This is a genomic window from Streptomyces sp. DSM 118878 (assembly GCF_052936595.1).
Genome location: NZ_CP193622.1, coordinates 1,715,689 through 1,770,308, shown reverse-complemented (window position 1 = coordinate 1,770,308; position 54,620 = coordinate 1,715,689). Strand labels below are relative to the sequence as shown.

General features: G+C 72.1%; 57 protein-coding genes and 1 pseudogene (2 of these 58 only partly in view). 30 read left to right on the top strand and 28 right to left on the bottom strand.

What is annotated here, in order from left to right:
• Nucleotides 1-910, bottom strand: the 5' end (the start) of a protein-coding gene (locus tag ACRAKF_RS07475) for a prolyl oligopeptidase family serine peptidase (RefSeq protein ID WP_447036134.1). 1,226 nt of this gene lie to the left of the window's left edge; the window shows 910 of its 2,136 coding nt (coding positions 1-910); its start codon is at nt 908-910; its stop codon lies beyond the left edge, outside the window.
• Nucleotides 911-974: 64 nt separating this feature from the next.
• On the opposite strand from ACRAKF_RS07475, the gene ACRAKF_RS07470 reads away from it, so the two are divergent.
• The 6 genes from ACRAKF_RS07470 (at nt 975) to ung (ending at nt 6,439) form a co-directional block, all read left to right on the top strand.
• Entirely contained in the window at nt 975-1,766 is a 792-nt protein-coding gene (locus tag ACRAKF_RS07470) for a HipA family kinase (protein WP_447036133.1), read from the top strand.
• Entirely contained in the window at nt 1,763-2,146 is a 384-nt protein-coding gene (locus tag ACRAKF_RS07465; RefSeq protein ID WP_447036132.1) for a DUF3037 domain-containing protein, read from the top strand. The genes ACRAKF_RS07470 and ACRAKF_RS07465 overlap by 4 nt, the downstream gene beginning before the upstream one ends.
• A gap of 174 nt (nt 2,147-2,320) precedes the next feature.
• Nucleotides 2,321-3,082, top strand: coding sequence for a 3-oxoacyl-ACP reductase FabG (gene fabG, locus ACRAKF_RS07460; RefSeq protein WP_447036131.1), 762 nt, complete (start codon nt 2,321-2,323; stop codon nt 3,080-3,082).
• An 18-nt stretch (nt 3,083-3,100) separates the two neighbouring features.
• Nucleotides 3,101-3,856 (top strand): SDR family oxidoreductase, encoded by a 756-nt coding sequence (locus ACRAKF_RS07455; protein WP_447036130.1) that lies wholly within the window; start codon nt 3,101-3,103, stop codon nt 3,854-3,856.
• A gap of 191 nt (nt 3,857-4,047) precedes the next feature.
• Nucleotides 4,048-5,625, top strand: a complete 1,578-nt coding sequence (locus ACRAKF_RS07450) for an ABC transporter substrate-binding protein (protein ID WP_447036129.1) — start codon at nt 4,048-4,050, stop codon at nt 5,623-5,625.
• Between the two features lie 130 nt (nt 5,626-5,755).
• Nucleotides 5,756-6,439 (top strand): uracil-DNA glycosylase, encoded by a 684-nt coding sequence (ung, locus tag ACRAKF_RS07445; protein WP_447036128.1) that lies wholly within the window; start codon nt 5,756-5,758, stop codon nt 6,437-6,439.
• A 38-nt stretch (nt 6,440-6,477) separates the two neighbouring features.
• Here ung and ACRAKF_RS07440 read toward each other — a convergent pair whose 3' ends face one another.
• Nucleotides 6,478-6,894 (bottom strand): DUF3224 domain-containing protein, encoded by a 417-nt coding sequence (locus tag ACRAKF_RS07440; protein ID WP_447036127.1) that lies wholly within the window; start codon nt 6,892-6,894, stop codon nt 6,478-6,480.
• A gap of 140 nt (nt 6,895-7,034) precedes the next feature.
• Between ACRAKF_RS07440 and ACRAKF_RS07435 the strand changes: the two genes are divergently transcribed.
• Entirely contained in the window at nt 7,035-7,997 is a 963-nt protein-coding gene (locus ACRAKF_RS07435) for a helix-turn-helix transcriptional regulator (protein ID WP_447036126.1), read from the top strand.
• Nucleotides 7,998-8,093: 96 nt separating this feature from the next.
• Nucleotides 8,094-8,582 carry a hypothetical protein gene (locus tag ACRAKF_RS07430; RefSeq protein ID WP_447036125.1) on the top strand — a complete coding sequence of 163 codons (489 nt, stop codon included), beginning with the start codon at nt 8,094-8,096 and terminating at the stop codon, nt 8,580-8,582.
• 33 nt (nt 8,583-8,615) lie between these two features.
• Here the strand turns inward: ACRAKF_RS07430 and ACRAKF_RS07425 are convergent, their stop codons facing one another.
• Both ACRAKF_RS07425 and ACRAKF_RS07420 read right to left on the bottom strand, forming a co-directional pair.
• On the bottom strand, nt 8,616-9,083 hold the full coding sequence (locus tag ACRAKF_RS07425; protein ID WP_447036124.1) for a hypothetical protein: 468 nt from the start codon (nt 9,081-9,083) through the stop codon (nt 8,616-8,618).
• Nucleotides 9,084-9,205: 122 nt separating this feature from the next.
• Entirely contained in the window at nt 9,206-9,802 is a 597-nt protein-coding gene (locus ACRAKF_RS07420; RefSeq protein ID WP_447036123.1) for a TetR/AcrR family transcriptional regulator, read from the bottom strand.
• A gap of 139 nt (nt 9,803-9,941) precedes the next feature.
• On the opposite strand from ACRAKF_RS07420, the gene ACRAKF_RS07415 reads away from it, so the two are divergent.
• Both ACRAKF_RS07415 and ACRAKF_RS07410 read left to right on the top strand, forming a co-directional pair.
• Entirely contained in the window at nt 9,942-11,252 is a 1,311-nt protein-coding gene (locus ACRAKF_RS07415; RefSeq protein WP_447036122.1) for an FAD-dependent monooxygenase, read from the top strand.
• 10 nt (nt 11,253-11,262) lie between these two features.
• Nucleotides 11,263-12,168 carry a Gfo/Idh/MocA family protein gene (locus ACRAKF_RS07410; RefSeq protein ID WP_447036121.1) on the top strand — a complete coding sequence of 302 codons (906 nt, stop codon included), beginning with the start codon at nt 11,263-11,265 and terminating at the stop codon, nt 12,166-12,168.
• Here the strand turns inward: ACRAKF_RS07410 and lnt are convergent.
• From lnt to ACRAKF_RS07395, 3 genes are all read right to left on the bottom strand, one after another.
• Nucleotides 12,092-13,912, bottom strand: coding sequence for an apolipoprotein N-acyltransferase (gene lnt / locus ACRAKF_RS07405; RefSeq protein WP_447036120.1), 1,821 nt, complete (start codon nt 13,910-13,912; stop codon nt 12,092-12,094). The genes ACRAKF_RS07410 and lnt overlap by 77 nt on opposite strands.
• A 147-nt stretch (nt 13,913-14,059) precedes the next feature.
• Nucleotides 14,060-14,554, bottom strand: coding sequence for a nuclear transport factor 2 family protein (locus ACRAKF_RS07400; protein ID WP_447036119.1), 495 nt, complete (start codon nt 14,552-14,554; stop codon nt 14,060-14,062).
• Nucleotides 14,555-14,668: 114 nt separating this feature from the next.
• Nucleotides 14,669-14,848, bottom strand: coding sequence for a hypothetical protein (locus tag ACRAKF_RS07395; RefSeq protein WP_447036117.1), 180 nt, complete (start codon nt 14,846-14,848; stop codon nt 14,669-14,671).
• Nucleotides 14,849-15,315: 467 nt separating this feature from the next.
• Between ACRAKF_RS07395 and ACRAKF_RS07390 the strand changes: the two genes are divergently transcribed.
• A complete protein-coding gene (locus tag ACRAKF_RS07390; protein WP_447036116.1) occupies nt 15,316-16,023 on the top strand; it encodes a poly-gamma-glutamate hydrolase family protein in 708 nt (235 codons plus the stop codon).
• 158 nt (nt 16,024-16,181) lie between these two features.
• Nucleotides 16,182-16,547, top strand: coding sequence for a cupin domain-containing protein (locus ACRAKF_RS07385; protein ID WP_447036115.1), 366 nt, complete (start codon nt 16,182-16,184; stop codon nt 16,545-16,547).
• Between the two features lie 56 nt (nt 16,548-16,603).
• Here the strand turns inward: ACRAKF_RS07385 and ACRAKF_RS07380 are convergent, their stop codons facing one another.
• The 3 genes from ACRAKF_RS07380 to ACRAKF_RS07370 all read right to left on the bottom strand — a co-directional run bounded on the left by ACRAKF_RS07380 (nt 16,604) and on the right by ACRAKF_RS07370 (nt 19,614).
• Nucleotides 16,604-17,152: a Uma2 family endonuclease gene (locus ACRAKF_RS07380; RefSeq protein ID WP_447041855.1), complete on the bottom strand. Its 549-nt coding sequence runs from the start codon at nt 17,150-17,152 to the stop codon at nt 16,604-16,606.
• A 573-nt stretch (nt 17,153-17,725) separates the two neighbouring features.
• Nucleotides 17,726-18,598, bottom strand: coding sequence for an undecaprenyl-diphosphate phosphatase (locus ACRAKF_RS07375; RefSeq protein ID WP_447036114.1), 873 nt, complete (start codon nt 18,596-18,598; stop codon nt 17,726-17,728).
• Between the two features lie 311 nt (nt 18,599-18,909).
• Complete coding sequence (locus ACRAKF_RS07370) at nt 18,910-19,614, bottom strand: TVP38/TMEM64 family protein (protein WP_447036113.1); 705 nt, start codon at nt 19,612-19,614, stop codon at nt 18,910-18,912.
• A 49-nt stretch (nt 19,615-19,663) separates the two neighbouring features.
• Between ACRAKF_RS07370 and ACRAKF_RS07365 the strand changes: the two genes are divergently transcribed.
• From ACRAKF_RS07365 to ACRAKF_RS07355, 3 genes are all read left to right on the top strand, one after another.
• Entirely contained in the window at nt 19,664-20,362 is a 699-nt protein-coding gene (locus ACRAKF_RS07365) for a DNA alkylation repair protein (protein WP_447036112.1), read from the top strand.
• 361 nt (nt 20,363-20,723) lie between these two features.
• Nucleotides 20,724-21,893 (top strand): elongation factor Tu, encoded by a 1,170-nt coding sequence (gene tuf, locus ACRAKF_RS07360; protein ID WP_447036111.1) that lies wholly within the window; start codon nt 20,724-20,726, stop codon nt 21,891-21,893.
• Nucleotides 21,894-22,113: 220 nt separating this feature from the next.
• Entirely contained in the window at nt 22,114-22,905 is a 792-nt protein-coding gene (locus tag ACRAKF_RS07355; RefSeq protein ID WP_447041853.1) for a spermidine synthase, read from the top strand.
• Here ACRAKF_RS07355 and ACRAKF_RS07350 read toward each other — a convergent pair.
• The 4 genes from ACRAKF_RS07350 to ACRAKF_RS07335 form a co-directional block, all read right to left on the bottom strand.
• Nucleotides 22,867-24,228 (bottom strand): MFS transporter, encoded by a 1,362-nt coding sequence (locus tag ACRAKF_RS07350; RefSeq protein ID WP_447036110.1) that lies wholly within the window; start codon nt 24,226-24,228, stop codon nt 22,867-22,869. The two genes, ACRAKF_RS07355 and ACRAKF_RS07350, sit on opposite strands and share 39 nt — an antisense overlap.
• Nucleotides 24,229-24,333: 105 nt before the next feature.
• Nucleotides 24,334-25,416: a hypothetical protein gene (locus tag ACRAKF_RS07345; RefSeq protein ID WP_447036109.1), complete on the bottom strand. Its 1,083-nt coding sequence runs from the start codon at nt 25,414-25,416 to the stop codon at nt 24,334-24,336.
• Nucleotides 25,417-25,555: 139 nt separating this feature from the next.
• Nucleotides 25,556-26,599, bottom strand: a complete 1,044-nt coding sequence (locus ACRAKF_RS07340; RefSeq protein WP_447036108.1) for a hypothetical protein — start codon at nt 26,597-26,599, stop codon at nt 25,556-25,558.
• 88 nt (nt 26,600-26,687) lie between these two features.
• The gene (locus tag ACRAKF_RS07335; protein ID WP_447036107.1) at nt 26,688-27,647 is read right to left on the bottom strand and encodes a hypothetical protein; all 960 of its coding nucleotides are present in this window, start codon (nt 27,645-27,647) and stop codon (nt 26,688-26,690) included.
• A gap of 81 nt (nt 27,648-27,728) precedes the next feature.
• Here ACRAKF_RS07335 and ACRAKF_RS07330 point away from each other — a divergent pair, with 81 nt between their 5' ends.
• Both ACRAKF_RS07330 and ACRAKF_RS07325 read left to right on the top strand, forming a co-directional pair.
• Entirely contained in the window at nt 27,729-28,187 is a 459-nt protein-coding gene (locus tag ACRAKF_RS07330) for a DUF4442 domain-containing protein (protein ID WP_447036105.1), read from the top strand.
• Between the two features lie 132 nt (nt 28,188-28,319).
• Nucleotides 28,320-29,027, top strand: coding sequence for a DedA family protein (locus ACRAKF_RS07325; RefSeq protein ID WP_447036104.1), 708 nt, complete (start codon nt 28,320-28,322; stop codon nt 29,025-29,027).
• Between the two features lies 1 nt (nt 29,028).
• On the opposite strand, the gene ACRAKF_RS07320 is transcribed toward ACRAKF_RS07325, so the two are convergent.
• Nucleotides 29,029-29,562, bottom strand: a complete 534-nt coding sequence (locus tag ACRAKF_RS07320; RefSeq protein WP_447036103.1) for a gamma carbonic anhydrase family protein — start codon at nt 29,560-29,562, stop codon at nt 29,029-29,031.
• A gap of 134 nt (nt 29,563-29,696) precedes the next feature.
• Between ACRAKF_RS07320 and ACRAKF_RS07315 the strand changes: the two genes are divergently transcribed.
• The 5 genes from ACRAKF_RS07315 (at nt 29,697) to ACRAKF_RS07295 (ending at nt 33,662) form a co-directional block, all read left to right on the top strand.
• Nucleotides 29,697-30,434 carry an acyltransferase gene (locus tag ACRAKF_RS07315; RefSeq protein ID WP_447036102.1) on the top strand — a complete coding sequence of 246 codons (738 nt, stop codon included), beginning with the start codon at nt 29,697-29,699 and terminating at the stop codon, nt 30,432-30,434.
• 120 nt (nt 30,435-30,554) lie between these two features.
• On the top strand, nt 30,555-31,139 hold the full coding sequence (locus tag ACRAKF_RS07310; RefSeq protein WP_447036101.1) for a helix-turn-helix domain-containing protein: 585 nt from the start codon (nt 30,555-30,557) through the stop codon (nt 31,137-31,139).
• Between the two features lie 19 nt (nt 31,140-31,158).
• A complete protein-coding gene (locus ACRAKF_RS07305) occupies nt 31,159-31,719 on the top strand; it encodes a YbaK/EbsC family protein (protein ID WP_447036100.1) in 561 nt (186 codons plus the stop codon).
• 342 nt (nt 31,720-32,061) lie between these two features.
• The gene (locus ACRAKF_RS07300; RefSeq protein ID WP_447036098.1) at nt 32,062-32,811 is read left to right on the top strand and encodes a GNAT family N-acetyltransferase; all 750 of its coding nucleotides are present in this window, start codon (nt 32,062-32,064) and stop codon (nt 32,809-32,811) included.
• Nucleotides 32,812-32,846: 35 nt separating this feature from the next.
• On the top strand, nt 32,847-33,662 hold the full coding sequence (locus ACRAKF_RS07295) for a lysophospholipid acyltransferase family protein (RefSeq protein WP_447036097.1): 816 nt from the start codon (nt 32,847-32,849) through the stop codon (nt 33,660-33,662).
• On the opposite strand, the gene ACRAKF_RS07290 is transcribed toward ACRAKF_RS07295, so the two are convergent.
• Both ACRAKF_RS07290 and ACRAKF_RS07285 read right to left on the bottom strand, forming a co-directional pair.
• The gene (locus ACRAKF_RS07290) at nt 33,646-34,719 is read right to left on the bottom strand and encodes a chitinase (protein ID WP_447036096.1); all 1,074 of its coding nucleotides are present in this window, start codon (nt 34,717-34,719) and stop codon (nt 33,646-33,648) included. The genes ACRAKF_RS07295 and ACRAKF_RS07290 overlap by 17 nt on opposite strands.
• Before the next feature lie 130 nt (nt 34,720-34,849).
• The gene (locus tag ACRAKF_RS07285; protein ID WP_447036095.1) at nt 34,850-35,329 is read right to left on the bottom strand and encodes an Lrp/AsnC family transcriptional regulator; all 480 of its coding nucleotides are present in this window, start codon (nt 35,327-35,329) and stop codon (nt 34,850-34,852) included.
• Between the two features lie 141 nt (nt 35,330-35,470).
• On the opposite strand from ACRAKF_RS07285, the gene ACRAKF_RS07280 reads away from it, so the two are divergent.
• Entirely contained in the window at nt 35,471-36,496 is a 1,026-nt protein-coding gene (locus ACRAKF_RS07280; RefSeq protein ID WP_447036094.1) for an asparaginase, read from the top strand.
• A 70-nt stretch (nt 36,497-36,566) separates the two neighbouring features.
• On the opposite strand, the gene ACRAKF_RS07275 is transcribed toward ACRAKF_RS07280, so the two are convergent.
• From ACRAKF_RS07275 to ACRAKF_RS07255, 5 genes are all read right to left on the bottom strand, one after another.
• Nucleotides 36,567-37,241 (bottom strand): HAD family hydrolase, encoded by a 675-nt coding sequence (locus ACRAKF_RS07275; RefSeq protein WP_447036093.1) that lies wholly within the window; start codon nt 37,239-37,241, stop codon nt 36,567-36,569.
• A gap of 45 nt (nt 37,242-37,286) precedes the next feature.
• Complete coding sequence (locus tag ACRAKF_RS07270) at nt 37,287-37,769, bottom strand: Lrp/AsnC family transcriptional regulator (RefSeq protein ID WP_447036092.1); 483 nt, start codon at nt 37,767-37,769, stop codon at nt 37,287-37,289.
• A 141-nt stretch (nt 37,770-37,910) separates the two neighbouring features.
• Nucleotides 37,911-39,212 (bottom strand): ricin-type beta-trefoil lectin domain protein, encoded by a 1,302-nt coding sequence (locus ACRAKF_RS07265; protein ID WP_447036091.1) that lies wholly within the window; start codon nt 39,210-39,212, stop codon nt 37,911-37,913.
• A gap of 160 nt (nt 39,213-39,372) precedes the next feature.
• Nucleotides 39,373-40,899 (bottom strand): MFS transporter, encoded by a 1,527-nt coding sequence (locus tag ACRAKF_RS07260; protein ID WP_447036090.1) that lies wholly within the window; start codon nt 40,897-40,899, stop codon nt 39,373-39,375.
• Between the two features lie 131 nt (nt 40,900-41,030).
• Nucleotides 41,031-42,206, bottom strand: a complete 1,176-nt coding sequence (locus ACRAKF_RS07255) for an alpha-hydroxy-acid oxidizing protein (RefSeq protein WP_447036089.1) — start codon at nt 42,204-42,206, stop codon at nt 41,031-41,033.
• A gap of 273 nt (nt 42,207-42,479) precedes the next feature.
• Between ACRAKF_RS07255 and ACRAKF_RS07250 the strand changes: the two genes are divergently transcribed.
• Nucleotides 42,480-42,896: an ATP-binding protein gene (locus tag ACRAKF_RS07250; protein WP_447036088.1), complete on the top strand. Its 417-nt coding sequence runs from the start codon at nt 42,480-42,482 to the stop codon at nt 42,894-42,896.
• Here ACRAKF_RS07250 and ACRAKF_RS07245 read toward each other — a convergent pair.
• Entirely contained in the window at nt 42,893-44,470 is a 1,578-nt protein-coding gene (locus ACRAKF_RS07245; protein ID WP_447036087.1) for a serine hydrolase domain-containing protein, read from the bottom strand. The two genes, ACRAKF_RS07250 and ACRAKF_RS07245, sit on opposite strands and share 4 nt — an antisense overlap.
• A gap of 71 nt (nt 44,471-44,541) precedes the next feature.
• On the opposite strand from ACRAKF_RS07245, the gene ACRAKF_RS07240 reads away from it, so the two are divergent.
• Nucleotides 44,542-45,195: a TetR/AcrR family transcriptional regulator gene (locus ACRAKF_RS07240; RefSeq protein ID WP_447036086.1), complete on the top strand. Its 654-nt coding sequence runs from the start codon at nt 44,542-44,544 to the stop codon at nt 45,193-45,195.
• 157 nt (nt 45,196-45,352) lie between these two features.
• Here the strand turns inward: ACRAKF_RS07240 and ACRAKF_RS07235 are convergent.
• Nucleotides 45,353-46,045 (bottom strand): annotated as a pseudogene (locus ACRAKF_RS07235) (dioxygenase family protein); the annotation flags it as partial.
• 46 nt (nt 46,046-46,091) lie between these two features.
• The gene (locus ACRAKF_RS07230; protein WP_447036085.1) at nt 46,092-47,051 is read right to left on the bottom strand and encodes an AraC family transcriptional regulator; all 960 of its coding nucleotides are present in this window, start codon (nt 47,049-47,051) and stop codon (nt 46,092-46,094) included.
• Nucleotides 47,052-47,275: 224 nt separating this feature from the next.
• Here ACRAKF_RS07230 and ACRAKF_RS07225 point away from each other — a divergent pair, with 224 nt between their 5' ends.
• The 3 genes from ACRAKF_RS07225 to ACRAKF_RS07215 are packed head-to-tail and all read left to right on the top strand — an operon-like array spanning nt 47,276 to nt 48,716.
• A complete protein-coding gene (locus ACRAKF_RS07225; RefSeq protein WP_447036084.1) occupies nt 47,276-47,791 on the top strand; it encodes a hypothetical protein in 516 nt (171 codons plus the stop codon).
• A gap of 41 nt (nt 47,792-47,832) precedes the next feature.
• Nucleotides 47,833-48,300 carry a hypothetical protein gene (locus ACRAKF_RS07220; RefSeq protein WP_447036083.1) on the top strand — a complete coding sequence of 156 codons (468 nt, stop codon included), beginning with the start codon at nt 47,833-47,835 and terminating at the stop codon, nt 48,298-48,300.
• A gap of 41 nt (nt 48,301-48,341) precedes the next feature.
• Nucleotides 48,342-48,716 carry a peptidoglycan-binding domain-containing protein gene (locus tag ACRAKF_RS07215; protein WP_447036081.1) on the top strand — a complete coding sequence of 125 codons (375 nt, stop codon included), beginning with the start codon at nt 48,342-48,344 and terminating at the stop codon, nt 48,714-48,716.
• Nucleotides 48,717-48,732: 16 nt separating this feature from the next.
• On the opposite strand, the gene ACRAKF_RS07210 is transcribed toward ACRAKF_RS07215, so the two are convergent.
• The 3 genes from ACRAKF_RS07210 to ACRAKF_RS07200 all read right to left on the bottom strand — a co-directional run bounded on the left by ACRAKF_RS07210 (nt 48,733) and on the right by ACRAKF_RS07200 (nt 51,574).
• Nucleotides 48,733-50,061: an APC family permease gene (locus ACRAKF_RS07210; protein ID WP_447036080.1), complete on the bottom strand. Its 1,329-nt coding sequence runs from the start codon at nt 50,059-50,061 to the stop codon at nt 48,733-48,735.
• A 78-nt stretch (nt 50,062-50,139) separates the two neighbouring features.
• Nucleotides 50,140-51,009 carry an SDR family oxidoreductase gene (locus ACRAKF_RS07205; RefSeq protein ID WP_447036079.1) on the bottom strand — a complete coding sequence of 290 codons (870 nt, stop codon included), beginning with the start codon at nt 51,007-51,009 and terminating at the stop codon, nt 50,140-50,142.
• Nucleotides 51,010-51,037: 28 nt separating this feature from the next.
• Nucleotides 51,038-51,574 carry an isochorismatase family cysteine hydrolase gene (locus tag ACRAKF_RS07200; protein WP_447036078.1) on the bottom strand — a complete coding sequence of 179 codons (537 nt, stop codon included), beginning with the start codon at nt 51,572-51,574 and terminating at the stop codon, nt 51,038-51,040.
• A 146-nt stretch (nt 51,575-51,720) separates the two neighbouring features.
• Here ACRAKF_RS07200 and ACRAKF_RS07195 point away from each other — a divergent pair, with 146 nt between their 5' ends.
• Together ACRAKF_RS07195 and ACRAKF_RS07190 are read left to right on the top strand one after the other, a co-directional pair.
• Nucleotides 51,721-53,991, top strand: a complete 2,271-nt coding sequence (locus ACRAKF_RS07195; RefSeq protein ID WP_447036077.1) for a catalase — start codon at nt 51,721-51,723, stop codon at nt 53,989-53,991.
• 224 nt (nt 53,992-54,215) lie between these two features.
• On the top strand, nt 54,216-54,620 hold the start of the coding sequence (locus tag ACRAKF_RS07190) for an FUSC family protein (RefSeq protein WP_447036076.1). The gene runs 1,104 nt beyond the window's last position; the window shows 405 of its 1,509 coding nt (coding positions 1-405); it begins with the start codon at nt 54,216-54,218; its stop codon lies beyond the right edge, outside the window.

Genomic DNA, 54,620 nt, shown 5'->3' with positions numbered 1-54,620 from the left:
CCGGGTCGGCCTCCATGATGTGCACGGAACGCTGGTCGCGTGTCTGGAGGGTGATCAGGGGCCCATGGGCGTCCCAGGCCGCCGTCGGCACGTACTCGAAACGGTCGTCCGTCCACGTACCGCCGGGGTGCCGCTCATCGGCCCGCTCCGGGGTGCGCACCTGGGTACGGGACCCGGCCAGGCGCAGGATGTGCAGCGACGTCTCGGCGTTGCTGGTGCCCGCCGCGGGGTAGCGGACCGAGCGGGGCGGGAGCTCGGGCCTGGCCAGGTCCGTGAGCCACCAGCGCCGCACCATGGAGGCGTCCACGCGGGCGACGAGCAGCGCGTCGCCCGCCGGGGACCACCAGAAGCCCCGGTGGCGGTCCATCGACTCGGCGGCCACATGGTCGGCGAGCCCGTAGGTGACCTCCGGACCCTCGGGTTCCGCCAGGGCCCGGTCGTCCGTGCCATCGGCTGCGACGACCCGCAGGGCGCCCCCGGTGACGTACGCGATGAGGGTTCCGTCCGGTGAGGGGCGCGGGTCGACCGCCGGGCCGGCGGTGCGGAGGCGGCGCGGAACGCTGCCGTCCGGCTCCACCACCCAGAGGGCGCCGCCGAGCGCGAAGGCGACCACGCGCGCGTGGCGGTCGCTCGCGAAGGCCGCCACTCCTCGCGCGGCCTCCCGCGCGCGCTCCCTGCGGACACGCTCCGCCTCCGGCACCGGGCCCGCCGCGCCCAGACGGAGCGGATCGACGAGCAGGCGCTCGGCCCCGTCCTCGTACAGCCACAGCCTGCTGACCGGGTCGTCGCCCGCGGTGGAGCGGGTGAAGAGTAGCCGGCGGCCGTCCTCGGAGAGCGTCAGGCCCTGGGGTCTGCCCAGGAGGAAGCGGCGCGTGCGCGCGAACTGCCGAGGAAGATCCGGTGCGTCCATGAGCGGCACTGTAGGCAGCGGGGCGAGTGATCGAACAGCTTCCGGCCGCCAGTAATCTGGGGCGATGCTCACCGAAGTGACCGCGGTCCGCTATGTCACGCCCCTGCGCGAGGGCGGATCGCTCCCCGGCGTCGTCGAGGCCGTCGACGGCCATGGCGCGTATGCGACGTACGTCATGAAGTTCACCGGCGCGGGACAGGGCCGCAAGACGCTGGTCGCCGAGGTGATCTGCGGTGAGCTCGCGCGCCGGCTCGGGCTGCGGATGCCGCGGCTCACACAGATCATGCTCGACCCGGTGATCGGCCTCGGCGAGCCCGACCAGCAGGTGCAGGAGCTGCTGAAGTCGAGCGGCGGCCTCAACCTCGGCATGGACTTCCTGTCCGGCGCGCTCGGCTTCGACCCGCTCGCCCACCACGTGGACGCGGCGGAGGCCGGACGCGTCGTCTGGTTCGACGCGCTGATCAACAACGTGGACCGGTCCTGGCGCAATCCGAACCTGCTCCTGTGGCACGGCGACCTGTGGCTGATCGACCACGGGGCGAGCATGATCTGGCACCACAACTGGCGCACCGCCGCGACCGCGTCCGCGAAGCCGTACGACGCCACGGACCACGTGCTCCGCCCCTACGGGCCCGACGTGGCGTCGGCCGCCGCGGAGCTCGCCCCGCTCGTCACCGAGGAGCTGCTCACCGAGGTGACCGCCGAGGTGCCCGACGCCTGGCTGGTCGACGAGCCGGGCTTCGGGACACCGGACGACGTGCGCCACGCGTACGTGGCGGCCCTGTTGCCCCGCGCCGCGACCATCCATGAACGGATCGCACTCGGCGAGCCGCAGCCGAAGGGGGCCGTCACATGACGGATCGGTACGTCTTCGAGTACGCACTCGTGCGCGTGGTCCCGCGCGTGGAGCGCGGCGAGCAGTTCAACGCGGGCGTGGTGGTCTACTGCCGCGCCAAGTCCTACGTGGCCGCCCGCACGCACCTCGACGAGACCAAGCTCCTCGCGCTCGACCCCGCGGCCGACGTGGCCGGCATCAGGGCGGCGCTCGGCGCCGTCGAGCGGATCTGCGAGGGCGGCACCGCGGCGGGCCAGGCCGAGCGCGACGACGCCGGGCGGCGCTTCCGCTGGCTCATCGCGCCCCGCTCCACGGTGGTCCAGCCGGGCCCGGTGCACACGGGTCTGACGGCCGATCCCGCGGCGGAGACGGACCGTCTCCTCGACCTCCTGGTGAGGTGACGCGTCACCTCGTGCCGGTGAGCCGTTGACACCCGGTGCCAGGCCTTCTAGCGTCTCGTCCAGCTAAAGGTACTAAGCGGTCGCTCACCGTAAGGGCGTACCGTGGGGCCGCATCCCGAAGCCGCATCCCGAAGCTGCTAGCCAAGAGCCGCATCCAGGGCGAGGAGAACCAGCATGTCCACCACTGAGCAGCGCGTCGCGATCGTGACCGGCGGAGCGCGAGGCATCGGCGCGGCGACCGCCGTCCGGCTCGCCGCCGAGGGCCGCGCCGTCGCCGTCATCGACCTCGACGAGGCCGCCTGCAAGGACACCGTCGCGCAGATCACCGCGGCCGGTGGCAAGGCGCTCGCCGTCGGCTGCGACGTGTCCGACGAGGCCCAGGTCGAGGCCGCCGTCGCCCGCATCGCCGAGGAACTCGGCGCGCCGACGATCCTCGTCAACAACGCCGGTGTGCTCCGCGACAACCTGCTCTTCAAGATGAGCGCGGGCGACTGGGACACGGTCATGAACGTGCACCTGCGCGGCGCGTTCCTGATGTCGCGGGCCGTCCAGAAGCACATGGTGGACGCGGGCTTCGGCCGTGTCGTCAACCTCTCCTCGTCCTCGGCCCTCGGCAACCGCGGCCAGGTCAACTACGCCGCCGCCAAGGCCGGCCTCCAGGGCTTCACCAAGACCCTCGCCAAGGAGCTCGGCAAGTTCGGCGTCACCGCCAACTCCGTCGCCCCCGGCTTCATCGTCACCGAGATGACCAAGGCCACCGCCGACCGCGTGGGCATGGACTTCGAGGAGTTCCAGACGGCCGCTGCCACCCAGATCCCGGTGCAGCGCGTCGGCCGCCCCGAGGACATCGCCAACGCCATCGCCTTCTTCACGGGCGACGCGGCAGGGTTTGTCTCCGGGCAGGTCATGTACGTGGCCGGCGGCCCGCTCAACTGATCCGGAAGGCTACAGATCATGGCTGTGCAAGACAGTGGGAAGGCCGCGCTCGTCACGGGCGCGAGCCGCGGCATCGGCTACGGAATCGCCGAGGCCCTGGTCGCCCGCGGCGACCGCGTCTGCATCACGGGACGCAACGAGGACGCCCTCAAGGAGGCCGTGGAGAAGCTCGGTTCCGACCGGGTCATCGGGGTCGCGGGCAAGGCCCACGACGAGGCGCACCAGGCGGTCGCCGTCGAGCGCGCGATGGAGGCGTTCGGCCGCGTCGACTTCCTGATCAACAACGCGGGCACGAACCCGGTCTTCGGACCGATGTCCGAGCTCGACCTGAACGTGGCGCGCAAGGTGTTCGAGACCAACGTCATCTCGGCGCTCGGCTTCGCCCAGCTGACCTGGAAGGCCTGGCAGAGCGAGAACGGCGGCGCGATCGTCAACATCGCCTCCGTCGCGGGCGTCTCCGCCTCGCCCTTCATCGGGGCGTACGGAATGAGCAAGGCCGCCATGGTCAACCTCAGCCTCCAGCTCGCGCACGAGTTCGCGCCGAAGGTGCGGGTGAACTCCATCGCGCCCGCCGTGGTCAAGACCAAGTTCGCCCAGGCGCTCTACGAGGGCCGCGAGGCGGAGGCCGCGGCCTCCTACCCGCTCGGCAGGCTCGGCGTGCCCGAGGACATCGGGGGCGCCGCCGCGTTCCTCACGTCCAGCCAGTCGGACTGGATCACCGGCCAGACACTCGTGGTCGATGGCGGCATCTTCCTCAATGCGGGTGTCGGCTGACAGAAAAGGCGCAACCGTCGGTTACGCGGTCAAAAGTGATGTAAAAGCGCATCGAGTGCCCCGCACGCCACATCGGTTGGCGTGGCGGGGCACTGCCGATATGGTCTGCCGACCCAGGACGAGGCCGATCGAGGAGAGTGTGCGTGTTCAGTGATCTTTCCCCCGCGAAGCTCACGAGAAGCCTCGGACCCGTGGCTGCGCTCACGTCGCTGTCGCTGATCGCGGGGTGCGGGGCGCTGTCCTCCGAAGAGTCCGACGGAGAACAGGTGATCACGGTCGGCACGATGAGCGCGCCGAGCACCCTGGACCCGGCCAAGGCCTGGGACAGCTCCTGGGAGCTGTACAGAAACGTTTTCCAGACGCTGCTCAGCCTCCCCTCGGGGGCCACCGAGCCCGAGCCGGACGCCGCGGAGTCCTGTGAGTTCGACGGTGCGTCGAGCACGGTCTACACCTGCGAGCTCCGTGAGGGCCTCACGTTCTCCGACGGGCACGAACTGGACGCGGCGGCGGTGAAGTACTCCTTCGACCGCATGCGCACCCTGGAGACCAACGGAGTCGTCAAGGGCGGCCCCATGGGGCTGCTCGGCTCGCTCGACAAGGTCGAGACGAAGGGCGAGCGGACGATCGTCTTCCGGCTCACGAAGCCAGACGCGACGTTCCCGCTCGTGCTGTCGACGCCCGCCATGTCGATCGTCGACCCGCGCGAGTACCCGGCCGACAAGCTGCGCCGGGGCAACGGGCTCACGGGTTCGGGACCGTACGGGCTCAAGGCGTACGTGCCCGGCCGGAAGGCCGAGCTGGTCAAGAACGACAACTACAAGGGTGCGGCCGAGGTCAAGAACGACGGCGTCACCATCCGCTACTTCAAGAAGTCCTCCACGATGGTCGACGCCCTGAAGAAGAAGGAGATCGACGTCACCTTCCGCGGCCTGGACGCCGGCGACATCATCGCGGCGCAGGGCAAGGACGAGGGCAAGGACAAGGGTGAGCAGGACATCGAACTCGTCGAGGGAACGGGCACCGAGATCCGCTACCTGGTGTTCAACGCCGAAGACCCCTGGGCGCGCAAGCTGCCGGTCCGACGGGCCGTCGCGCAGCTCGTCGACCGCCCGGCCATCGCCCACAAGGTCTACAAGGACACCGTCGAGCCCCTGTACTCGATGGTGCCGAGGGGGCTCACCGGACACACCACCGGCTTCTTCGACGACTACGGGGAGCCCAGCGCGGCCAGGGCCAGGAAGATCCTCACCGACGCCGGGATCGACGGGCCCGTGCCGCTCACCCTCTGGTACGCCACCGACCGTTACGGATCGGCCACCGCCCTGGAGTTCGCCGAGCTCAAACGGCAGCTCGAAGCCTCTGGTCTGTTCAGGATCACGCTCAAGAGCCGTCCCTGGACCGAGTTCCAGGAGGGCTACAGCAAGGGCGAGTATCCCGTCTTCGGCCGCGGCTGGTTCCCCGACTTCCCGGACGCGGACAACTTCATCGCGCCCTTCGTCGGCCCGAAGAACGTGCTCAACACGCCCTACGTGACCAAGGAGATCACCGACGAGCTCCTGCCGCGCGAACGCCGGGAGACCGACAGGGGCGCGGTGGTCGACGACTTCGAACGGGCCCAGAAGATCCTCGTCGACGACGTCAGGCTGCTGCCGGTCTGGCAGGGCAAGCAGTACATCATGGCCGGCGAGGAGATCGCGGGCGGCGAGCGCGCCCTGGACCCCTCGGCGATCATGATGATGTGGGAGTTGCAGCGCAAGACGAGCTGGTGACGCGGGCGCGGGCTCGGGCTCGGGCGCGGGCGCGGAACGTCCGGGGGAGCGCCGGGGCGGCGGGACGGATTGTCAGTGGTCGCCGGTAGGTTCAGTGGTCAGAAGTGATCGCACCCCGGAGGTTGTTGACGTGACCGACATCGCCATGCTGCCCGCGTCCTGGCGCGGAGTCCTCGGCGAAGAGCTCCAGAAGCCCTACTTCGAGGAGCTCACCGAGTTCGTGGAGCGGGAGCGGGCACAGGGCCCCGTCTACCCTCCGCGCGACGAGGTCTTCGCCGCCCTCGACGCCACGCCGTACGACCGGGTGAAGGTCCTGATCCTCGGCCAGGACCCGTATCACGGCGAGGGCCAGGGACACGGGCTCTGCTTCTCGGTGCGCCCCGGGGTGAAGACCCCGCCCTCCCTGCGGAACATCTACAAAGAGATAAACGAGGAGCTCGGCCACCCGGTGCCGGACAACGGCTATCTGATGCCGTGGGCCCAGCAGGGCGTCCTGCTGCTGAACGCGGTGCTCACGGTCCGCGCCGGTGAGGCCAACTCCCACAAGAACAAGGGCTGGGAGAAGTTCACGGACGCGGTGATCCGCGCGGTGGCCGCCCGCCCCGACCCGGCGGTCTTCGTGCTCTGGGGGAACTACGCCCAGAAGAAGCTGCCGCTCATCGACGAGGAGCGGCACGTCGTCGTCAAGGGCGCGCACCCCTCACCGCTGTCCGCGAAGAAGTTCTTCGGTTCGCACCCCTTCACGCAGATCGACGCGGCGGTCGCGGCACAGGGGCACGAGCCGATCGACTGGCGGATCCCCGACATCGGCTGAGCGGCCACATCGCACGTGCCGGGCGTGTAGTCGAGTTCTCACTCTCCGAGCGTGTAGTCGAACGTGTACGGGGTGGACTTCACCCCGTGGTGCGCGGTGAACGTGCCGGTTCCGCTCAGCCCGGCGAGTTCGCCGGTGCCGGAGCCGGGCAGCACGGTGAAGGCGCACTCGATGCCGTCGGCCACGAACGAGCCGCGCTGCTCGATGACGAAGGAGCCCTTGCGGCCGTCGAGGCTCCCCTCGATGTACTCGTAGCCGACGTAGGCGCCGTCGCCGCTCCCGCCGAGGTAGGCGATCGTGTACTGGCACGCGGAGGACATCGCCTCGATGCCGCCGTGGAAGTCGTTGGAGACGGCGGCATGCGTGATGCGTACGCCGCCGTCCTCTCCGGCGACGGGCCGCTCGTCCCAGTGGGTGAAGGTGAAGGTGCCGGTCGAGCGCTGGAGCTGGGGCATGGGTGTGTTCCTTCCGCGTTCGGATGAGAGATCCCGGTTTCGGGTGAGGACTCCGGTTCCGGTGACCGGGGCCGCCGTGACGAGCACTCTTCCCGAGGTACCTGACACCTTCTGTCAGGTACGGGGGCAGACTGGGGGTCATGCGCGCCGACCGGCTCATCGCCCTCCTCCTGCTCCTCCAGAACCGCGGGCGGATGACCGCGCCCGAACTGGCCGAGGAGCTGGAGGTCTCGGTCAGGACCGTCTACCGCGACGCCGAGGCGCTCGCCGCCTCCGGGGTGCCCGTCTACGCCGAGCGGGGCCCCGCGGGCGGCTTCCGGCTCCTCGACGGCTACCGCACCCGCCTCACGGGGCTCACCGGCGACGAGGCCGACTCCCTCGCCCTCGCGGGCATGCCCGGGGCCGCGGCCGACCTCGGGCTCGGGTCCCAACTGGTCACGGCGCGGCTGAAGTTGGCGGCTGCCTTGCCCTCGGGGCTCGGGGAGCGGTCGCGCCGCATCCAGGAGCGGTTCCACCTCGACGCGGCGGCATGGTTCCGCACCGCGGAACCGGCGCCGCTGCTCGACGTGGTGGCCGACGGGGTGTGGCGTCAGCGGATGCTGAGCGCGCACTACCGGCGGTGGGGCGGTGACGTCCGCCGCGAGCTGCATCCGCTGGGCCTCGTCCTCAAGGCGGGCAACTGGTACCTGGCGGCGGCCGTCGACGACCGGGTCCGCACCTACCGGGTCTCGCGGTTCCTGGAGGTCACGGTGGTGGAGAAGCCGTGCGTGCGCCCCGTCGGCTTCGACCTGGCGGCGTACTGGAGTGAGGCCTCGCGCGGTCTGGAGGCCCGCGTGCTGCGGGGCACCGCGCGGCTGCGGGTGAGCCGGGCGGGGCTCCGGCTGCTGCCCGCGATGTTCGGGGCGGCGGGCGCGCGGGCCGCGGAGGGGGCGGGCGCGGAGGGGGCGGACGGCTGGGCCGAGGTCGACCTGGAGGTGGAGGAGCTGCCGGTGGCCGTGAGCGACATCCTTCGGCTCGGTCTGGAGGCGGAGGTCCTCGGGCCGCCGGAACTCCGCGCCGAGGTGGCGAGGAGCGTCACCGGGCTGGCCCAGCGCTACGCGTGAGCGCCCCTCGCCCGAACGTGCCTGACCGTGATTGTCAGTGGGGGCCGCTAGCGTCGTGAGGGATGGGGCGTAGGCGGTGCGACCACGGAGGAACCGGTGACGGAGCGGCAGGAGCAGGCGGCGGACGACGCGGTGATGACGCGCATCGGTCAGGCGGTCATGCTGCATCACGGCGGTGACCGCGAGGAGGCCCAGGACCGCTTCCTCGGGCTGTGGGGGGAGATCGGCGAGGGCGGCGACCCGCTGCACCGCTGCACGCTCGCGCACTACATGGCGGACACGCAGGAGGACCCCTCGGCCGAACTGGCCTGGGACCTGCGGGCGTTGTCCGCGGCGGACGAGCTGACGGACGAGCGGCTGAGCGCACACCACCAGTCGCTCGCGGTGCGGGGCTTCTACCCCTCCCTGCACCTGAACCTCGCCGCGGACTACGTGAAGCTGGGCCGTCCCGCGGCGGCCCGCACCCATCTGCGCCGGGCCCGGGGCGCGGCGGGCTCCCTGGAGGACGACGGGTACGGAAACGGCATCAAGGCGGCCCTGGCGAGGCTGGAGCGGGAGGTGGGAGAGGGGAGCGAGGAGGAGTGACGTGCCGGACCGGTGAGGTGATGCCGTCGCGGGTCAACGCCGGTAGGCCTCGCGGCAGATGACGGCCTGGGGGCTGCCCGGCTGCCAGCCCCCGTAGGTCTCACCGAGCGCGCACACGTCCGCACCGGGGACGGTGGGCGCGGACGGGGCGGGAGCGGCACGCGTGGCTCCGGCGTCCGGCCGGTCGGCGGGGGGTCGGCGGACCGGCGGGGGCGCGGACCGGGCCGGGCGGGGCGACGGGGCGGAGGGGCGCGTGGCGGCGACCGGGCCCGGCGGCGTGCCGGGGCGGGCCGGCCCCATGCGCTCCAGCGCCTCCCTGGCCGGGGGCTGCTCGGCCCGGGGCCGGCTCTGCCCGCCGGCACGGGGCGTCGCGGGCGGCGGCGTAGTGGCCGCCGGGGAGCCGCCCCCGCCGGGCCGCTCGACGCTGACACAGCCGGAGACGGCGGCCGACACGGCCACGGAGACGAGTAGCGCGGCGGCGGATGTCGTCGATCGATGCACCCGCGTAACTCTTGAGGAGCGGGCGGCTCTTCGGTGCGGGAACGAGCGGGGGATGCCTCGCATGGGTGACGGGGTGACGGGGTGCGCGCCCCTCGCCCCGCGCCCTCGCCCCTCGCCCCGCGTCAGTCCGGCAGCATCCCCCCGAGCAGTTCCGCCGCTCCTGTCCGTAGTTCCTCCTCGGTGGGAGGTGTCGCGTGGTACGACCCCGCCACGCAGGAGAACATCAGGCCCTCGCACCAGGCGGTCAGGGAGAGCGTGTGGCGTTCGGGGGCGGGAGAGCCCGCGGCCTTGAGCAGGGCCTCCAGGGGCCTGCGGAACTGGGCGCCCGTCGTGTCGTAGTAGGCGCGCAGCTCCGGTCTGCGCGTGGCTTCGAGGGCCAGCTCGTAGCGCGAGACGAGCAGGGGGCGGTAGCCGCCGGTCAGGTAGCGGTGGAGGGCGAGGGCCAGGCCGGCCGCCAGTGCTTCGCGGCCCGCCGCCGGCTGCGGCAGCGCCGTGGGGTCGAGTACCTCGGCCTCGCGCTCCGCCTGCCGCCGCACCGCCGCCTCCAGGAGCGCGAGCCGGGTGCGGGCGTGGTTGGACGTCGAGCCCTGCGGCAGCCCCGCCGCCTCGTCGACGGCTCGGTGGGTGAGTCCGCGCATGCCGCGTTCGGCGAGTAGGGCGAGGGCGGTGTCGGCGATGAGCGCGGAGCGCGGCGACCCCGCGGCGTTTCGTGCGGCCATGACGGAAACCCTACCCCGGCGCGACTACAGGTGTAGTACGGTCGTCGCATCGCTCACTACAGGTGTAGTTCCGGGTGTAGTTCCGGCCTGTGGCACGCGGACAGGCGTATCAAGGCGGACGTATCAAGGAGGAGCAGCCATGAAGCAGCAGCAGCCCCACGCGGTGGTCATCGGCGGTGGGATCGGCGGTCTCACCGCCGCCATCGGTCTGCACATGACCGGCTGGCGCGTCACCGTTCTGGAGCGCGCCCCCTCGCTGGAGCCCGTGGGCGCCGGCATCGGACTCGCCCCCAACTCCCAGCGCGCCCTGGACGTCATCGGCCTCGGCGACCGGGTCCGTGACCTCGCGGCCTGGCAGGGCCAGATCGGGATGCGCGCCCGGAACGGCCGCTGGCTGGTGCGTTCCAGCGCGGCCGAGGCCGAGCGGACGTATGGCGGCACGCTGGTGATGCTGCACCGCGCCACCCTCGTCGACCTGCTGGTCTCAGCGCTCCCCGAGGACACGCTGCGCACCGGTACGCGGGCCCGCCTCGCCGACCAGGGTTCGGCCGACCGCCGGGCGGTAGTCGCGACCGAGGACGGCGACATCGAGGCCGACCTCGTCATCGGCGCCGACGGCATCAACTCCGCCGTACGCACGACGCTCTTCCCGGCTCACCCGAAGCCCGTCTACGCGGGGTTCACCGCATGGCGGTTCGTCACCCCCGCCCCCGACCGGCTCTCCGCGCCCGGTGGGCAGAACGCCCCCGGTGGGCACATCGCGCCGCACGAGACCTGGGGCCGCGGCGGCGTATGGGGGACGCAACCGCTCAAGGACGGCCGGGTGTACGCGTACGCCACGGCCAGGCTGCCCGAGGGCGGCAAGGCGCCCGACGGCGAGAAGGCCGAGCTGGCACGCCGTTTCGCCGACTGGCACGACCCGATCCCCGAACTGATCGCCGCCGTCGAGCCGGATGCCGTCCTGCGCAACGACGTCCGCTACCTGGCGACGCCGCTCGCCGTCTTCCACCGGGGCCGCGTCGCCCTCGTCGGCGACGCCGCGCACGCCATGACGCCGAGCCTCGGCCAGGGCGGCAACCAGGCCATCGAGGACGGCGTGGTCCTGGCCCATCACCTGGCACCCGGCGCCGACCTGGCGGCCGGGCTCGCCGCCTACAGCGCGGCACGCGTTCCCCGTACCACCGACGTCGTCCGGCGGGCGGCGCGCGCTTCCCGGCTCACGCACATAGCGAGCCCTCCGCTCGTCGCCGTACGCGACGCCCTCGTCGCCACGGCGTCGCGGCTCGGCCCGAACCTCATTCTGCGGGGCTTCTCCTCCATCGCCGACTGGCGTCCGCCGCAACCCCCGTATGCTGCGGGAACGGCGACCGGAGCGCCCGCGCGGACCGTCCGGACCGTGCGGACGCAGGGCGCGGGGACAGCGGGACGCCAGATCGGCGGCGAGCGGTAGGGAGACAGTGGTGAAGATCGGCTGCATCGGACTGGGTGACATCGCACAGAAGGCGTATCTGCCCGTCCTCACCACCCGGCCCGGGGTCGAGCTGCACTTGCAGACGCGCACGCCGGCGACGCTCGCCCGGGTCGCGGGCGTCCACCACATCCCCGACGCCCGCTGCCACACCGACCTCGACTCGCTGCTCGACCAGGGTCTCGACGCCGCGTTCGTGCACGCGCCGACCGCCGTGCATCCGGAGATCGTCGGCCGGCTGCTCGAAGCGGGCGTCGCGACGTACGTCGACAAGCCCATAGCGTACGAACTCGCCGAATCGGCCCGTCTCGTGCGGCTGGCCGAGGACCGTGGCGTGAGCCTCGCCGTCGGCTTCAACCGCCGTTACGCGCCTGGTTACGCCCAGTGCGTCGAGCATCCGCGCGAGCTGATCCTGATGCAGAAGAACCGCGTCGGCCTGCCGGAGGACCCGCGCACGCTCGTGCTCGACGACTTCATCCACGTCGTGGACACCCTGCGCTTCCTGGCGCCGGGGGAGATCGACCACGTGGGTGTGCGCGCCCGGGTCGTGGACGGTCTCATGGAGCATGTGGTGCTACAGCTCGCGGGCGACGGTTTCACCGCGCTCGGTGTGATGAACCGGCTGAGCGGTTCCGCCGAGGAGATCCTCGAGGTCTCGGGGCAGGACACCAAGCGGCAGGTCGTGAACCTCGCCGACGTCATCGACCACAAGGGCCAGCCCAGTGTGCGGCGGCGTGGCGACTGGGTGCCGGTGGCCCGTCAGCGGGGCATCGAGCAGGTCGTCCTCGCCTTCCTCGACGCCGTGCGGGCGGGCAAGGTCCTCAGTGCCCGGGATGCGCTGGCGACCCATGAACTGTGCGAGCGCGTGGTCCGTGCGGCTCAGGAGCAGGGCGCCTGAGCGACCGGGCGCACTCGGCCGCGCACAGCACGGTGATCACCACGAGCGCCCCGTGCACGGGCCAGTCGCCCCACCTGACGTATGCCGTCGTGCCCTCGGCCAGCGGCACGTCGTAGACCTTGGCGGCGCTCGCCGAGGTGCCGAGAGGGGCGCCCGCGCGGGAGCCGTCGGGGCCGTAGACCGCCGAGACACCGGTGAGCGTGGCGTGCACCATGGGGCGGCCCGTCTCGGCGGCGCGTACCGCGGCGAGCGAGGCGTGCTGCTCGGGTGCCCAACTGGACTGGAACGACGAGGTGGCGGACTGGGCCAGCAGCAACTGCGCCCCGTCGCGGGTCAGTTGGCGGCTCATGTCGGGGAACGCGGACTCGAAGCAGACCAGCGGCCCGACGCGCAGGCCGGGGCCCGCGTCCATCAGGACCTGGCGGTCGCCGCGCCTGCGGTCCTCGCCGGCGGCCTTGCCGACGGAGGTGGCCCAGCCGAGCAGGGAACGCGCCGGTATGTACTCGCCGAACGGCACGAGCCGCATCTTGTCGTAGCGGTCCCCGGTCGGGCCTTCGGGGCCCACCAGGACGGAGCTCTTGAAGATGCCGGGGCGGTCGGAGCGGCGGGCGTCGACGTTGACGAGCAGGTCGGCGTCCACCTCGCGGGACAGCGCGGCGAGGCGACGCGCCACGTCGGGCCGGTCGGCGAGGTCGAACCCGACGCTGCTCTCGCCCCACACCACGAGGTCGGGGTCCTCCTGCGCCAAGTCCCGAGTCAACGCCTCCTGCCGGTCGAGCCGCTTCTCGGGCCCCGAGACGCCGTTCATGACACCGGGCTGCACGACGGCGACCCGGACCTCCCCGGCGGCCTCGGGGCGCGGAGCCCAGACCGAGGCAGCCACGGCGACGACGGCCACGCCGAGGATGCCCGCGAAGGCGGGGAGAGCGGTGGCGGTGGCAGCGGCTGTTGCGGCGGCGCGTGCGGCTGTACGGGGTGCGGGTGCCGCGGTCAGGCGCGAAGCCGCCCCACGCGCCTTCCTGCGCGCCGCCGCCCTACGCGATGCCACCCGCCTTGCCAGGGCCAGCACCAGCAGCGCCACACCCACGTTCACCACCACGACCAGCGCGCTGACCAGCCACACTCCGCCCACTGACGCGAGCCGCAGCGCCGGGGTCACCTGCCACTGGCTGGAGCCCAGCAGACCCCAGGGGCCGCCCAGGTTCTCCCACGACCGCGTCAGTTCGACCATCAGCCAGCCCGAGGGCAGGACCACCAGGGACGCCGTGGACCGGCCCGGGGACGGCGCGCCGCCGAGCAGCCGACGGACCAGCCAGCCCCACGGCGCCCACAGCAGGCCCAGCAGCGCCGCTATGACCACCGTGAAGACATGCAGGCTCGGCAGCAGCCAGTGGTGTACGGCCACCATGAAGCCCAGGCCGCCGAGCCAGCCGTCGAGCATGGCCCGCCGGGCGGTGGGCGCCGTACGGGTCAGCAGGATCCAGGGGACCAGCGCCACGTACGCGAACCACCACAGCGACGGCGCGGGGAAGGCGAGGGCAGGGAGCGCGCCCGTCAGGACGGCGAGCCCGCCCCGCCACCGGCGCGAGGCCGGAATTCCCCGGGCGAAAGCCGTCAGCCGGTCCCGCCGGTCGAAAGTCCGGAACTGGTCCCGCCGGTCGAAAGTCCGGAACCGGTCCGGCCGGGTGAGAGTCCGGCTCCGGTCCCGTCGGCCCCACCGGTCGCCGTCGCCGAGCAGATCCATGCAGCGCCTCCCTCGATCCCGCAGCCTGCCGGGATCCCAGTGTGCGCGCCCTTGACGATCTAGAACAGGGGGTATCCGCAGGGGGTATCCGCTGGGTGGCAACGGGCAACGGGCAACGGGAGTCGGTCAGCCCGCGGCGGGAGTCGGTCAGCCCGCGGCGGGAGTCTCGGCGGGCCGCTCGCTGATCCGGCGCCACTTCTCCTCCACCGCCACCTGCCGCAGCCGCCAGCCGGCATGGGTCCGCTGGAGCGTGAAGACGTACCGACCGCCACACTCGAAGTCCGGCGCCGTGGACTTCGCGGCGCCATCGCGATCGCGGAACCGCATGGGGTTCAGATAGTCGGCCTGTACGCGCGCCGTGTCGCCGACGTCCTGGTCAAGGGTGCCGAACTCCAGCTTTCGATTCACGATGAGGTGCTGGCGCATCGGGAACAGGCGCAGGGTCTCGGCCAGCCAGGCCGCGATCTCGTCGGCGCCTCCCTCGATGCCGCCCGCCGAGCGGTAGTCGGCACGGCCCTGGGGAGCGAAAAGCTGTTCGTAGGCGCTCCAGTCGCCGTCGTCGACCGTCACCGCGTACTCGGTGATGAGGGCATCGATGGCCAACCGGTCGATCACGGCGGCCAGTTCCACGCGCTGCGTCATCGGCTCAGTGTTGGGCACGGGCGGTGCCGAGCCAAGGGGCGTGCAGAGGGGCGTGCAGGAGGGGCGTGCGGAAACCGCGCCGGGGAGGGAGCGGTGCCCGGCGCCGGGGACCGCCTAGGCGGCCTTCACGATCTCGGCGCGGACGGCTGCCGCCCACTCCGTCACCAGTCTTTCGTACTCGGCGCGCTGCTCGGCGGATAGGCGTCCGCCGGCGCGCAGCCACAGGCTGCGGATGCGCTCGTTCAGTTCCACGGAAGAGCGCGCGGAACCATGAGGTGGTGGGGTTAAGGGCATGAGGTCAAGCCTAGGCGATGCCTACGACAATCGGAACTGTCAGCTACCGAACACCTCCGCCAGGTGATCGATCGAGGCTGATTTGCCTCCGGTAGCCGACCACAAATCCGTATGGAACGGTGTAAAGCGACTCGGGTGATGTGACGAAACCTTGCCCCGGTCCGTACCGAGCCAGGCTGATTCCTACCGAGAGAGGTGGCGAGATGTCGTCGAAGCGACGCCGCAAGAAGAAGGCCCGCCGCAAGCACGCGGCCAACCACGGAAGCCGCCCTCAGTCCTAGCCGCCCCCAGTCCTAGCCGCCCCCAGTCCTAGCCGCCGTCAGGGCGTGCCGCGCCGGTGGCCATGGCCGTATAGGACACTTGTACGGCAACGTCACCGCCGGGTCCGGCATCGCGGACTCCGGGCAGGTGTGGACGACGACCGGCGGCAATGCCTCCGACACAGCGTGGAGGAGGCGCGGGACCGCGTGGCGGACTTGTACGCGAACTGGGCGGAGCTCGCCGCGGCGGAGACCGAAGGCGTGGACTACCGGATCCGCTCCGCCGGCCCGGTCGGCCCGGCCGGGGCGACCTGGGTGTCCATCGCCATCCACGGCGGTGCCATCGAGGCGGGGTCCGGGGAGATGGCCCGTGCGGTCGCCGGGACGTGGATGCGGTACTACGAGCTCGACGGGATGAAGGCCACGGGCAACGCGGCCCTGCACATCACGTCGACGAGATACGACGAGCCCGGCGCCTTGGCGGCGGTGACGACTGCCCGCCGCTGTCTGTCCTTCCACGGCTATCAGGGCAGCGGCGGGCTTCCCATGACCGCGATCGGCGGCCGGGACGCCGCGCTCGTCGCCCGCGTGAGCCACAGCCTGCGGGCCGCCGGTTTCGCCGTGTCGACCGCGGCGAGCGATATCGCGGGCACCAGCCCGGCGAACATCTGCAACAAGACCCTGTCGGGCGGCGGCGTGCAGCTGGAGATGAGCCGCGCCCTGCGCCGCGGCTTCTTCCCCGGCGGGGATCTCTCCTCGGAGATGCGCGGGACCGGCGCCCGCACGGAGGCCTTCCACCGCTACGCCGCCGCGGTCCGGGCCGCCTGCGATGGCCGCACCCTGACCTCACCGGGCGGCAGGCAGACCAGCACGATCAGGGCGGCACTGCCCGTGGACAACGCCACCGCGCTCTGAGAGTCCCCCGCGCGCTGAGAGTCCCCCAAATGGCGTTCCCCGGTTGACAGGCAGACGATGGAGTGAAGGGATCGGCTGGTGATGTCGGCCGTGGACTCCGCGGCGGCGACGACTGACTCCCGGCGCAGGGGCGTAAAGCCCGAATGGAGGACGTCGTCATGATGGAGGTCAAGACGGTCGAGAAGCCGGACGAGCGGCGGGATTTCCCCCGCGGTCACCTCGAAGCCGTTCATCTCACAGGGCTGGACTTCGCCGTGGGTACGTTCGAGCCCGGCTGGCGCTGGTCCGAGTCCGTGGCCCCGCTGGCAGGGACCGAGAGCTGCCAGATCCACCACAACGGTTATGTCGTCCGGGGGCGGATGGGTCTCCGCATGGACGACGGAGGCGAATCCGAAGTCGGGCCGGGCGATGTGTTCGTGTGCTCGCCCGGCCATGACGCCTGGGTCATCGGCGACGAACCGGTCGTTCTGTACGACTTCGCCGGAGGCATGGCGCAGGACTACGCAAGAGCAGCGGAGGGTTAGCCGCCTGGCTCAGCTTCCCGCTCGCGAAGCCGTGGCCCGGCGTCCGGGAGGGGCGGTCAGGGCACGAGGCTGTCGAGATCGATGTCGAGGGGGATGGGGACGGAGACCTTCAGCCGGTTGCGGTGGATGCCGGTGGCCACGTAGGTGCTGGTCATGGTGTCGAGTTCGTAGGTGTGGACGGTGGGGGCGCCGGTCTCGTCCTCGACGCGCCAGAAGTGGGGGATCTTGGCCTGTGCGTACTTGAAGGGCTTCAGGGAACGGTCGCGGTCCGCCGACTCCTCCGAGACGACCTCGATGACCAGGGCGACGTCCTCGGGCGCGTACCACGTCCGGTCGGGGTCGTACGGAGCGGTCGTGACCAGGACGTCCGGCTCGGGGCGGCTCTTCTTGTCGAGCCTGACGGTCATCTCACGCTCGGCGTCGAACCCGACGGGGGCGGCCTGGCGCAGGGCGAAGGTCAGATTCTCCACCAGCCGGGCGTGCCAGGACCGCTGCGGCGACATCATGAAGATCAGCGCTCCGTCGATGAGTTCCGTGTGCCGCGGTGCCTGGGCCAGGAGGTCGAGGTCATCGGCTTCCCAGCCGCTGATCCTGGGCGGGATCATCCAGTCGGGGAGTTCGGCGGTCACGGCTTCCTCCAGGCGCCTCGAAGAGGTCAGGGGCCCTCATCCCGGATCGCGGACACGGGCGCAGCGCTGGTGTCAGCATAGTCGAGCGACCGAATCTCCCACTCGGCCCGTGTGGGTCCGAGGAGCCGGAGGCCGGTGGTCATCTCGGTGTGGATCTGGCCGACGTGGTCCATGGACGGGCTGCTTCGCAGGAGTGGTGCACGTCAGCTTGAGCACCGGGTCGAGGTCGGCCGACACCAGGCGTGCGATGTCGTCGAGGTCGCAGTGGAAGCCCCCCCATCCTTGTCCTCACAGGTCAGGGGGCCGCGCACATGGTGCCGTGGCGTACGGCGGTGCCGCGGCTGGTTCCCGGGTTCCGCCGAGCCGTGCGGAGCGTCAACTGGTGCTGGACGCGGCCTGCCACGTGCGGGCCGCCCGCGCCCTCGACCGGCTCGCTCGGGACCTGGTCGACAGCTCGGAGTTCTGGGAGACAAGTGGGAGATGATCATGGCGTGGTGCTGCGATCAGGCGCTGGGAAATGCTCGATAGCGCTACCCGTACGGCCCGGTTTCAGCCCGCCGACTCGCCCGCGTGAGGGCTCAGTACACCCATGCTGACCAGCACGATCAGGACCAGTCCCAGCACGAGCCGGTAGTAGACGAACGGCATGAAGCTCTTGGTGGTGATGAACTTCATGAACCACGCGATCACCGCGTAGCCGACGACGAAGGCCACGAGCGTCGCGAAGATCGTGGGGCCCCAGGAGACATGCCCCTCGCCCGCGTCCTTCAGCTCGAAGACGCCGGAGGCGAGGACGGCGGGGATGGCCAGGAGGAACGAGTAGCGGGCGGCGGCCTCTCGGGTGTAGCCCATGAGGAGGCCGCCGCTGATCGTGGCGCCCGAGCGCGAGACGCCCGGGATCAGGGCCATCGCCTGGCAGATGCCGAAGATCAGGCCGTCCTTGACGCCGAGTTCCTTCAGGCCCTTGCGTTCCCGCACCACGCGGTGCCTGCCGCCCGTCTCGTCGCGGGCCGCCATGCGGTCGGCGACGCCGAGCACGATGCCCATCACGATCAGCGTCGTGGCGATGAGCCGCAGATCGCGGAAGGGGCCCTCGATCTGGTCCTTGAACGTCACGCCGAGCACGCCGATCGGTATGGAGCCGACGATGACCAGCCAGCCCATCTGCGCGTCGTGGTCCGAGCGCGGCACCTTCCCGAAGAGTGAGCCGAACCACGCCGACAGGATCCGCGCGATGTCCTTGCGGAAGTAGATGAGCACGGCGGCCTCCGTGCCGATCTGCGTGATCGCCGTGAACGCCGCCCCGGGGTCGTGCCAGCCGGCGAACGCCGCCGTCAGCCGCAGATGCGCGCTGGAGGAGATGGGGAGGAACTCGGTCAGTCCCTGGACGAGCCCGAGGATGAAGGATTCAAGCCAAGACATGAGTACTGCGCCGTCCAAGTACTGATCATCGGACCGCGGCTGCGGTCGTAGCGGTCATCGAGAGGCGTGGCGGGAGAGCGTGGCTGGGGCGGAAGGTGTGGGCGAACGCCGGAATGCGGGCAGTGATCACGTGATCACGTCCCCCGTCCGGGGGCAGCGTAGCGGCCCAAAGTTACGGGCCGGTGCGAGGCCCACCCCGCCGTCGCCGTACGGCCACCACAGACCTGCCCCGCCGTCGCCGTACGGCCACCGCAGGCCCGCCCGGCCGCCACCGAAGACCCGCCACCGAAGACACGCCACCCGAAAGATATTCAGCGTCCCCGAAAGTGGTGCCGCTTGAGCCAGGCCGCTGTCGCCCCGCCGAGCCCCGTGATTGCGATGAAGCCCATGGCGATCAGGAAGGCCGGGGAGGTCGGTGTGGAGGCTCGGGCGCCTGCGACGACGTACGCCGCGGTGTTCGGGATCGAACCGAGGCCCGTGGCGAGCAGGAACGACAGCCAGCTCATGCGGGAGACCGCCGCGCAGTAGTTGGCCGCGGCGAACGGCACTCCGGGGAAGAGCCGTACCGCCAGCATCGACCGGAAGCCGTGCTTGCTGAGCTGGCCGTCCGCGGCCCGCAGCCACTTGCCCCGCAGCAGCGGCCGCAGCGCGTCCTGCCCGAGTATCCGGCCGAGCCCGAAGGCGATGCCCGCCCCGAACACCGTGCCGGCGATCGCCCCGACGAGACCCGCCTGCGTGCCGAAGAGCGCGCCCGCCGCCAGGTTGAGCAGCGGCCGCGGCACGAACGCGGCGGTGCACGCCCCGTACGCCACCGCGAACAGCGCCACCGCCGTGGCGCCGCCGAGCTGCGCGATCCAGCCGCCGGACAGGAGTCGTTGCGGCTCGAAGACCAGCACGCACGTCCCGGCCGCCGCCAGCAGCACGACGAGCAGCGACAGCCGCGACCACGGTGAGAGCAGCACTCTGGTGCAGCGCACGGCGAGGGCCTGCGGACGGGCGGTTGCGGTCTCGGGCATCCGGGCAGACTAACCGGCTCATGTGTCTGATCGCCGTAGGGTGCGTCTCATGAGCGTCACAGCCCCGCGAAGTGACCTGGCCGACACCGTGCTCGAACGGCTCGTCACCGCGTACTCCGCGGCGGCCGATCCACGGTCCGCCGAGCGGATGCGCGCGTACATGAAGGACGTCGCTCCCTTCCTCGGCCTGGCCTCGCCGGTCCGCCGCGAGCTGGCCCGGACCGTCCTCGCCGGGACACCACGCCCCGACGAGGCCGACTGCGCGGCCGTCGCGCTGCGCTGCTGGGCGCTGCCCGAACGCGAATACGCCTACTTCGCGGCGGACTACCTGCGCCGCCACGTCCGCCGCTGCTCGTCCGGCTTCCTGCCCGTCGTACGCCATCTCGTGACGACGAACCCCTGGTGGGACACCGTCGACGCGCTCGCCGCGCACGTCGTCGGCGGACTCGTCGCCGCCGACCCACGGCTGGCGACCGCCATGGACGCGTGGATCGAGGACGAGAACCTCTGGGTGGCCCGTACCGCCCTCCTGCACCAGCTCCGCCGCAAGGAGTCCACGGACGCGGAGCGCCTCTTCGCCTACTGCCGGCGGCAGTCGGGCCACCCCGACTTCTTCGTCCGCAAGGCCATCGGCTGGTGCCTGCGGGAGTACGCCAAGACCGACCCCGAGGCCGTACGCGCCTTCGTCGAGCGGGAGCGGGGCAGGCTGGCGCCGCTCTCCGTGCGGGAAGCCACGAAGAATCTCTGAAGCCTCTGAGACCCCTGAGACCTCTGAGACCTCGGAGACCTCTGAGACCGCGGGAAGGCCATGAAACCCCCGGGAAGGCCATGAAACCGCGGGAAAATCATTCGACGTGGGCGTCCTCTTCGGCGAGGATCAGGCCCATGTTCCGGTACGCCTTCCTCGCAGCCACGCCCGCAGTCGCGGGCGCTGCGAAGGCTGCTGTCCCGACTCCCGACGCCTTCGACGGCGCCCGAAGCTGACCCTCCCCGGACACTCCGGCGGACCCCGCAGGGGGAGGGTCGGTCCGGCCCCGGGGTCCCCGTCCCGACCGTGCGCACCGCCGCCGGTCCGGGCAACAGCTTCGAGTTCCGGAGAAGGAACCGCCATGTCCAAGACGGCCTACGTCCGCACCAAGCCGCACCTCAACATCGGCACCATGGGGCACGTCGACCACGGCAAGACCACCCTGACCGCCGCCATCACCAAGGTCCTCAGCGAGCGCGGCACCGGCACCTTCGTGCCCTTCGACCGCATCGACCGCGCGCCGGAGGAGGCGCAGCGCGGCATCACCATCAACATCGCGCACGTCGAGTACGAGACGGACACCCGCCACTACGCGCACGTGGACATGCCGGGCCACGCCGACTACGTCAAGAACATGGTCACCGGGGCCGCCCAGCTCGACGGGGCGATCCTCGTCGTCTCGGCGCTCGACGGGATCATGCCGCAGACCGCCGAACACGTCCTTCTCGCCCGCCAGGTCGGCGTCGACCACATCGTCGTCGCCCTCAACAAGGCCGACGCGGGGGACGAGGAGCTCATCGACCTCGTCGAGCTGGAGGTCCGCGACCTGCTCTCCACGCACGGGTACGGAGGTGACTCCGTACCGGTGGTGCGGGTCTCGGGGCTCAAGGCCCTGGAGGGCGACCCGCGGTGGACCGCCACGATCGAGGCGCTGCTCGACGCGGTGGACACGTACGTGCCGATGCCCGAGCGCTATCTCGACGCGCCGTTCCTGCTGTCCGTCGAGAACGTGCTGACCATCACCGGCCGCGGCACCGTCGTCACCGGCGCCGTCGAGCGCGGCACCGTCCGCCTCGGCGACCGCGTGGAGGTCCTCGGCGCGGACACCGAGACGGTGGTCACCGGCCTGGAGACCTTCGGCAAGCCCATGGAGGAGGCGCAGGCGGGCGACAACGTGGCGCTGCTGCTGCGCGGGCTGCCACGTGACGCGGTCCGCCGCGGCCACGTGGTCGCGGCGCCGGGCAGCGTCACCCCGAGGCGGCGCTTCACCGCGCAGGTGTACGTCCTGTCGGCGCGCGAGGGCGGCCGTACGACGCCGGTCGCCACGGGGTACCGGCCGCAGTTCTACCTCCGCACCGCGGACGTCGTCGGCGACGTCGACCTCGGCGACGCGGCCGTGGCCCGGCCCGGCGACACGGTCACGATGACGGTCGAGCTCGGCCGTGACATGCCGCTGGAGGTCGGCCTCGGCTTCGCGATCCGCGAGGGCGGCCGCACGGTCGGCGCCGGCACCGTGACGGAGGTCGCCTGACGGGCCCGTCACCTGACGGCACGTCGCCTCGCCCGGCACGTCGCCTCGCCCGGCGGGCCGCGTCGCGCTCCGTCACGTCCGCCCCGGGGACATCGGGCCCCCGGGGCGGACGGGCACAATAGGGCACGTGGACGACGAGTGCGGGGACCAAGGGGGCGAAGTGGTGGCGGACGAGGCCATTCCGGTGGCGCGTACCGTCGATCACGGCGTCGCCAAGCTGATGCCCGACGTCGACCGCCCGCGGGCCTGGCTGCTCACCGTCGACGGCTCCCCCCAGTCGTACGTGGACCTGGACGAGCCCACCCACCTGGAGTTCGAGTACGCGCGGCGCCTCGCGCACGTCCTGGACACCGCGGCCGGGCCGGGGCACCCGCTCGACGTCGTCCACCTCGGCGGCGGCGCCCTCACCCTGCCCCGCTACGTCGCCGCCACCCGGCCGGGATCCCGGCAGGACGTGGTCGAGGCCGACCGGGGGCTGCTCGGACTGGTCGCCGAGCAGTTGCCGTGGGCCGACGGCGCCGGAATCTCCGTACATGGAACCGACGCCAGGCAGTGGCTGGACGCGGCGCCGGACGACAGCGCCGACATCCTGATCGCGGACGTCTTCGGCGGCTCGCGCGTTCCCGCGCACCTCACCACCCTCGCGTACGCACGGACCGCCGACCGCGTGCTGCGGCCCGGCGGCAGCTACGCCGCGAACCTCGCCGACGGCGCGCCCTTCACCTTCCTCCGCTCCCAGCTCGCCACCTTCGCCGCGGTCTTCGAGGAACTGGCGCTGATCGCCGAGCCGTCCGTGCTGCGCGGACGCCGCTTCGGCAACGCGGTGCTCGTCGCCGCGCACGAACCCCTCGACATCGCCGCCCTCGCCCGGCGTGCGGCCCGCGACGCCTTCCCCGCCAGGGTCGAGCACGGGGACGCGCTGCGGCGGCTCATCGGCGACGCGGAAGCGGTGCGCGACGAGGACGCGGTGCCCTCACCCGAGCCGCCCGACGGGGCCTTCGGCATCGGCTGACGCGGCGGCGGGGCGCGGTACGTCCGGGGGAAGCGGCGCGGCGGGAAGCGACGCGGCGGCGGGGCCCGGTGCGGGGGTGCTCGGTACGTCCTTGGTGCGGCGCGTCAGATCGCGTACGTCGGGGACGAACAGGACGGCAGCCGTCACCAGGACCACGAGCAGCGCGCAGCCCCACAGCGACGGGCCGCGCCCGAACGCGGACTCCGCGGGTCCGGCGAGGGCCGTGGCGAGGGGCACCATCGCGATCGAGCCGAACCAGTCGTAGGCGGCGACGCGCGACAGTTTCTCCTCCGGTATCTCCTGGTGCATCGCGGTCATCCACGAGACGCCGAAGACCTCGATGGCCACGCCGCTGACGAACATCACCGCGGCGAGCCCGGCCACCGACAGGGGCACCGCGAGCGCCGCCGAGGGTGCGGCGAGGGGGAAGACGCAGAGGGTGCCGACGAACAGCAGCCGGCGGGGTTTCCACCGCATCATCAGGAAGGCGCCGCCGACCGTGCCCGCCCCGAAGGCGCCGAGCGCCAGGCCCCACGGTCCCGCCCCGCCCAGTTCGTCCCGGGCCACCAGCGGCCCGAACACCGACTCGGCGGCGCCGACCACCGCCACCACCACGGAGAACTGCGCGACGATGGCCCAGAGCCAGGGGCGGCCCGTGAACTCCCGCCAGCCGTCGCGCATATCCGCCAGGAGGCCGCCGCCGGGGGCGCGCGCGGGTATGTGGCTGACGTCGAGGAACATCCGCAGGGCGCCCGCGAGGGCGAACGCCGCCGCGTCGACGGCGAGCACCCAGCCGGGGCCGAGCGCCGAGACCATCAGACCGCCGAGTGCGGCTCCGCCGAGGCCGGCCCCCTGCATCGCCATGCGGTACATCGCGAACGCCCTGCTGACCTGCTCGCCGCTGACCGAGGACATCAGCATGCCCTCGGCCGCGGGCCCGAAGAAGGCCTGGCCCACCCCGCCGAGGCCGCCGAGCAGCATCATCTGCCAGAGCTGCGGCTCGCCCGCGATCACGAGCACGGCGAACGCGGCCTGGGAGAGGCAGTTCAGGGCGTTGGCGGCGACCATGACGTGGTGTCTCGGCAGCCGGTCGGCGACCGCGCCGCCGATGAGCAGGAACAGGACGAGCGTCAGGGTCCGCGCGGCGGCCACCAGACCGACGTCCCCGCCGTCGCCGCCGGCGTCCAGAACCGCGAACGCCGCCGCGATCAGTGCCCCGTGGCTTCCGAGGTTCGTCACGATCGCGGAGGCGGTCAGCAGTGTGTAGTTGCGGCCGGCCCAGGAGGGTCGGCGGCCGCGCGGAGGGGCGTCGGGATTCGTCACCCCGGGACTATCCCCGTCACCGGGCCGACTTGCCAAACCGTTTTGTCCCCGTGGCCGAAGAGCTGGGCCCGTCCTTCTGCCGGCGGGTGGGACAGCCCCGCGGACTCAGGACTCCTCGGACGCCGCCTCGCTCCACCGCACGGTGGAGAGGATCTCCTTCACTGTGTCGTCGGAGATCTCGTCCTTGACGCCCTTGGCGCCGTAGAGGGTCCAGGCCACGTACTCACCGGCCTCGTTCTTGAAGCCGAACGTGGTCGCCTTGCCGTCCGAGTCGCACTTGGCCGAGGTGGCCGAGCCGCTCGTCGTGGACGTGACGAGGCTGCCCTTGATGCCGGACTTGGTGGTGTAGTCCTCGACCTTGCTGATCTTGATCTTCTTCTTGTCGGCCTTGGTCTGCTCGGTGTAGCCGCCGAAGACCCACCACGCGGAGTCGTTGCGCGCGATGTCCTCGGTGTTCTTGGCGCCGTTCTGGCCCTTGGTGCCGACCGTGGCCAGCGAGACGTCGCTGGCCTCGCCGTCCTTGTCGTCGTCCGACGAGCACCACTTCTCTTTGTAGACCGCGGGCGCGGACATGCCGATGATCGTCTTCGTGCCGTTGTCCTTGCGGTCGTCGAAGCCGACGAAGGTGTCCGGCGTCTCGACCTTCCAGTCGGCGGGGACGTCGAAGGCGGTGCCCCACTTGGGGTTCACCACGACCTGCCAGCCGTCGACCGTCGGCTTGTCCTCGCCGCCCTCACCGCGCTCGCTGCCGCCGCCGGTGGCCGTCGGGCTCGGCTTCTTGGTCGCGGACTTCGAGGGCTTCGCGGGACCGGCCTCGTCATCCTTGTCCCCGTCACCGCCGAGGACGAGGAAGCCGGTGACGCCGGCGGCCACCACCACGGCCAGCGAGGCGACGATGGCGGTGATCTTCGTCTTGTTGCCGCCGCCACCGCCCTGGCCGCCGCCCGCCGGCTGGGGCGGTGGCGGCGTCGGAGCGGACCACTGGGGCTGCTGGGGCTGTGAGTAGCCGCCTTGCTGCGGCTGCTGGTAGCCGCCCGGGGGCGGCTGCTGCTGATACCCGCCCGCCGGCTGCTGGTACCCCGGCTGCTGATAGGGGTTGGGCTGCTGGTAGCCCGGCTGCTGGTACGGGTTGGGATTCTGGTCCTGCGGGTTCTGCTCGCCCCCGGGCGGCTGCTGTTCTGGCCACATGGCCAGTAACCATAGAGGTGCCGGGACGCCGGGTGCCACGGGCCCTCCCGCGGGGCGGTGAGCCGGGTGGCCGCTGGTGGGGGACACGTGCGGAGATAGCGGCAAAGGCCACCACGATTCCCCCACCAGTGATGGGCCGTCAGGACTTCATGGGCTCGCCGTGTGTGCGCACCGTGCTGAGAATCTTCATGATCGTGTCCTCGGGGATCTCGTCCTTGACGCCCCTGGCCCCGTACAGGCTCCACGAGACATAGGTGCCCTCCGAGTTCTTGAAGCCGAAGGTGATCGCCTTGCCGTCCGTGGCGCACTTGCCCGTCTCCGGCGTGCCCTTGGACCGGGCCCGGGCGATGCTGCCCTTGATGCCCGACTTCGTGGTGTAGGGCTCGGCCTTCTCGTCGACCGTGTAGCTCTTCTTGTCGGGCTGGGTGTACGCGGCGTAGACCCACCACCCGGCCTGGATGAGCGCGACCTCGTCGGTGTTCTTCGCGCCCTTGGCCCCCTTGGTGCCCACGGCCGCCAGCTCGTGGTCCTCGGTCTCGCCGTCCTTGTCGTCGTCGGTGGTGCACCACTTGGGCTTGAGGTACGCGGGGGCCGACATGGTCATGAGCGGCTCGCCGGTCTTGTCGTCCTCGAACGCGATCGCCGAGTCGGGGTTCTGCACCTCCCACTCCGGCGGTACGTCGAAGGCGGTGCCCCACCGGGGGTTCACCACGACGTGCCAGCCCTTGATGGTCGGCTTCAGCTCGTCGTCGGCGCCGCGCTCGTCGTCGTCACCGTCACCGGCGTCCGGCGCCTCGGACCCGGCCGCCGACGGCGCCCCGGCCGCACTGTCCTTGCCGCCCTTGTCGCTCTTGTCGTCCTTGTCGCCGCCGAGCACCAGGAACCCGGTCACCCCGGCGGCCACGACCACCGCCAGCGCCGCCACGATCGACAGCACCTTGACCCGTTTCCCGCCGCCCCCGCCACCCGGAGTCCGCCCCCCGCCGCCGCTTTCCGCCGCGGGCACGGTGGGCACACTCCACTGCCCCTGCGGCCCGGCCGCGGGCTGCTGATAGGGATTGGGCGCCTGATACCCGGGCTGCTGATACGGATTCGGCTGCTGGTACCCCGGCTGCTGGTACGGGTTCGGATTCTGGTCGCGCTGGTTCTGCTCGCCCCCGGGCGGCTGCTGTCCTGGCCACATGGCCAGACACGATACGGGGACGGTCCGGCGGGGCCGCAGTCGCCCCGGGCCGGGTTCGCGGGCCCGGAGGAATGCGGCTGACGGTTCCTCAGTCCTCGGGTTCCTCGTACTCGCGTACCGTCGCGAGGATCTTCTCGACGGTGGCGTCCGGGACCTCGTCCCGCACGTCCTTGGCCCCGGTGAAGGACCAGGAGGCGAACTCACCCTCGGAGTTCTTGAAGGCGAACACGGTGGCCTTGCCGTCGGAGTCGCACTTGCCCTGCTTCTCGACACCCGTCGAAGAGGCCGTCACCAGGCTGCCCTTGAGGCCCGACGCGGTGGTGTACGGGGCGGGCCTGCCGACGGTGATCTCCTTCGTGGACGGCTGCGTGTATCCGCCGAAGATCCAGTCACGGGCGTCCCTGTGGGCGATGCCGTCCGTGCTCGTGGCGCCCCTGTTGCCGCGCGAGCCCGCGGCGGCGAGCGCGGTGTACTCCTTCGTGCCGTTGCGGTCCTCGTCGAAGCCGCACCACTTCTCCTTGAGGAGCGCGGGCGCGCCCATGGTGACGAGCGGCTTCTCTTCGGGGTCCTTGTCATCGGCGACGTAGTTGACCCAGCTCTTGCTCTGGGGCGCCCACTCGGGCGGGACGTCGAAGGCGATGCCCCGCGCCGGGTTCGTGATCACCTGCCAGCCGGCCACGGTCGGCTTCGGCTCGCCGCTGCCGTCGCGGGGGTTGCTGTCCGAGCCGGCCGATGACGTGGCCCCTGTCTTCGTCGGCTCCGGCTTCGCGGCGTCGTCCTTGTCGCCCCCGAGCAGCAGGAACCCGGTCACGCCCGCGCCCACGACCACGGCCGCCGCCGCGCAGAGCGCGATCACCTTTGTCCTGCCGCCGTTGCCGGGCGGCGGCCCGGGCGCCGCGGCCCCCGGCCCGGCGGGCATGGTCGGCGCGTCCCACGGAGCCGGCCCCGCCTGCGGGTTCGACTGCTGGTACCCCGGTTGCAGGTACGGGTTCGGATTCTGGTCGCGCTGGTTCTGCTCGCCCCCGGGCGGCTGCTGTCCTGGCCACATGGGGGATCAGCCTAGGGGGGCCGGGGTTCGGGGAGTGGAGGGGCCTGGTCAATTTGGCTACCGGTAAGTAACATCGCGGCCATGAGCGCAGACCAGATGACGATCGGCGAGATGCTCGCCGCCACGGTGCCGATGGCGAGGAGCCTGAACCTCGAGTTCCGGGAGACCTCGCCGGACAAGGCCGTGGTGGCCCTGCCCGACCAGAGCGAGTACCACAACCATGTCGGCGGACCGCACGCCGGCGCCATGTTCACGCTCGGGGAGTCCGCGAGCGGCGCCATCGTCCTCGCCGCGTTCGGCGCCCAGCTCTCCCGGGCCGTGCCGCTCGCCGTCAGCGCCGAGATCGCGTACAAGAAGCTGGCCATGGGGCCCGTGACGGCCACCGCGACGCTCGGCCGGCCGGCCGAGGACGTCGTGGCCGAGCTCGACGCGGGGCAGCGCCCCGAGTTCCCCGTCACGATCGAGATCCAGCGCGCGGACGGTGCCGTGACCGGTGAGATGCGGGTCGTCTGGACCCTGCGTCCCAACGACCCCAGCTGAAGCGGCAGGGGAGATCGGCTCCGAAGCCCGGGACGCGAAGGCGTCCCGGGCTTCGGCGTTCCGTGGTGGTCGATTCGTCCAGGTAGGCTGCCCGGCGTCCACGCACAGGCATTTCGTACGGAGGAACCGGCGTTGCACGTCCAGGAGTGGCTGGAGCAGGTACCAGCCGTCAGCATCTACGCGCTGGTGGGAATCGTCATCGGCCTGGAGAGCCTGGGCATCCCGCTGCCCGGCGAGATCGTCCTGGTCTCCGCGGCGCTCCTCTCCTCCCAGCACGGTGACCTCAACCCGGTGATCCTGGGCATCTGCGCCACCGCGGGCGCCATCATCGGCGACTCCATCGGGTACGCGATCGGGCGCAAGGGCGGCCGTCCGCTCCTCGCCTGGCTGGAGCGGAAGTTCCCCAAGCACTTCAGCGCCGCCAACGTCGGCAGCGCCGAGCGGTCCTTCCAGAAGTGGGGCATGTGGGCGGTCTTCTTCGGCCGCTTCGTCGCCCTGCTCCGCATCTTCGCCGGGCCCCTCGCGGGCGTCCTGCGCATGCCGTACTGGAAGTTCCTCATCGCCAACGTCCTCGGCGGCATCGTCTGGGCGGGCGGCACCACCGCGGTCATCTACTACATCGGCGTGGTCGCCGAGGACTGGCTGAAGCGCTTCTCCTACTTCGGGCTCGCCATCGCCGTACTGATCGGCGTCGGCTCGATGCTCTTCGTCAAGCGCCGGGCGAACAAGGCCGCCGCCGAGGCGGAGGCCGCCGCGACCGTGGAGGCCGCCGCGACCGTGGGGGCCGCGGGCGCTTCCACCGCCGAGCCGCAGCGGCAGCCGGTGCCGGCCACCGACTGAGTCACTCCCCGGCGTGCGCCGCCCGGTGCGCCTTGGCCAGTTCGACGTACATCGTGCCGTTGTAGGAGATGCCCTCGCGCTCCTCGTCGGTGAGCGGCCTGCGCACCTTGGCGGGCACGCCCGCGACGAGCGAGCCCGGGGGCACCACCATGCCCTGCGGCACCAGTGCCTGGGCCGCGACCAGTGACCCCGCGCCGATCACCGCGCCGTTGAGCACGGTGGCGCCCATGCCGATGAGGCAGTCGTCCTCGACCGTGCAGCCGTGCAGCACGGCGTTGTGCCCGACCGAGACGCGTTCGCCGATGGTGATGGGGAAGCCCAGGTCGACGTGGAGGCTGCAGTTGTCCTGGATGTTGCTGTCGGCGCCCACGACGATGGGCCCGCCGTCGGCGCGCAGCACCGCCCCGTACCAGGCGCTCGCCCCCGCGTGCAGCGTCACCTCGCCGAGCACGACGGAGGTCGGGGCGGTGAAGGCGTCCGGGTCGATCTTCGGGTCCTTGCCGCCGATGCCGGTGATGAGTGCCTCGTGGCCCATCGGATGTCTCCCTCTTCGGTACGTCGTCACGCCTGAGCGCACGGTACGGGACGCCGGCGCGGGCACGGCCGTGTGGGGTGAAGATCACAGGTCAGGGGTGCCCGGGGCGCCGGGTCACTGAGTAACGTGAGCGCGTGCCGAAGAACAGGAACACGTTCTCATCCCTCGCCGCGGTGCCGCGCCGTCTCGCGCAGCGCGCGGTCCACACGGGCTGGGCGTGGGCGCAGCGGACGGGCGCGGTCACCGCCGCGCACCCCGGACGGCTGCGGTTCGGCGCGATCGGCGAGGGCACGAAGCTGGCCTTCCCGCAGGGCACGGTCTTCGGGGAGCCGTGGATCAGACTGGGCGACCACTGCATCGTGGGCGAGCACGTCACGCTCACCGCCGGGATGATGCCGGACCTGGACCTCGGACCCGACCCGATCCTCCGCGTCGGCAACGGCGTCGTGCTCGGCCGCGGCAGCCACGTCATCGCCGACACCGCGGTCACCATCGGGGACGACTGCTACTTCGGCCCCTACGTCTACGTGACGTCCACCAACCACTCATACGACGATCCGCACACCCCCATCGGCAAGCAGTGGCCGCGCATGGACCCGGTGGAGATCGGCCCCGGCTGCTGGGTCGGCACGGGCGCGGTGATCCTCCCGGGCGCCAGGATCGGCCGCAACGTCGTGGTCGCCGCGGGCGCGGTGGTGCGGGGCGAGGTGCCCGACCACGCGGTGGTGGCGGGGGCGCCCGCCCGTGTCGTCCGCGCCTGGACCGAGGAGCGGGGCTGGCAGCCGCCGCTGCGGACCCCGGCGCCGGTACCGATCCCCGAGGGCGTCACCCCGGAACAGCTCGTCGCGCTGGGAGAGCTGTCGGACGACTGACCGACGCGGAGCCGTCCCCGTGGGCCCGTGCCGGAGCCGTCCCCGTCGGGCGTGACGGGACGTGACAGGACGTCGCAGTACAGTGTGGTGAACCATCCAGGCCCACATTTTGGACGGAACGTGTCGGACCTCGACCAGCTCACCCAGTCGCTCGCGCGCAACCTCAAGCGCCGGCGCACCGAGCGGGCCCTCACCCTCGACGCCCTCGCGGCCAGGGCCGGCGTCAGCCGCGGCATGATCATCCAGATCGAGCAGGCCAGGACGAACCCCAGCGTCGGCATCACGGTCAAGCTCGCGGACGCGCTCGGCGTCAGCATCACCACGCTCCTCGACTACGAACAGGGCTCCCACGTCCGGCTCGTGCCCCCGGAGCAGGCGGTGCGCATGTGGGCCACGGAGGCGGGCAGCAGCAGCACGCTCCTGGTGGGCGCCGAGGCGCGGGGCCCCTTCGAGCTGTGGTCCTATCACCTGCTGCCGGGCGAGGGCAGCGACTCCGACGCGCATCCGCCGGGCACCGTCGAGCTCCTGCACGTCACGCGGGGCGAGTTGACGCTCCTCGTGGACGGCGTCGAGCACGTCCTCGCGGCGGGGACGGCTGCCACGTTCGAGGCCGACGTGCCGCACGGCTACCGCAACAACGGTGCCGAGCCGATCGACATGACCATGGCGGTCTCGGTGCCGCCCGCGCGGACCGCCTCGCACTGAGGCCTGTTAGCGTGCCGCCATGCGCGCTCCCCTCGGTGACTTCGACCTCGTCCGTCCCGCCCAGGAGGCCCTCGACCTGCTGGTGGCACCCGTCGCGGAGGCCGTTCGCGGCTGGAGCGGGGCCGTCCCGGCCGACGAGCTGGTCCACGTGGACACCGACCCGGAGTGGGCCGACACCGCCACCTTCCTGGAGCACTACGGGCCCGAACTGTACGACCAGTCCGCGAACTGCGTCGTCGTCGCGGGCAAGCGCGGCGGTGAGACCACGCTCGCCGCGTGTGTCGTCCTCTCCGGCACCCGCGTGGACGTGAACGGCGTCGTCCGCCGTCGGCTCGGCGCGCGCAAGGCCTCGTTCGCGCCGATGGACACGGCGACCGGCGAGACGGGCATGGAGTACGGCGGCATCACGCCGATCGGGCTGCCCGTGGCCTGGCCGATCCTCGTCGACGCCGCCGTCGTCGACCTGCCGTACGTCCTCATCGGCAGTGGCGCCCGGCGCGGCAAGCTGATCGTGCCGGGCAAGGTCTTCGCCGGGCTGCCGAACGCCGAGGTCGTCGAGGGCCTCGGCACCAGCGCCTGAGCGCGGCCCCTCACGAGCAGAGGCCCCCGCCAGGGCCTGTCGTTCGGGCCCCTTCACCGGCCGCGGGTCCGCCATGTTCCGCACCGGTGGTCCCATCCGACGTGCGCCGGACGCTTGGCCGACGTGCGTCCGAGGTGCGGAGTTCAGGCGGCACCGCCACCGTGCTGAGCGTGACCGCAGCCCGGGGCCCATGTCCCGGTCCCACCGACTCTCCCCGCCACACCCGCGACCTCTCCCCGAACCGCGGCGTGTCGTCCGCCGGGCTGACCTCAAGTGAAGCGCAGCGCCCCCGCACCCTGTGCACCCCGCACCCGCGTCCCCAGACCCGAGAACGGAAGTGTCATGCCCTCGACCTCGCTCGTCTCGACGGCTGCCGGCTCCTACGTCATCTCCATCGCGGACACCACCCAACAGATCAGGGCCGCCCAGCGGCTGCGGTACCAGGTGTTCGGCGAGGAGATGGGTGCGGCGCTCGGCACGCCGCTGCCCGGCCACGACATCGACGCCCACGACGACCTCGCCGACCACCTCATCGTCACCGACACCTCGACCGGCGAGGTCGTCGGGACCTACCGGCTGCTGCCGCCCGGCCGCACCCCGCTGTCCTACTCCGACGGCGAGTTCGATCTGCGCGCCCTCGCGGAACTGCGTCCCTCCCTGGTCGAGGCGGGCCGTTCCTGCGTGCACCCCGACCACCGCTCCGGCGCCGTCATCAACCTCATGTGGTCCGCCCTCGCCCGCTACGTCCTGCTCTCCGGCCACCGGTACCTGGCGGGCTGCGCCTCCGTGCCCCTGGCCGACGGCGGCCGGGCCGCGGCCGGCGCCTGGCTGCTCGGCACCGGCAAGCACGCCTCCCCGCCCGAGCTGCGCGTGCACCCCCGCAACCCCTGGACCCCCACGGCCCCGGCCCCCGAGCGCCCCACCTACACCGACCTGCCGCCCCTGCTCCGCGGCTACCTCCGCCTCGGCGCGTGGCTGTGCGGAGCCCCCGCGCACGACCCGGAGTTCGACGTCGCCGACTTCTTCGTACTCCTGGACATGGAGCGCCTCAGCCCCCGGCACCGCAGGTACTTCCTGGGCGAGGACGCGTGATGAGTCCCATGAGCCACATCAGTTCGTTGAGTTCCATGAGTCCGTGGTCGGTCGAACGTGGCTGTCCCGCGAGCTGTGTCACCGAACCCGAGCCGCGCGTGTCGCTGGCCGAACTGGCCCGGCGTTACGCGGCGTTGACGTACACCCTGACCCGCGCCACCGCGCGCGGCGGCCGGCTCGCCGACCCCGTCACCCTGCGAGGGGAGGCGCGGGCGGTACTCGCGGCGCTCGGGGTCGGCCTCGAAACGGGGCCGCCGGGGCGGCTGAGCGCGCCGGACGGGGCGGGTGCGGGCACCCTCGTCGTGGCCAACCACGTCTCCTGGCTCGACGTCGTTGCCCTGGTCGCCGTCGAACCGGTCGTCGTCCTCGCGAAGCGGGAGGTGGGCCGCTGGCCGGTGATCGGGCCCCTGGCCAGGCGAGCAGGGACCCGATTCATCGACCGCGACGGCAGTCCACGCCAACTTCCCCATACCATAGGCGAGTTGACAGACGATCTGCGCGGCGGCACCTCGGTCGTCGTCTTCCCCCAGGCGACGACCTGGTGCTCCGAGGCGGGCGGGCGCTTCCGGCGGGCCGCGTTCCAGGCGGCTGCCGACGCGGGCGCGCCCGTACGGCCGGTGACGGTCGCCTACCGGCAGGGCGGCGCCCCCAGCACGGCCGCCGCCTTCCTCGGCGAGGAGGACTTCACCGTCTCGCTGCGCCGGGTGGCCGCCGCGAAGGGCCTCACCGCACGCGTCACGGCGCACGCCCCGCTGCGGGGCACGGACAGGCGGGCGCTGGCCGCCGCCGCGCGGCGGGCCGTGACACTGTGCCCCGAACGCGCTACCGAACCCGCTACCGCAGCCGCTTGAAGTTGTCGCCGAACGTCCACCCCTTCGACCCGTCCCAGTTGATGGACCACGTCATCAGGCCCTTCAGGGCGCCGTTGTAGGTGTTCCAGGCCTGGGTGACCAGGTTCGGGGCCATGTATCCGCCGCCCGCGCCCGGCTGGGCCGGGAGGCCGGGGACCTGCTTGTCGTAGGGGACCTTGATGGTGGTGCCCTGGATGACCAGGCCCTTGTCGAGGCAGTCGGTCTGCTTGGTGAAGCCCTGGACCGTTCCGGCGGCGTAGGAGTCGCCGGAGCAGCCGTACATGCTGCCGTTGTAGTACTGCATGTTCAGCCACCACAGGCGGCCGTTGTCCGCGTACTTCTTGATGACGGGGAGGTACGCGCCCCAGATCGAGCCGTAGACGACGCTGCCTCCGGTCACGTACGCCGTCTCGGGCGCCATGGTGAGGCCGAAGTTCGACGGCATGCGGGCGAGCACGCCGTCGATGATGCGGATGAGGTTGGACTGCGAGGGGGAGAGCTGCTTGATGTTGCCGCTGCTCACGAGGCCGGTCTCGATGTCGATGTCGATGCCGTCGAAGTTGTACTTCTGGAGGATCGGCACGATCGTCTCGACGAAGCGGTCGGCGACCTTGCTGGAGCTCAGGTCGATGCCGGCCGTCGCGCCGCCGATGGACATCAGGATGGTGGCGCCGTCCGCCTTGGCCCGGCACATCTCGGCGGGCGTCGCGACCTTCACCGTCGAGTCCATGCCGTCCTCCCACAGGACGGTGCCGTCCGAACGGATCACGGGGAAGGCGGCGTTGATCACGTTGTAGCCGTGCTCGCGGATGCGGGAGTCGGTGATCGGCGTCCAGCCGAACGGCGGGTGCACACCGTTGGACGCGCCGTCCCAGTTCTCCCAGTACCCCTGGAGCACCTTCCCGGCGGGCTTCGACTTCACCGCGCAGGTCTCGGCCCGTGGAGCGGCGGAGGTTGACGAAGGGGCCGACGCGGGGGCCGCCGCGGCGGCCGGTAGCTGTGCGACGCAGGCCAGCGCGATGGCCGACCCCAGCAGGCGTAACGTCCGACCGAACACGCTGTGCTCCCTGGTTCGAAGGGTTCGCGAGGAGACGTGCGGGGTGCGAGGCGTCACGCTAGGCAGGTCCAGACCAGTCGTCAATAGGTCTGGACCAGATCTGGGTGGGGCCGGGGCCCCCGGAGCCGGGTCATCGGCTCCTGTCGCTCTGGGGCGCGGCGTCCACCGGCAGGCCCTCCGGCTCCTTGATCCGCTTCATGATGATCTGCGAGTTGACCTCCGTGACGCCCGCGAGCGCCGTGAGCCGTTCGATCCAGAGCCGTTCGTACGCGGCCAGATCCGCGACGGCGATGCGCAGCAGGCAGCCGGGGCTGCCGAACAGGCGGTACGCCTCGATGACGTCCGGGATGTCCTGGAGCGCCGCCTCGAACGCCTCGACCGTCTCGCGGTCCCGCCGCACCTCGATGGAGACGAGCACTTCGAAGCCGCGGCCGACGGCCTCCGGGTCGACGATCGCGCGGTAACCCTGGATCACACCGTCCAGCTCCAGTTGGCGCACCCGCCGCATGCACGGGGACGCGCTGAGGCCGACGCGCTGGGCCAGCTCCTGATTGGTCAGACGGCCGTCGCGTTGAAGCTCACGCAAGATATTGCGGTCGATGTCGTCCATGGCGCGATTATCCACCCTGTATGTTGCGACAGTGGTGGATATCGGCAAGCACATTGCGCCGTGTTCGATCTATCGTTGCGTCGAGGCTGCCCACCGCTGCGGGGGCTGAGGTCCTCGTTGGTCCCAGGGAGGTACGCGGACGTGGAAGCGCAGGAACGACGGATCGTCGTCATCAGCACCGGCGGCACCATCGCCAGCCGCTGGCAGGGCACCGGCTTCGCCGCCGACGCCCCCGGCAGCGAGGTGCTCGCCACCGCCGCGATACCCCAGGGCATAACCTCCGAGGTCATCGACCTGTTCAACGTGAACAGCCCGCGGCTGACCTCCGCCCAGCAGCTCACCCTGCTGCGCACCGTGCACGAGGTGCTCGCCGACCCCGGTGTCGACGGCATCGTCGTCACCCACGGCACGGACACCCTGGAGGAGACCGCCTTCCTGCTCGACCTGTACCACCACGACCCTCGCCCGGTCGTCTTCACCGGTGCCCAGAAGCCGCTCGGCGCCACCGACGGCGACGGGCCCGGCAACCTGTACGACGCGCTGCTCACCGCCGCGACAGTCCGTGACCTGGGCGTACTCGTGGTCTTCGACGGCAAGGTGCACGCCGCGCGCGGCACCGTCAAGACGCAGACCCTCGCCGCCGACGCCTTCGCCGACCCGTCGGGGCCGCGCGTGGGCAAGGTCGGCTTCGGCAAGGTGTCGGTACTGCACCGCCCCGAGCGCCCCGCGCCCCTGCCGCTGCCCGCCCGCGAGGCGTCGCTGCCCCGCATAGACATGGTCATGCACCACGTCGACGCCGACCCGCTGCTCCTGGAGACGTCGGTCCAGGCGGGCGCCCAGGGCGTCGTCCTCGTCGCCACCGGCGCGGGCAACGCGACCCCGGAATTCGTGGCCGCCGTCGCCGACGCCGTGGACCGGGGGGTCCTCGTGGCCCTCACCACCCGCGTCCAGGCGGGCCCGGTCACCGAGATCTACACCCACGGCGGAGCCGTCGACCTCGCCGCCGCCGGGGCCAACCTCACCGGCACCCTCCGCGCGGGCCAGGCGCGCACCGCGCTCCTCGCGGCGCTGCTCGCCGGGGGTGACGCGGCGGAGCGCACGGCCGAGCTGCGGCGCATCCTCGCCGGTGACGAGGCGCCCACCGTCGTCGGCAAGGCCGCCGCCTGAGCGTCAGGGGTGCGGGCAGCCGCGCGCGAGGGCCACGGCGAACCGGCGCCGGAGAACCGCACCCCGCCGTCTACAGGGCCCTCAGCGCCGCCTCCGCCGTGAACTCGGCGTGGCCGCCCGGGAACAGGAGGGCCGCCTGCGCGAAGGAGGGGGCCGTCGCGTGCGCCGCCACGTAGGGGATCGCGATGCAGCGCATGCCCGCCGCGTGGGCCGCCGCCGCGCCCGGTGCCGCGTCCTCGAAGACCACGCAGTCGGACGGGGCCGCGCCGAGCAGTTCCGCCGCGGCGAGGAACACGTCGGGCGCCGGCTTGCCGCGCTCCACCTCCTCGGCCGAGACGAACGTGGTCAGCCAGGCGTCGAGCCCCGTACCGGCCAGGATCGCCGCGATGGCCGCCCGCGAGGAACCGGACGCCACGGCCATCGGTACCCCCGCGTCGTGCAGGTGCTCCACCAGCTTCCGCATCTCCGCGTATACGGGCGTCTTGGCGCGGGCCAGTGCCAGATAGCGGCGGTCGAGGTCGGCGAGGAGTTCGGGCACCGTGGCCGCTATCCCGTACTCCGTCCTCCAGTGCGCCAGCGTCTCGTGGGAGCTGATGCCGACGTAACGCTCGTTGTCGGCCCAGGTGTACTCGCGGCCGGAGTGCTCGGCGAGCAAGGCACGTGACGCCTCGTAATAGTTGGGCTCGCTGTCCACGAGGGTGCCGTCGAGATCGAAGATGACCGCGGTGGTGCCGAAGGTGCTCATGCCGCCCATGATGCCAAAGGCGCAGGTCGGGCAGCCGGGGGAGGCTCAGCGCCCGCCGGAGGCCGTGCCGCCGACCGACTCGACCAGTGGAAGCAGCCGGTGCGGCACCCGCTCGCGCAGAGCCATCTCCGTCCGCGTGCGCACCACGCCCGGCAGTTGGATCAGTCGCTGGACGACGTCCTCCAGATGGCCGTTGTCCCGTGCCACGACGCGGGTCAGGAGGTCGCCGCCGCCGGTGATCGAGTGCGCCTCGATGATCTCGGGCACGGCGGCCAGCGCGTCGCCCACCTCGTCCAAGTGCCCCTGCGTGACCTCGATGTGGACGAAGGCGAGCACCGGGTGGCCGAGCGCGGCGGGGGAGAGGAAGGGGCCGGTGCCGGTGATCACGCCGTCCCGCTCCAGGCGGTCGATCCTGGCCTGGAGGGTGCCGCGGGCGATGCCCAGCAGGCGCGCGTACTCGCGCAGGCTGGTGCGGGGCTGTTCGAGGAGCAGCCGCAGGATGCGGGTGTCGAGTTCGTCGACGGCCATGGTGCCAGGTTCTCCCAGGTGGAACGGGGTCGCTCGCGGTGACTCTAGCCGCCCGCCCGAAGGCCCCACGCCGCCGGACGTCGCGGCGGCGTGGGGTGTCGGCGGCACAGTGGGGCGTCGGCCGGGGCGTGGGGTGTCCCGCTACTTGGGCGTGACCCAGATCTGCCGCTTGTACGTGTTGGCCGTCCAGAGCTGGACCTTGGTGCTGTTGGCGGTGGAGCCGCCCGTCACGTCGAGGACCTTGCCGGACGCGACGTGCGCGATCTGCCCCTTGGCCGTCACCGACCAGCGCTGCGAGGCGCCGCCGGCGCAGTCGGAGAGGGTGATCCTGTTGCCGTTGGTGCTCGCGTTGCCGTGATTGGTCAGGCACTTGCCCAGCGAGCGGATGGCGCCGTCCTTCTGCACGATCCACGACTGCCCGGGACCCTTGTTGCAGGTGTAGAGCTGGATCTGCGTGCCGTTGGCGGCCTTGCCGCCCTTGACGTCCAGGCACTTGCCGCCGATGCCGGTGACCTTGCCCTGCGGCGGCAGCGCGGCACCGCCGCCGCGGGCGAGGTGCCGAAGGCCCTGCATGTCGTACTGCTGGACGTAGGTGCCCGCGCGCTTGTCCTGGTAGGCGTTGACGGGCGTGCACATCACCGGGGTCTGGCCGGAGTCGGTGCCCTTGACGCAGTCGCCGCGCGCCGCGCTGCGGTTGGCGTGGGTGAGGCCCATCGTGTGGCCGAGCTCGTGGCTGATGTGGTTGCGCAGGTACGTTTCGCCGCCCTTGGCGGGCGACGGCTTGCCGTCCGCGGTGAAGAACTCGTCGTCGATGTACGCATGGCCGCTGGTCGCGGTCCCGGCGACGGAGGACGAGTAGAAGCCGCAGCTCAGGCTCTTGACGCCGGAGCCGTCACGGACGACCTTCCAGCCCGTGCTGCCGCCGTCGGCCGGCGGGATGCAGGGGTGGTGCAGCAGGCCGATGACGACTTCGCCCTTGGGCCTCGAGTAGTCCCAGCCGACCGGTTCGGTGTCGACGGTGATCGGCAGGTTGGTGACGCGCCGCAGGTCGGCGGCCGACCTCTTGACGTAGGGGGCCAGCCAGTCGACGGCCTTGGTGTCGTAGAACTTGATGGTGTAGCCGGTGCCGAGCAGTTTGCCGGGGCCGCCCGACTTCCAGCCCTCGCCGTGCGGCGCGGCGGCCGCCGCGCGCCTGGCGGAGGCGGCGGGCGCCTGGCCCAGGGACATGACGCCGTCCTTGAACGTCGTCCCGTCCGCCTTGGAGGCGCCGAAGTCCGCCTGGGCCGCGGGGGCCGACGGCGGGGGCGTGGCCCCCGAGGCCTTGTCGTCGGTGCCGAACGCGGCGGGCGAAAGCTGTAGCCCGGCCACGACGGCCGCCGCGGCGCCCACCGCGGCCATGGCTATGCGGCGTTTGCGTGCGACGCGCTTGCGTGTGGAACTCAAGTCCCCGTTGTCCTCTCGCTGTGGAGCGTCTGCCGGCTCCGGGCGCGCCGTTGGGGGCGAGCGCCCGGAGCCGAACAGATGATAGGCGTGAACAACGGGGCGGATGTATCCGGTTGAGGCGGTGACCGACGGGGCGAGCCGGCCGCCTCAGCGCGCGTTCTCAGTGCGCGTGCGCGTCCTCCGTGGGCCGCAGCCCCTTGGGGATCTTCGCCCAGGTGAGCACGGCGGCGGCCAGCGGTAGGGCGGCCGCCATCAGGAAGGTGGGCGTCATCCCGTCGGTGAACGCCCCGGCGGCCCGCGTGAGCAGCTCGGCGCCGGCCGGTCCTGTCAGCTCCGAGGCCACCCGCGCGGCCTCGCCGATCGAGTCGCCCACGGCCGCCGAGGTGTCACCGCCGAGACCGAGCTCGGGCAGGTTCACGCGGTACAGCGCCGTGGCGACACTGCCGAGGACGGCCACGCCCATGGCGGCGCCCAGTTCGTAGCAGGTTTCCTCGACGGCGGCGGCGCCGCTGACGTCCTCGGCGGGGGTGGCGGCCATCAGCGTCACGGAGGCGGCGGTCGTCGCGATGCCGACACCGCAGCCCAGCACGGCGAGCGCGACGGCGACCTCGCCGTAGCCGAGCGGCCCGGAGAGCTGGAGGAACCAGGGCAGGGCGAGGCCCGCCGTCATCAGGAGCAGGCCGCCGCCCATGACGTGCCGGATCGGCAGCCGGTGCATCAGGACCGGCGTCACGAGGGAGGTCACGACCAGGCCGAGCGGCGCGGGCAGCAGATGGATGCCCGCCTCCAGCGGGGAGTAGCCCTGCCCGTACTGGAACCACTGGGTGATCAGGAAAAGGGCCGAGCCCAGCGCGATCATGCCCAGGAAGATCGAGGCCGCTGCGATGGCGAACGGGCGGGAGGCGAAGAGGCGTACCCGCAGCAGCGGGTCGGCGAGGCGGAGCTGGCGGCGGACGAAGACCGTGAGCGCGACCGCGGCGACCACGAGGAGCGCCCAGGCCACGGGGTCGGCGGGACCGCCCTTGCCGAGCTGCTTGACGCCGCCGGCCAGCGCGAGCATGCCGACGACGGACTGGCCGACGCCCCACCAGTCCCAGCGGCCCTGCCGCGGCTGCCGGGACTCGGGCAGGACCCAGAGGCCGAGCGCGATGATCACCAGTGCCACCGGGATGTTGACGAGGAACGCCGAGTGCCACCCGTCGTGCTCCACGAGGAGGCCGCCGACGACCGGGCCGAGCGCCATGCCGCCGCCGAAGACGGCCGACCAGACCGCGTACGCGAGGGCGCGCTCACGGGCGTCGGTGAAGACCGCCCGCAGGATCGACAGGGTCGCGGGCATGATCGCAGCACCGCCCGCGCCGAGCAGCGCACGGGCGCCGATGACCTGCCAGGCGGCCGTCGCGAAGACGGCGGCCAGCGAGGCGAGGGCGAAGACGCCGAAGCCGACGAGCAGCAGCCGCTTGCGGCCGAACCGGTCGCCGAGGGCGCCCGCTGTGACCAGCAGGCCGGACAGGACGAGGGCGTAGACGTCGATGATCCAGAGCTGCTGCACCGAGCTGGGCCGCAGGTCGGCGACGAGGGAGGGGAAGGCGACGTTCAGGATCGTGGTGTCCATGGCGATCAGCAGCAGGCTGCCGGAGAGGATCGCGAGGACGGCCCAGCGCCGTGGATCACGCTGCGGGGACATGGTGTGACGCTCCAAGTTCGAATGAGACACTAATGTCTCACATGGAACGCACGAGTGTCCAATGATCGCCCTGGACGGGTCGAGGCTGTCGAGGCCGTCGAGGTCGTCGGAGTCGTCGGAGGCCGTCGAGGTCAGAGGACCCGCCGCAACGCCTCCGGTGTGAGGTCGGCCGGCGTCGGATAGCCGTCGACGGCCATGAGCAGATCGGCCTCGGCGAGCAGCGAGCGCAGCACGTGCGTGACCCCGTCCGCCCCGCCGATGCCCAGCCCGTACACGTACGGACGGCCCACCCCGACGGCAGTGGCCCCGAGCGCGATGGCCTTGACGATGTCCGCGCCGCTGCGGACGCCCGAGTCGAAGAGGACGGGCAGTCCGTCGGCGGCCTCGACGACCTCGGGGAGCAGGTCGAGCGCGGGCAGTCCGCCGTTGGCCTGGCGGCCGCCGTGGTTGGAGCAGTAGACGCCGTCCACGCCGCCGTCCTTGGCGCGGCGGACGTCCTCGGGGTGGCACAGGCCCTTCACGATCAGCGGCAGTGAGGTCAGGGAGCGCAGCCACGGCAGGTCGTCCCAGGTCAACGGGTTGCCGAAGAGCTGCACCCACTTCAGGACGGCGGAGCGCATGTCCTGCTCGGGGTCGGCGGGAAGCTGGGCGCGGAAGACCGGGTCGGAGGTGTAGTTGGCGAGGCAGTGCCCGCGGAGCTGGGGGAAGTTGGAGGTGCTCAGGTCGCGGGGGCGCCAGCCGGTGATCCAGGTGTCCATGGTGACGACGATCGCCTTGAACCCGGACTTCTCGGCCCGGTGCACCAGGCTCTCGGCGAGCGCGCGGTCGGTGGGCGTGTAGAGCTGGAAGAAGCCGGGGGTGTCCCCGAACTCCGCGGCCACCGACTCCATCGGATCGGCGGACAGCGTCGAGGCGATCATCGGAACCCCGGTGCGCGCCGCCGCCCGCGCGGTCGCCAGATCGCCGTGCCCGTCCTGCCCGCAGATGCCGAGGACGCCTATGGGTGCCATGAACAGGGGGGAGGGCAGCGTCATCCCGAACAGGTCGACGGACAGGTCGCGCTCCGCGGCGCCGACGAACATGCGCGGGATGAGCCCCCACCGTTCGAAGGCGGTGACGTTGGCGTTCTGCGTCCGCTCGTCCCCCGCGCCGCCCGCGACGTAGGAGAGGACCGAGGGCGGCAGCGCGGCTCGCGCGCGGGACTCCAGGTCGGTGTAGGTCATGGGGAACGCGGGGACCACGCCGCTCAGGCCGTTGAGGTAGATCTCGTCCTGGTAGTCCTTGAACGGGCGGGGTGTCGCATTCATGGGCGGCCTTTCCTGGGCTCCTGGACGGACACGCGCAGTGTCGTGTGAACCTGATGTCAAGGTCAACGTCCGCGGATCTCCGACGGGCCGCGCCACGAGGTGAGATGAGGCGTGCCCCACAGCCGGATTGGGGATCAGCGGGCGGGGGCATCACCGAGAGGCAGGGCCGGCGCCGCCCAGCACGATCCCGCCGGCCGTACGGAACGCGCCGCGATCCCGGATCCCGACCGCGGCGGTCACCGCTTTTGTCACAGGGAGGGGAAGTGATCCGCCATGCGTGCGCACCAGCGCGCCCGTAGGGCCACCGCAGGAGTTGAGTACGCACTGCCGCAGGAGGCCGCTTCGGCGGGCCGGGCACGGAAGCTGACCTCCGCTTTCCTCGTCAGGCCGCACCGCCGCAAGACAGAGGTGACCGCCGAGCGGGTGGACGACGCCACTCTGGTCGTCTCCGAGCTCGTGTCCAACGCGGTCCAGCACGCACGCGGCGGCTGCCGCCTGCGCGTCGAGGTCTCCGGCGGCCGAGTGACCGTGGAGGTCCACGACGCGAGCCCCGTCCGCCCCCGGGCCCGCAAGGCGAGCACCGAGCGGGAGAACGGCCGAGGCCTGGCCATGGTCCGCGAACTGGCCCACCGGGTGGACGTCGTACGGACGGAACGGGGAGGGAAGAAGGTCCGGGCCGTACTGGCCTAGGGCGCGGCCGTTCTCGATGTGCGGGAGCGTGTGGCGTTCGGTGTGGACCGCAGGGTCCGTACGGTGATGACGGTGCGCGCCAGGGCCTGCGCCCCGCAGAGCACGGCGAGGGCGACCAGCAGGCGTCCCACGTCCGGGACGAACAGCAGGATCTGCGCCAGGTCCACGCCCGTGGCCTGCCGGGGCAGTACGAGGACGGCCAGGTGGGCCAGGAGCAGCGGGCCGGTGACGGCGACGGCTCCGCCGACGAGAACGCGGCGCCGCCCGCGCGTGGTGGCGCCGCCCGGCCGTGCCAGCCGCAGCAGCGACCAGCCGAGGGCCGCCCCGACCAGGACGACGGCCGCGGCGACGACGGCCGGCATGGTGGCGAGCATCGGGTCGGCGGAGGCGGGCCGGGGTTCGCCGCCGAGCAGGATGCGCAGGGCCCCGAAGGCGGTGGAGTTGAGCTGCTCGTCCCGCAGCGGATGGTAGGCGTTGTGCTGTACGACGACCGCGAGGCCGCGGTCGGGGGCGAGCGCCACGGTGCCGTGGTAGCCCGGGGTCGCCCCGCTGTGCCACACGACGCGCTCACCGAGGTCGTCGAAGGTGTCGTCGCGCCAGCCGAACCCGTAGCGGTGCGACGTGCCGGCCGGGACGGTGCCGGTGTGCATCCGCCGCAGCCCGGCGGGGGAGACGACGGCGCGCGCGGCGGGGCCTCCGCCGCCGAGCTGGGTGAGTGCGAAGCGGGACAGGTCGTCGATGTCGGCGCCGACGTAGCCGTACGGCACACCGGAGGAGTCGAAGGGGGCGTCGAACGGCCGGGGGTGATGGAAGAAGTACCGGTGCCCCGGGGCGAGATGCCGCCGGGCGGCGTCGTGGTCGTCGACGATCGCGCGGTCCATGCCGAGCGGCCGCAGGATCTCCTGCCGCAGCCACGCCCCGTAGGGCCGCCCGGTGACCCGCTCCACCAGGGCGCCGAGGAGCATGTAGTTGGCGTTGCTGTACTGGTGGCGCTCACCCGGCGGTGTCGCCGTGCGGACCTGGGCCAGGGCGCGGGCCACCCGCTCGACCCCGCCCGCCGCGTTGTCGAACCGGTCGGCGTGCACCAGCCCGTCCCGTTCGGTCAACCCGCTGCTCTGGTTCAGTAAGTGACGTACCGTCATGCTCGCTGCCCCCGGGCCCGATGGCCGGAACCAGGGCAGGTAGCGGCGCACGGGCCTGTCCAGCTCGACGGAGCCCGCCTCGGCCAGGTGCGTCACCGCGGTCGCCGTGACCGGCTTGGACAGCGAGCCGATGAGGAACGGCGTCCGGCGCGTGACCGCGTCCCCCTTGCCGTCCTTGCCCCGCAGCAACCGGTGGACGACCTCGCCGTCCTCGACGACCGCCAGCGCCATGCCGGGTATCCGGGCCCGCGCACGCTGCTCGTCGGCGTAGGCGTCGACGCGTTCCATGACGCCGCGCGACCGGTCGCCCGGCCCGGCCGCCGCGGTGGCGCCGACGTGGCTCGAACCCGCCGTGACGAGGACCGCGATCACTCCCGATAAGGCGCCGAGCCGGCGCGCCCCGCCTCTGAGTCCCGCTCCCCATCCGCCCATGCCCGACCCCTGTCTCCATAACCGTACGCCTATACGGTTATGACGTTACCGTACGTCGGTATGGTTGACCCATGCCACGCGTCGCCGACCACGAAGAGCGCCGTCAGCAGGTGGCCGCGGCGGTGGGGCGGCTCATCGCCGCCGACGGCCTCGGCGCGGTCACGGTCGCCAGGACCGCCGCGGAGGCCGGGATCTCGGTGGGGCTCGTCCAGCACTACTTCCGCAGCAAGGACGAGATGCTGCTGTTCGCGTACGGCCACGTCCTGGAGCGCTTCGAGCGGCGGGTGACGGATCTGATCGGACGCGCCGAGGTCGTGGGGACGCGGATCGAGCACATCGTCCTCGACGCGCTGGCCGAGGGCATGCCGCTGGACGCCGAGCGGCGCGGGGACTGGCGCGTCGCGCTCGCCTTCACCGGCCGCGCGGCCGACGACCCGCGCCTCGGGGAACTGAAGGTCGCCGCCCTGCGCCGCACCCGCGCCCACCTCGCCCAGGCGCTGGTGAACGCCAAGGAGTGCGGAGAGGTCGCCGCCGAGACCGACGAGCACGTCGAGGCCGCCCGGATCGCCGCGTACACGGAAGGGCTGACGGCCCACCTCTTCGCCGACCCCGACGGCCTGCCGCCCGCGGCGGCCCTCGCCGCCCTCGCCGACCACCTGGCCGGCGTCTTCACCGGCGTCTGCGCGCTGCGGAGCCGAGAGCCGGGGGAGCGGCCCACGACGTGACGCAGCCGGGCCCCGCCGCGCCGAAACTCCGTTGCGGGCAAGCCGCTTCGCCCCCGAGAGTGGGGCGTACTCGGCGCGCCCGTGACGACGCGCGGTCCGCGTCCCCACGGGGGTGGGACGCGGACCGCCGTCGCCCGGGTGCGGTGCGGCGCCGCTACTGCGGCACGTTCAGGACGAAGTCGAAGTCCGCCTCCTTCGCGTTTCCGACGGTACGGACGTTCATCAGCAGCCGGGGGTCGAAGAGCGCGTCGGTGTTGTTGCGCGGCTCGCCGGGGAAGTAGAGCTGCGTCGTGAGGACCGGACGGCCCGGGGCCTGCACCTTGACGTGCAGATGCCGGGTACGGCCGGGGTAGAGACCGGGCACGATCGTGGTGAGCCTGAACGCGCCGTTGGCGTCGGTGAACTGGTGTCCGCGGAACCGGAACCCGACGTTGTCGTACCTCCCGTAGGTGTCGGCCTGCCAGAAGTCCAGCAGGACCTGGCCTATCGGGCGGCAGGCCCGCCCGAAGACGTAACCGGTGACGGTGAGCCGCACCCCCGGCGTGCCCTGCTGGACGAGCGAGGTGCGCCGCGGGGAGTTGGGCTTGAAGTACGGGCCCTCCATCTGCGGGGGTGTCGGGTCGTCGCCGTCGTCACAGGTCGGGGTCAGCGCCGGGGCCTCGCCCCGCTCGCCCGCCGTCCGGGCGAGGGCCGGGACGCCCATGAGGCCCGCCACCGGCAGTGCCAGGCCGGCCGCGGCGGCGGCTCTGAGTACCGTCTTGCGGCTCGGTCCACGGCCGCGCCGCGGCCCGCTCTCGTCGCCCGCGCCACGGGTGTCGTCTCCGGTTCCGCTGCCGATCTCGTCGTCCATCGTTCCTCCTGAGGGGGGTGGGGGTGGTTCCGGATCGGCTAAGAAGCTATGCGGAGGCGGGAGGCCGGGCGATGGACTGGAGCCGGTGGTCGTGGTGAATATCGCCGGTGCCACGCCGGAAGTCCCCCGGGCTCGTCCCGGTCTCGCGGCGGAAGAAGCGGCAGAAGTAGGCCGGATCGCCGAACCCGGCCCGCGCCGCGACCTGACGTACCGACAACTCCGTGTGCAGCAGCAGCCGTTTGGCCTCGTGCACCCTGGCCTGCCGGATGAGCTCCCCGGGCGTACGGCCGGTGGACGTCTTCACCGCCTCGCTCAGATAGCCGACCGAGACGCCGAGCCGCTCCGCGCCCGTCCGCACCGAGTACGAGGTCCCCTCGGGGCCGCCGAGCAGCGCCATGAACTCCGCGGCCACCGAACCCGGCCGCGACCGCGGCGACGCGGGCGGTGCGGCGGCGGCCCTGCCCGAGGGCAGCCGCGCGGCCCGTACCACCAGGATGTGCAGCAGCGACCGCAGCACGCTGTGGAAACCGGTGGCGCCCGACCGGTACTCGCCCTCCAGGTCGGCGACGAGCCGCGCGGTCGACTCCGCCGCCTCCTCGGGCAGCGCGAGCGTGGCCCGCCGGCCGAGGCCCCGCAGGAGGTCCCGGTCGGCGGGGTGGTCGATGAGGAAGTCGTCGGTGAAGAGGATGACGCGGCCCTCCAGACCGGCGGCGTCCTCCCAGTGATGGACCTGGCCGGGGGCGATGAAGCACAGGTGGGGCGGGCGCAGCGGGTAGCCGTCCAGGTCCACCACGTGCCTGCCGGTGCCGCCGGTGACGTGCACGATCTCGTGGAAGGTGTGCCGGTGGGGGAAGGCCGCCCGTGACATCGGTCCCATGATGTCGAAGCTGCCGATGGCGAACGGCAGCGCGTTGGGCATCGGCACCTCCAGGCGGTGCGTCGGCATGCCGTCGCCGGACGGTTCTCCGCTGTTTCCCTCGCCGGGCAGAACCGTTGTGCCGCGCATGCGTACGCCCCTTGTCCCGAAGCCGTGGAAGCCGTCAAACCGTGGAAGCCCTGGTCCGGACCAGTCGAACGAACACGATGGCACGCGCGGCCCCTGCGGGGGAGAGGGCGTGTCAGACACGTGTCAGGGCTCGGCGGCACCATCGGAACGTCAGCGGGCCGGACGACTGCCGAGAGCGCCCCCACGGCCCACCACGCGGAGTGATCTGCCGGGAGACAGCCGACATGGCCGTGAGACAGCTCGCACCACAGCGCGAAGGGAACGAACCGGACGCCGGGCGCCCACGCCTCCGCCGCGGCGGGAGCCGGGGGAGAGGATGGCGGGCCGCCCTGGCGTCCGCCGCCGTCAGCGCCGCCGTCCTGACCGTGTCACCGGCCTCGCAGGGCACCGCTTCGGCCTCGGCCGACACCGCGGCCTGCCAGTCGCGGACCGAAGCCAGGCACACCGACTGGACCGGCATGCACTTCCTCGGTGACGTGGTGTGCGCGCACAACACCGGTTCGATCCGCGTGCAGTCCACCACCGACTCCACGGTGAACGGCCAGATCGCCTTCTCGCCGAGCTGGTTCGTCTGCTGGAAGCGCGGCAGCGTCTACCAGGGCGGCGACATCTGGTACTACACCCAGGGCGACACGGTCTCCGGCGCCAGGACGGCGAAGGGCTGGGGCTACCTCCCCGCCGCCGAACTCTCCTCGCCGACGCACCCCGTCCCGGGCCTCAAGCAGTGCACCTGGTCATGACACCGCCCCTCGCCCCCGCCCGAGCCCACAGGAGTACGCGCATGAGCCGACCCTCCACGCCCGGCAAGCGCCGCACCGCCCTCGCGGGCGCCGCGCTCTGCCTGGCCCTGTCCGCGGCGGCGGCCCCCGCCGCCCAGGCGGGCCCGGCACCCGCGGCCGGTCCCGCCGACGCGTCGGCCACCTGCTCACTGCGGCAGAACCAGCCGCACAGGGACACCCTCGGCAACGCCTTCAGCCTCGACCTGTACTGCGACAACCTGGCCTCCGACGCGTTCGGCCGCCCCGCGTTCAACGCGCCGGTCACCGGCCGCCTGAAGCTCTCCCCGAGCTGGTTCGTGTGCTGGACGCTGGGCGACGCCGCGCCCGACGGCAACAAGGTCTGGTACTACACCCAGGGCGACGAGGTGGTGAGCCTCCCCGGGATCAAGGGCTGGGGCATGGTGCCCGCCAAGGTCGTACAGACCCAGAAGCACCCCTACCCCGGGCTGCCCCGCTGCCCCTGGGTCTGATCCGCACACCCCACGTACCCACCACAGTTCGGGAGACCACCGTGACTTCGCGACCCAGCAGAGCCCTCCGCACCCGTACGATCGCCGCCGCGCTGCTCGGCTGTGCGCTGATCGCGGGACCGGCCGTCGCCAGCGCCGGGGCGGGCACCGACGTCGGGACCAGGCAGGCCACCAACGGCGAGTGGCGCTACTGCCCCTACACCGGCGACCACCCGGAACTCGGCAAGGGCCACGCCAGCGACGCCGTGGGCCACCTCCAGTGCATCCTGAACAAGGTCTACGGCTACAAGAGCGTCGCCCAGGACAAGATCTTCGGCGACGCCACGCTGGCCGCGGTCAAGAACTTCCAGCAGAGCGTCGGCCTGAGCGCGGACGGCTTCGTGGGCCCCAACACGTGGGCGGCCCTGCACCCGTAGCGCACGGCGCGGGCTCTCAGCCGCCGCGCCGCAGCCCTGCCGCCGCCGCGGCGCCGCACACCGCGCCCACCGCGAGCACGGCCAGGCCCCGCAGCCACACCTCACGCTCGACCTGCGTCGCGAGCACCACGCAGGAGACCGCGCCGAGGAACGGCAGCACGAGCGGCGCCCGGAAGTGGTCGCGGGCCGCGGTGTCGCGGCGGCGCAGCACCAGCGCCGAGGTGTTGACGAGGAAGAAGACCACCAGCAGCAGGAGCACCAGGGTCGAGGCGAGCGTGGCCACGTCCCCGGTCAGCGCGAGCAGCAGGGAGAGTGCCGTGGTCGCGGCGATCGAGGCCCAGGGTGTGCGCCTGCCGGGCAGCACCTTGGCCAGGAAGGACGGCAGCAGCCCGTCGCGTGCCATGCCGTAGGCGAGGCGGGACGACATGATGCCGGTGAGCAGGGCACCGTTGGCCACCGCCACCAGGGCGATGGCGCTGAACAGCTCGGTGGGGACGCCGCCCGCCTCCTTGACGACTTCGAGCAGCGGCCCGCTGGACTCGGCCAGCTTCTCGGTCGGTACGGCCGCCGCGGCGGCGGCTCCGACCAGGGCGTACACCGCGCCCGCGGTGACCAGCGCGCCGAAGAGGGCCCGCGGGTACGAGCGGCGCGGGTCGCGGGTCTCCTCGGCCACGTTGACGGACGTCTCGAAACCGACGAAGGAGTAGTAGGCGAGCACCGCGCCGGTCAGCACGGCCGCCGCGGGGCCGTGGCTCGCCGTTCCGAGCTGCGTCAGCCTGCCCACGTCGCCGTCGCCGCGCAGCACGATCCACAGGCCGAGCCCGACCACGATCGCGAGGCCGCTCACCTCGATGACCGTGGCCACGACGTTGGCCCGCGTCGACTCACGGATGCCGCGCGCGTTCAGGAGCGCGAGCGCGGCGAGGAAGACGACCGTGACGAGCACGACGGGGAGCGTCACGAACTCGGACAGGTAGTCGCCGCCGAACCCGCGGGCCAGCGCGGCGACCGACACGATCCCCGCCGCGAGCATGCAGAACCCCGCGAGGAAGCCGGCGAACGGCCCGTACGCCAGCGTGGCGTAGTGGGAGGCGCCGCCCGCGCGCGGGTACTTGGTGACCAGTTCGGCGTACGAGGTGGCCGTCAGGAGCGCCAGACAGAGCGCCACGACCAGGGGCACCCAGACGGCGCCGCCGGAGTCGGCGGCCACCTGGCCCACCAGGACGTACACGCCCGCGCCGAGCACGTCTCCGAGGATGAAGAAGTACAGGAGGGGGGTGGTCAGAGCCTTCTTGAGTGGCGTCGGAGCGCTGGACGTCTCCGCCGCGGTGCCGGGAGTTCTCACCCAGGGCCCTATACCCGCGAAGCCGCCCACCAGGCAGTACGTCCCCCGGACGCCCGCACATCCGCTGGGCGCGCTGCTCTACACGTGGTCCCGGGCCTGAGCCGCGCGCCCGCCGGCACCGAGCAGGCCCGTCGACGAGAACTCCGAGCGCGTCAGCTCCTGCCGGGCCAAACGGGTCACGAGCCCCGGCAGGGCGGCCCGCACCGCCTGCACGCCCCGCAGCCATCCCGGCACGTACACGCTGGTCTCCCGCCGCTCGATCGCGCGCACGAGGCGGCGGGCCACCGGCGTCGCGGGGTGGATCCTGCGGGCCGGCGACGGCATGTGCGCCCGCAGTTCACGCAGTACGGGGTACTGGTCGGCGTCACGGATCATGTCCGTGTCGATCCAGCTCAGGTAGGCGATGCCCACGCCGACCCCCAGCGGGTCGAGCTCCGCGCGCAGGGTGTGGGCGAGGGACTCCGCGCCCGCCTTCGATGCGCAGTACGCGCTCATCATCGGGGCGGCGCCGATCGACGCCAGCGAGGCGATCTGGAGGTAGTGCCCGCGGGTGTGCAGGAGCTGGGGCAGGAAGGTGCGGGCGGTGATCGCGCTGCCCACGAGGTTCACCTCGATGACCCGCCGCCAGGTCGCGGGGTCGGAGTCGACGAACGGGCCGCCCTCGGCCACCCCGGCGTTCGCGACGACGACCGAGGCGGGGCCGAGCCGGCCGCGCACCTCCCGCGCCACGCGGGCCATCGCCGCGTCGTCGGTGACGTCCACGTGCCAGTGCCCCGATGCCGTGGGCAGCGCGGCGGCCACCCGGGCGAGCCCCCGCTCCTCCAGGCCGAGGAGCGCCACTTTCGCTCCGCGCGCGGCCAGCTCCGTGGCGACGGCCTCGCCGATACCGCGCGCGGCGCCGGTCACCACGGCCGTGCGGCCGCGCAGGACGCGCTGTCGGTCGGTCACGAGCACTCCTCCGGTTGGCGGCGGCCCCTCAGAACGCGACTCCCTCGGAGTCGGTGATGGCCGCGTGCATGTTGCGCTCCATCATGAGCAGCGCGGCCTGGGCCAGGTCGGGGTGGATATGGGCCACCGCGTCCTCGGGCACCGTCACCCGTAGATGGCGAATGTGCGCGTCGAGGGCGGAATACAGCACGCATTGCTCGGTCACCTGCCCGGAAAGGACCACGTGGTCGACGTCGAGCTGGGAGAGCAGATAAGTCAGCGGTGTCTCGAAGAAGATTGAATGACGGGCTTTCACCACGAACAGTGACGCGTCATCCGGTCGCACGGGACGGACCAGCTCGGAATGCGGCCCGGACAGGGCGGTATCGACTATCTCCCCGTGATGGGAGCGCCATTCACCGAAATTGTCATTCACATAGATGACCGGTACACCCTCCCGTCGTGCCCGCTCGATCAGCCCCACGACCGCGGGCAACGCCTTGCGTACGGACGGGATGAGCTGCTCGGCGTCGGGGTGATCGTACGTATTGATCATGTCGATGACGATGAGCGCGCTTTTACCCATGCGCCCATGATGGCACTGCCGCCCCGGACGGCGCAGTGCATGTGTCTCCCTCCGGGGGACGGGGTACCCGTCGTCACGCGATATCGCCCCTGCCCAGTGCCACTCACCCTGCGCGTGGCACCGTACCGTCGAAGGATCGGAACCCAGTGAGCGAGAAGAAGAACCCGGTGGCGGCCGCCGCGGAGAAGGCTGTGGAAAAGGTCCAGAAGGCCATGCGCACGGGAAATGAGATCCCGGGCGCCCCCGGCCCGGAGGCCGTGCCGGTCGACGAGCCCACGGAGCCGCGGGAGCCGCTGCCGCCCAAGCCCGACCAGCGCGGCCCGGACACCTACAGCCCCACCGGGCAGGCGACCGGGGTGCCGCAGGACAAGGTCGCCCAGGACGGCGCCTACCTGACCACCGCTCAGGGCGCGCGCCTGTACGACACCGACCACTCGCTGAAGGCGGGGTCCCGCGGCCCCGTGCTGTTGCAGGACCACCACCTGCGCGAGAAGATCACCCACTTCGACCACGAGCGCATCCCCGAGCGCGTCGTGCACGCCCGCGGCGCCGCCGCGCACGGCGTTTTCCGGGGCTACGGCTCCGCGGCCGGGATCACCAAGGCGGACTTCCTCGCCGAGGGCGTCGAGACCCCGGTCTACGTCCGCTTCTCCACCGTCCTGGGCTCACGCGGCTCCGCGGACACCGTGCGGGACACCCGGGGCTTCGCCACGAAGTTCTACACCCGGGAGGGCGTCTTCGACCTCGTGGGCAACAACATCCCGGTGTTCTTCATCCAGGACGCGATCAAGTTCCCCGACATCATCCACGCGGGCAAGCCGCACCCCGACCGCGAGATCCCGCAGGCGCAAAGCGCCCACGACACCTTCTGGGACTTCGTCACCCTCCACACCGAGGCCACCTTCCACACGATGTGGAACATGTCGGACCGCGGCATCCCGCGCTCCTACCGGATGATGGAGGGCTTCGGCGTCCACACCTTCCGCCTGGTCAACGCCGAAGGCGCCACCACGCTGGTGAAGTTCCACTGGAAGCCGCGGCTCGGCGTCCACTCCATGGTCTGGGAGGAGGCGCAGATCACCGGCGGTGTCGACCCCGACTTCCACCGCCGCGACCTCGCCGACGCCATCGAGGCGGGCGCGTACCCGGAGTGGGAGCTCGGCGTCCAGACCTTCCCGGACACCCCTGACCAGATGTTCGAGGGCATCGACCTGCTCGACCCCACGAAGATCGTGCCCGAGGAGCTGGCGCCGGTCCGCCCGATCGGCCTGCTGACCCTCAACGCCAATCCGTCGAACTACTTCGCCGAGACCGAGCAGGTCGCCTTCCACCCGGGCCACCTCGTACCCGGCATCGACGTCACCAACGACCCGCTGTTGCAGGGCCGCCTCTTCTCCTACCTCGACACGCAGATCAGCAGGCTCGGCGGCCCCAACTTCGGGCAGCTCCCGATCAACCGCACCCACGCGCCCGTCAACGACATGCTGCGCGACGGCATGCACCAGACCGCCGTGCACCGGGGCGTGGCGCCCTACCGGCCCAACTCCGCCGACGGCGGCTGCCCCTTCCTCGCCGGAGCCGACACCGGGGCGTACATCGAGGTGCCCGCGGAGGTGGCCGCCTCCCACAAGGTGCGCGAGGCGCCGGCCACGTTCGACGACCACTTCAGCCAGCCCCGGCAGTTCTGGCTCAGCATGACCTCCGTCGAGCGCGAACACCTCGTCGCCGCCTACACCTTCGAGCTCGGCAAATGCTGGGAGACCGGCATCAAGGAGCGGGGGCTCAAGGTGCTCGCCAACATCGACCCCGAGCTCTGCTCGCAGGTCGCGAAGGGACTCGGCCTGCCCGCGCCCCGGCCCGTCGGCCCGCTCGCCGATGTCGCGCCGAGCCCCGCCCTCTCCCAGGTGGGCGAGGAGTGGCCGGTCGACGGCCGCATCATCGGCATCGTCACCGACGGCGCCGACCTGGACGGCGTCCGCTCGGTGCGCCAGGAGGTCCTGGACGCCGGCATGGTCCCGCTGGTCATCGCTCCGGCCGGCGGCACACTGGGTCTCGACGCCGACCCGGTCGCCGTGCAGCGCACCTTCACCACCGCGCGGTCCATCGAGTTCGACGCCATCCTCCTCGCCGCCGCGCCAGCCCCGGCCCCCGACGCCTACGGGGCGCGCGACGCCAAGGTCGACGACAAGGCGGCCGGAGCGGGCATCGACCCCCGGGTGCTGCTCCTGGTCACGGAGGCCTTCCGGCACGGCAAGGCCCTCGGCGCCTGGGGCCCGGGGCTCCGCGCCCTCGAATCGGCCGGGCTGTCCACCGGCACCGCGGGCGTGGCCACGGGCGAGCCCACCGCCGTGCTGCGTACGGTCACACGGCTGCTCGGCGGCCACCGCGCCTGGGAGCGCTTCGGCCCGGCCGTCTGACGCGTGATCCGTTGGCCCGCCCACGGTCCAGTGAAATGGCCGTGCGGTGGGCCAATGGTCCAGTGGGCCCGGCCGCGGTTGAGCCAGGGGGCGATCAGATGGTCTGATGGTGTCGTCGATGGCGCTGCGGGATTCCGCGGCGCCTTTTTCATGCGGGTTCCTCTCGGCGAACCGCACGAACAGCACGAACCACACGGACCGGACGCGAAAGGGGCGGAGAGACAGTGCTGAAGAAGGTGTTCATGGCGCCGGATCCGGGACGGGTGCGGCTGCGCTTCGCCTCCCGGGCCGTCCTCGGCATCGGCGGGGCGGTGGCGGTATGCGGCCTGGCCGGGCATTCGCTCGTCGCGGCGATCACGGGCGGGCTCGCCGCGCTGCTCGCCCTCTTCACCGTCGGCGACGCCACGGTCCGGGGGCAGGCGGTCACCACGGCCCTGCTGCCCGCCGTCGGCTTCCCCGTACTCGCCGTCGCCGCCCTGCTGCACGACGTGCCCGTGGCGCGCGACGCCGCCTTCCTCGCCGTCATGGGAGCCGGCGTGTACGCGCGGCGCTGGGGGCCCCGCGGGCACTCCCTCGGGGTGTTCGCGTTCATGATGTTCTTCGCGACGCAGTTCCTGCACACGGTCCCC

What these genes read in the sequence shown, in the direction of transcription:
- ACRAKF_RS07470 (WP_447036133.1), top strand. Translation starts at nt 975, where the DNA reads ATGCTCACCGAAGTGACCGCGGTCCGCTATGTCACGCCCCTGCGCGAG.
- ACRAKF_RS07465 (WP_447036132.1), top strand. Translation starts at nt 1,763, where the DNA reads ATGACGGATCGGTACGTCTTCGAGTACGCACTCGTGCGCGTGGTCCCG.
- fabG (WP_447036131.1), top strand. Translation starts at nt 2,321, where the DNA reads ATGTCCACCACTGAGCAGCGCGTCGCGATCGTGACCGGCGGAGCGCGA.
- ACRAKF_RS07455 (WP_447036130.1), top strand. Translation starts at nt 3,101, where the DNA reads ATGGCTGTGCAAGACAGTGGGAAGGCCGCGCTCGTCACGGGCGCGAGC.
- ACRAKF_RS07440 (WP_447036127.1), bottom strand. Translation starts at nt 6,894, where the DNA reads ATGCCCCAGCTCCAGCGCTCGACCGGCACCTTCACCTTCACCCACTGG.
- ACRAKF_RS07435 (WP_447036126.1), top strand. Translation starts at nt 7,035, where the DNA reads ATGCGCGCCGACCGGCTCATCGCCCTCCTCCTGCTCCTCCAGAACCGC.
- ACRAKF_RS07420 (WP_447036123.1), bottom strand. Translation starts at nt 9,802, where the DNA reads ATGGCCGCACGAAACGCCGCGGGGTCGCCGCGCTCCGCGCTCATCGCC.
- ACRAKF_RS07415 (WP_447036122.1), top strand. Translation starts at nt 9,942, where the DNA reads ATGAAGCAGCAGCAGCCCCACGCGGTGGTCATCGGCGGTGGGATCGGC.
- lnt (WP_447036120.1), bottom strand. Translation starts at nt 13,912, where the DNA reads ATGGATCTGCTCGGCGACGGCGACCGGTGGGGCCGACGGGACCGGAGC.
- ACRAKF_RS07400 (WP_447036119.1), bottom strand. Translation starts at nt 14,554, where the DNA reads ATGACGCAGCGCGTGGAACTGGCCGCCGTGATCGACCGGTTGGCCATC.
- ACRAKF_RS07395 (WP_447036117.1), bottom strand. Translation starts at nt 14,848, where the DNA reads ATGCCCTTAACCCCACCACCTCATGGTTCCGCGCGCTCTTCCGTGGAA.
- ACRAKF_RS07385 (WP_447036115.1), top strand. Translation starts at nt 16,182, where the DNA reads ATGATGGAGGTCAAGACGGTCGAGAAGCCGGACGAGCGGCGGGATTTC.
- ACRAKF_RS07380 (WP_447041855.1), bottom strand. Translation starts at nt 17,152, where the DNA reads ATGATCCCGCCCAGGATCAGCGGCTGGGAAGCCGATGACCTCGACCTC.
- ACRAKF_RS07375 (WP_447036114.1), bottom strand. Translation starts at nt 18,598, where the DNA reads ATGTCTTGGCTTGAATCCTTCATCCTCGGGCTCGTCCAGGGACTGACC.
- ACRAKF_RS07370 (WP_447036113.1), bottom strand. Translation starts at nt 19,614, where the DNA reads ATGCCCGAGACCGCAACCGCCCGTCCGCAGGCCCTCGCCGTGCGCTGC.
- ACRAKF_RS07365 (WP_447036112.1), top strand. Translation starts at nt 19,664, where the DNA reads ATGAGCGTCACAGCCCCGCGAAGTGACCTGGCCGACACCGTGCTCGAA.
- tuf (WP_447036111.1), top strand. Translation starts at nt 20,724, where the DNA reads ATGTCCAAGACGGCCTACGTCCGCACCAAGCCGCACCTCAACATCGGC.
- ACRAKF_RS07355 (WP_447041853.1), top strand. Translation starts at nt 22,114, where the DNA reads ATGCCCGACGTCGACCGCCCGCGGGCCTGGCTGCTCACCGTCGACGGC.
- ACRAKF_RS07345 (WP_447036109.1), bottom strand. Translation starts at nt 25,416, where the DNA reads ATGTGGCCAGAACAGCAGCCGCCCGGGGGCGAGCAGAACCCGCAGGAC.
- ACRAKF_RS07340 (WP_447036108.1), bottom strand. Translation starts at nt 26,599, where the DNA reads ATGTGGCCAGGACAGCAGCCGCCCGGGGGCGAGCAGAACCAGCGCGAC.
- ACRAKF_RS07335 (WP_447036107.1), bottom strand. Translation starts at nt 27,647, where the DNA reads ATGTGGCCAGGACAGCAGCCGCCCGGGGGCGAGCAGAACCAGCGCGAC.
- ACRAKF_RS07330 (WP_447036105.1), top strand. Translation starts at nt 27,729, where the DNA reads ATGAGCGCAGACCAGATGACGATCGGCGAGATGCTCGCCGCCACGGTG.
- ACRAKF_RS07320 (WP_447036103.1), bottom strand. Translation starts at nt 29,562, where the DNA reads ATGGGCCACGAGGCACTCATCACCGGCATCGGCGGCAAGGACCCGAAG.
- ACRAKF_RS07305 (WP_447036100.1), top strand. Translation starts at nt 31,159, where the DNA reads ATGCGCGCTCCCCTCGGTGACTTCGACCTCGTCCGTCCCGCCCAGGAG.
- ACRAKF_RS07300 (WP_447036098.1), top strand. Translation starts at nt 32,062, where the DNA reads ATGCCCTCGACCTCGCTCGTCTCGACGGCTGCCGGCTCCTACGTCATC.
- ACRAKF_RS07295 (WP_447036097.1), top strand. Translation starts at nt 32,847, where the DNA reads ATGAGTCCGTGGTCGGTCGAACGTGGCTGTCCCGCGAGCTGTGTCACC.
- ACRAKF_RS07285 (WP_447036095.1), bottom strand. Translation starts at nt 35,329, where the DNA reads ATGGACGACATCGACCGCAATATCTTGCGTGAGCTTCAACGCGACGGC.
- ACRAKF_RS07275 (WP_447036093.1), bottom strand. Translation starts at nt 37,241, where the DNA reads ATGAGCACCTTCGGCACCACCGCGGTCATCTTCGATCTCGACGGCACC.
- ACRAKF_RS07270 (WP_447036092.1), bottom strand. Translation starts at nt 37,769, where the DNA reads ATGGCCGTCGACGAACTCGACACCCGCATCCTGCGGCTGCTCCTCGAA.
- ACRAKF_RS07260 (WP_447036090.1), bottom strand. Translation starts at nt 40,899, where the DNA reads ATGTCCCCGCAGCGTGATCCACGGCGCTGGGCCGTCCTCGCGATCCTC.
- ACRAKF_RS07255 (WP_447036089.1), bottom strand. Translation starts at nt 42,206, where the DNA reads ATGAATGCGACACCCCGCCCGTTCAAGGACTACCAGGACGAGATCTAC.
- ACRAKF_RS07250 (WP_447036088.1), top strand. Translation starts at nt 42,480, where the DNA reads ATGCGTGCGCACCAGCGCGCCCGTAGGGCCACCGCAGGAGTTGAGTAC.
- ACRAKF_RS07245 (WP_447036087.1), bottom strand. Translation starts at nt 44,470, where the DNA reads ATGGGCGGATGGGGAGCGGGACTCAGAGGCGGGGCGCGCCGGCTCGGC.
- ACRAKF_RS07240 (WP_447036086.1), top strand. Translation starts at nt 44,542, where the DNA reads ATGCCACGCGTCGCCGACCACGAAGAGCGCCGTCAGCAGGTGGCCGCG.
- ACRAKF_RS07230 (WP_447036085.1), bottom strand. Translation starts at nt 47,051, where the DNA reads ATGCGCGGCACAACGGTTCTGCCCGGCGAGGGAAACAGCGGAGAACCG.
- ACRAKF_RS07225 (WP_447036084.1), top strand. Translation starts at nt 47,276, where the DNA reads ATGGCCGTGAGACAGCTCGCACCACAGCGCGAAGGGAACGAACCGGAC.
- ACRAKF_RS07220 (WP_447036083.1), top strand. Translation starts at nt 47,833, where the DNA reads ATGAGCCGACCCTCCACGCCCGGCAAGCGCCGCACCGCCCTCGCGGGC.
- ACRAKF_RS07200 (WP_447036078.1), bottom strand. Translation starts at nt 51,574, where the DNA reads ATGGGTAAAAGCGCGCTCATCGTCATCGACATGATCAATACGTACGAT.